The sequence below is a fragment of the Streptomyces sp. NBC_00425 genome (assembly GCF_036030735.1).
GTDB lineage: Bacteria > Actinomycetota > Actinomycetes > Streptomycetales > Streptomycetaceae > Streptomyces.
In genome coordinates this window covers 4,469,944-4,526,653 of sequence record NZ_CP107928.1, presented here as the reverse complement: position 1 = coordinate 4,526,653, position 56,710 = coordinate 4,469,944, and the positions used below count along the sequence as shown (strand labels likewise).

Sequence of the window (56,710 nt, the reverse complement as noted above, 5' to 3'; positions counted from 1 at the left end):
TCCGGATGTTCGGCGGCGCCCTGGGCGAGGCGCACGCCGCGAAGATCCACAAGCTGATGGACATGGCCCTCGCCGCCGGCGCCCCGCTGGTCAGCCTGTGCGACGGGGCGGGGGCCCGTATCCAGGAAGGCGTCACGGCGCTCGCCGGCTACGGCGGGATCTTCCGCCGCAACGCCCAGGCGTCCGGCGTCATCCCGCAGATCAGCGTGATCCTCGGACCGTGCGCGGGCGGGGCCGCCTACTCGCCCGCGCTGACCGACTTCGTGTTCATGGTCCGTGACGTGGCACAGATGTTCATCACCGGCCCGGACGTGGTCCAGGCCGTCACCGGCGAGCACATCAGCATGAACGGCCTCGGTGGGGCGGACGTCCACGCCGGCGTCTCCGGCGTCTCCTCGTTCGTCTACGACGACGAGTACGCCTGCATCGCCGACGTCCGGTACCTGCTGTCGCTGCTGCCCGCCAACAACCGGGCCCTGCCCCCGGTCGTCCCCTGCACGGACCCGGTGGACCGCAGGAACGACGCCCTGCTCGACCTCGTCCCGTCGTCGGCCAGCCAGGCCTACGACATCCTGAAGGTGATCGAGGAGATCGTCGACGACGGCGAGTACTTCGAGGTGCAGCCGAACTGGGCGGGCAACATCGTCTGCGCGCTGGCCCGGATGGGCGGCCGGCTGGTCGGCGTGGTCGCCAACCAGCCCATGGTCTCGGCCGGCACCCTGGACATCGACGCCTCCGACAAGGGCGCGCGCTTCGTCCAGATGTGCGACTCCTTCAACATCCCGCTGGTCACCCTGGTCGACGTGCCCGGCTTCCTGCCGGGCCGTGAGCAGGAACACCAGGGGATCATCCGGCACGGGGCGAAGCTGCTCTACGCCTACTGCGTCGCCACCGTCCCCCGCATCCAGCTGATCCTGCGCAAGGCGTACGGCGGCGCCTGGATCGTCATGGACTCGCGGTCCATCGGGACCGACCTGTCCCTGGCGTGGCCCACCAACGAGATCGCGGTGATGGGCGCCGAGGGCGCGGCGAACGTCATCTTCCGCCGGGAGATCGCGGCGTCGGGCGATCCGCAGGAGACCCGGGAGCAGTGCATCCGGTCCTACCGCGAGGAGTTGATGCACCCCTACTACGCGGCCGAGCACGGGCTGGTCGACGACATCATCGACCCGGCCCACACCCGGGAGACCCTCGTCCGGGCGCTGGAGATGCTGGAGGGCAAACGTGCCTCCCTGGCGCCGCGCAAACACGGCAACCCCCCGATGTAGCCGTGACCGCGGACCCGCTGTTCACGATTCGCTCAGGACGGCCGACCGAGCAGGAGATCGCCGCCCTCACCGTCGCGCTGCTGACCCGTCTGCACCGGTCCGCCGCGGATCCGTCCGCGGTGGCCGACTGGGCACAGCGCCTCGCCCCCGACGTGCCGGCCGTGGCGGGCCTCGCGGACTGGCCCGGCCCGGACCGGCCCGCGACGACCGTGTGGGGGCGCCGCCGAGGCCCGGACGCTCCGCCGGCCAGGAGCGGCTGGGGGGACCCGTCCGGCGCCGACGCGCCGCCCGAGACCGGCTGGGGGAGCCGGTCCGGTACGGAGCCGTCCGGGGCGGAGCCGCCCGGAACGGCCGGCTGGCCGGACCTGCCCTGAGGCCCGGACCCGCTCTGACCCCCGGGTCGCCCTGACGTCCGGACCTGCCCTGACGTCCGGACTGTCCCGACCCCGGACCTGACGGCCGGGCCCCGCCCGTCGGGCGGGGCCCGGCCTCGTCCCGTGCGAAGGGGGGTGTGACGCGAGCGCGTCACACCCCCCTTCGCGGCTGCCGGTCCACCCGGTCCGCCGGCCGGCCCTCCCTCAGGCGTGGCACACCGGGAGGCCCCCGTGGAACTGCGTCATCTCCCCGAAGGCCGTCGCCACGTCGATCGGCGCGCCCGGCACCGCTCCGGCGAGCTCGGCGTAGGCGCGGTGCAGGTTGCCGACGATGCGCTCGGCGTCGAGGAAGGCGGCCCACGCGCCCAGTTCGGTGGTCCGGGCCGTCTCCAGCGCCGACCGCCCGGCCCGCAGCCCCGACTCCGCAACCTCCAGCAGCCAGTTCAGGTAGGCGGCGGTCTCGTCCAGCAACTCGGCGCCGCCGACCGGCCCGTGACCGGGCACCACCGTCTCCGCGCCGAGCGCGCGCAGCCGCCCGATCGCCTCCAGCGACCCCGTGACCGAGCCCATCAGACAGAACGGGGTGCTTCCGGACCACACGACGTCCCCGGTGAACAGGACGCCCTCGTCGGGCAGCCACACCACCGTGTCGCCGGTGGTGTGGGCCGTCCCGGGGTGCAGCAGCGCGATGCGCCGGCCGCCCGAGTGGACGGCGGCCTCGTCGCCGCGATAGGTCACGTCGGGCCCGAGGACCGGCGTCTCCCCCCACTCCACGTCCGGCCACAGCCCGCGCAGCCCCGGGCCCGCGGCTATCTGGTCCCGCGCGCAGTTCTCGTGGGCGATGATCGTCGCCCGCGGCTTGAAGTAGGAGTTGCCGAACGTGTGGTCGCCGTGGAAGTGCGTGTTGACGAGGAAGTCGGGGCCGGCCGGCGCCAGTGCGCCCACCGCCTCGGCCAGCACGCGGGTACGGCGCTCGGTGGCGGCCGTGTCGACCAGCACCGCGCACTCCCCGTCGAGGATCAGCCCCGCGTTGTTCAGGCACCACCCGCCGTCGGGCTGAATCCAGGCGTAGACCGACGAGGCGACCTCGCGCATTTCCGACCGGACCTGTTGCAACGTCATTCCGAACTCCGTTCCCGGTGCGAAGAAAGTGCCGCGACGATTTGTCGGAAGGGTGGCCCGAACGGCATGAGCCCCACTGGAACACCCGGTGAGTCCGGCTTCGGGGAATTCCGGTGCAGCGGTAGTCCAGTCGGTTTCGAGCTGCCCGGAGAACGCTTCCGGAGAAGGAAACCCATGCCCGAGGAGGAGCACACCGTGGCTACGCAGACCGCTGAGCGGCAGAAGGTGACGGCCGAGGAGCACGTGGAGATCCTCGGGTTCTACGCCCGACAGTGCCGCCTGATGGACGCCCTGAAGATCGAGGAGTTCGCCGACACCTTCACCGAGGACGGCGTCATCGACCACGCGCACCGCGGCGAACGCCTCGCCGGCCGTGACGCGATGGTCGCGGCCATGCGGGCCGCCCTCCCGCGGTACCGGTCGGTCGTGCCCCGGCACTGGTTCGACCACTACCTCGTGGAGAAGACCGCGGACGGCTGGCGGGTGGACTACGTCTGCCTGGTCACCCGGACCGACGCCGCCGGGAAGGTCGACTTCGAGCCGACCTTCACCGTGGTGGACGAACTGGTGCGCACCGAGGCCGGCGAGATCCGGACCCGGGAGCGCGTCATCGACCAGGACCGTCCGGCCTCCTGAGGCCGGGGCCCACGATGAAGGGGATAGTCCTCGCCGGAGGCACCGGGACCCGGCTGCATCCGATCACTCTGGCCGTGTCGAAACAGCTCCTCCCCGTCAGTGACAAGCCGATGATCTACTACCCGCTGTCGGTGCTCATGCTGGCCGACATCCGGGAGATCCTCGTCATCACCACACCCACCGACATGCCGTACTTCCAGCGGCTCCTCGGCGACGGCTCGCGGCTGGGCATCTCGCTCAGCTACGCCGCGCAGGAGCACCCCGCAGGCCTGGCGCAGGCGTTCACCATCGGGGCCGACTTCATCGGCGCCGACCCGGTGGCCCTCGTGCTGGGCGACAACATCTTCCACGGCTCGGGATTCCGGGAGCTGCTGCGCCGCAACGCCCGTGACGTGGACGGCTGCGTCCTCTTCGGCTATCCGGTGCCGGACCCCGAGCGGTACGGGGTCGGGGTGACCGACGCCGAGGGGCGGCTCGTCTCGCTCGAGGAGAAGCCGGCCGAACCCAAGTCCGACCGGGCGATCACCGGCCTGTACTTCTACGACAACGACGTCGTGGACGTGGCCAAGAACCTGACCCCGTCGCCGCGCGGCGAACTGGAGATCACCGACGTCAACCGGTGGTACCTGGAGCGCGGCAAGGCCAAGCTCATCGAACTCGGCCGGGGTTTCGCCTGGCTCGACACGGGGACCGCCGAGTCGCTGCTGAAGGCCGGCATCTACGTGCAGGCCATGGAGGAGCGCATGGGGGTGCGCATCGCCTGCCTGGAGGAGGTCGCGCTGCAGATGGGCTTCATCGACGCCGACACGTGCCGACGGCTGGGCGAGGGGATGAAGTCCCCGTACGGCAGGTATGTGGCGGAGGTCGCGGCCGAGGCCGCCGGCGTGGGGTACCGCCGTCGGCTCGTCGGAGCACCACGAGGGGCCTGACGCCGGCGAACCAGCCCGGGACGGGCCCGCTGCGAGCGCGGAGTGCGACGGTTCTGCGGAACCCGTCGCACTCCGCGCACTGCGTGCCGGTCCTCGGCCCGCTTCTCGGTGACCCGCTTCTCGGCGGTCCAAGGGGTCCAGGCGGCCCGGTCTGCGGGGGCGCGGTGACGGCGTGTCGCCGCTCGGGGACGGTTCAGGGAAGGGACGACTCGGGACGGCTCGGGGGCTGGGCTGGGCTGGGCTGGGCTGGACGGGGCAGGCGCAGCAAGGTCCGGCGGATCACGTCGCGGCAGCGGGGGTGCTCGCGCGACGTGATCCGCCGGACGGCGTTCAGGCCGCGGTCAGGATCTCCAGGACGGCCACCGTCCACGCGAAGCCGCCGCCCGCGCTGACCAGTGCACCCGTCTGGCCCGGGCGCAGGGCGCCGGTCCGGGTGAGGTGGGCGAGGCCGGCGAACATGTCGCCCGCGCCGAGGTGGCCGACCCCCGAGCCCCAGGGCCAGGTGGTCCGCTCCGGGTCGAGGTCCAGCGCCGAGAAGAACTGGAAGTCCATCTTGGCGCGGCCGAGGTGCGGAAGCACCGTCCAGTCGAGGTCCTCCTGCTTGACGTCCGCCTCCCGCAGGGCCTGTTCGAAGGCCGCCCGCTGGCCGGTGTGCAGCCGGTCGATCAGCTCCGACATGCCCATCTCCTTCACCAGGCGGGCACGGGGCTCCTCCACGCTGACCGGGGTCCGGGTCTCCAGCGGCGTCGTGGCGAAGGGATCGTCGCCCCGCCCCATCTTCTCCAGGGTCGGGTCGGACACCGTCACCAGACTGCGCAGCAGCGCGAACCCGTCCTCCGTGGACAGGACGACGGCGGTGCCGCCGTCCCCGAGCACGGTCCCCGGGTCGGTGGTCCAGCGGTCGATCCCCGGCAGGCAGAACCGGTCGCCGGTGGTCACCAGGGCGCTGTGCCGGCGGGAGTCCGCGCGCAGATAGGCCACCGCCAGCTCGAAGGCGGCCATCCCGCCGTTGGACAGCTGCTCGACGGCCAGCGACAGGCACGTGTTGCCGACGGCCTCGCGCTGCACGTACGAAGCGGGCGCCCACAGGTCGTAGCCCTGGAAGTAGCTGCTGGCGTGCAGGACCAGGTCGATGTCCTGGGGTCCCGCGTCCGCGTGGCGCAGCGCCTCCCTCGCGGCCCGGACCGCCATCTGCGGCCCGGCCTCCGTGCCGACGCACACCGACCGCATCCGCGTGCGCCGCACGGTCCAGTCGTCGGTCAGCCCCTGCCGGACGGCCTCCTCGGCCGGCATGGCCGGCGGCAGATGAAGTCCCACCCCGGAAACGAATACCTCTTCAGCTGGCACGACAACCATTCCCTCCGCCCGACGGCATTCGGCATTCGGCCGTCGAGTCTGCACGGCACTGCTCGGGGGCGGCTCAATGCCGGCCGGAGCCGTATTCCGTCCGCGGCTCTCGATCGAGGCTCAGGCGAACGTCGAATCCCCGGGCCCATATTGCGGCAGCGGGAAAGGCAGGAAAGGAAGGTACCGGATGCCCCTCACAGCGCAACAGCCGAATCCACCGGTCGCACTCGTGTTCCCCGGTCAGGGTGCGCAGTACCCGCGGATGGCCGCGGGCCTGTACGGGCACGACTCGACGTTCACCTACTGGATGGACGAGGCGTTCCGGCTCCTGGCAGCGGACGGCCCGCGGCTGCGCCGCGAATGGCTCGCCGAGGCGCCGTCGGCGGACTACGACGACGTGACGGTCGCCCAACCGCTGCTCTACGCGGTGAACCACGCCCTCGGGCGGATGGTGCTCGGCTGGGGCGTGCGCCCCGCGGCGATCATCGGGCACAGCGTCGGCGAGGTCGCCGCGGCGACCCTGGCCGGGATCCTCGGCTTCGAGGACGGCATCCGCCTGATGCGCGACCGGGTCGTGCACTTCGCCGACACCCCGCCCGGCGGCATGCTCGCCGTCGCGGCCTCCCCCGACGACGTCGCCGACCTGCTCGGCGAGGACGTGCACCTGGCCGCGGTGAACGCCGCCCGCCAGCTCCTCCTCGCCGGGGAGCGCGAGCCGCTGGCCCGGGCCGCCCGCGAGCTGGACGGACGGGGTGTCATCTGCCGCCCGGTGCAGGCCAGGCAGGCCTTCCACAGCCCCGCGGTCGACGACGCCGTCCGCGCGACCCTGCCCGGGTTCCGCGCGGTGCCGCTGCGTCGGCCGGCCTTCCCCTTCTACTCCGCCTACACACCGGGCCGGCTCGCCGACCAGCAGGCGCTGGACCCCGACTTCTGGGCCTGGCAGGCGGCCCGGACGGTGTACTTCGCACCGGCGCTCACCGCCCTGCTCGCCGCGCACGACTGCCTGCTGCTGGAGGCCGGCCCGGGCGACGGCCTCAGCCGGCTGGCCCGCCGCCAGCCCCGGGTGATCGCCAGGCACAGCTCCGTCCAGGCGCTGGTGCCGGGCGGCGGCCGCGACGACCGCGAGGCCGTGGACGAGGTACGCCGCCGGCTCACCCTCGTCGCCGCCGGAGACCGCCATGACCGACCTGGCCACTGACAGAGCCGACGGGACCGACATGACTGAGCTGACCGACACGACCGGCACGTCCGGGGAACCCGTGGCCGTGGTGGGCATGGCCTGCCGCTTCCCCGGCGCCGACGACCTCCAGGGCTTCTGGCGGCTGCTCCGCCGGGGCGGCGACGCCATCGGCCCGGGCACGGGGCTGCGCGAGGGCCGCCGCCCCGGCGGATACCTGCGCGACGTCGAACTCTTCGACGCGGAGCTGTTCGGGATCTCCCCGCACGAGGCCGCCCTCATGGACCCGCAGCAGCGCCTGCTGCTCGAACTGTGCTGGCACGCCCTGGAGGACGCCCGCATCCCGCCCACGGCGGGCGGCGCGACCGGCGTCTTCGTCGGGTCCTGCTCGGACGACTACGCGCTGATGAGCCGGATGTCCTCGGTGGTGGACGCCTACTCCATGACCGGCACGGCACGGACCTTCCTCGCCAACCGGCTCTCCTACTTCTTCGGGTTCACCGGCCCGAGCGCGGTCGTCGACACCGGTCAGTCCTCCTCGCTGGCCGCCCTCGACCAGGCGCTGGGCAGTCTGCGGCGCGGGGAGTGCACCACCGCGGTGGTCGCGGGCGTCCAGCTCAACCTCACCGCGACGGGCGACCGGCTCATCGAGGAGCTCGGGGCGATGTCGCCGACCGGCCGCTGTCACACCTTCGACCGCAGCGCCGACGGGATCGTGCGGGGCGAAGGCGCCGGGGTGCTGGTGCTCAAGCCCCTCGAGGCGGCCCTCGCCGCCGGGGACCGGGTGTACTGCACGGTGCTGGCCGCGGCCGTCAACAACGACGGCGGCGGCGCGAGCCTGACGACGCCCACCCAGACCGCCCAGCAGAGCGTGCTGGCGCAGGCCTACCGCCGCGCCGCCGTCGATCCGGCCGAGGTCGCGTACGTGGAGCTGCACGGCACCGGCACCAAGGCCGGCGACCCGGTGGAGGCCCGCGCCCTCGGCGGCGTCCTCGGCCGGGGACGGCCCGCGGACCGGCCGCTGCTGGTCGGCTCGGTGAAGACCAACATCGGGCATCTGGAGGGCGCGGCCGGCATCGCCGGACTGATCAAGACCGCGGCGAGCCTCTTCCACCGCGAGCTCCCGCCGACCCTCAACCACCGGCGGCCCAACCCCGACATCGACCTCGACGGGCTGCGGCTGCGCGTCAGCACCCGGCGCCGGGCCTGGCGGCCCGAGGAGGGGCCGCTGGTCTGCGGCGTGTCGTCGTTCGGCCTCGGCGGCACCAACGCCCACGCCGTCCTCGGCGAGGCGCCCCGGCGCGAGGACGCCCTACCGGGGCCCGGCGAGCCCGGTGCGACGGCCGACGAGCCGGTGCCGGTGCTGCTCTCCGGGCACACCGACGCGGCGCTGCGCGCCCAGGCGGCCCGGCTGGCCGACCGGCTGGACGGCCGGGACGACGTGAACCTGCGCGACCTCGGCCTCGCGTCGGCGACGACCCGCGCGGCGCTTCCCGTGCGCGCCGCCGTCGTCGCCTCCGCGCGCACGGCCCTGGTCGCCCGGCTCCGCGAACTGGCCGACGGAACCCACAGGGACGGAACCCACGGGGACGGGACGCGCGACGACGGGACGACCGTCCTCGTCGGCCGGCCGGGCGCGGAGCCGCAAGGCCGGCCGGCTCCCGAGGACGGTCCCGGCACGGCCGCCACGGCGGCGGCCGCCGCGTTCGTGCTGGGCAAGCCGGTCGACTGGCTCGCGGTGTACGGCCCGCGGGCCCGCCCGGCGGACCTCCCGCCCTACGCCTTCCAGCGGCGCCCGTACTGGCTGGACACGACCACGGCCGCGGGCGGCCCCGCCGCCGAGGACACCGCGCCCCAGTGGTCCGGCGACCCGCTGGACCTGGTCCTCGACCTCACCGTGGAGATCCTCGGCCGCGCGCCGGGCGCGGACCTCGACCTGGACGCCACCTTCACCGACCTCGGTCTGGACTCCCGCATGGCCGTCGCGCTGCGCACCTCCGTCGCCAGGGCCACCGGCCGCGTCCTGCCGACGACCCTGCTGTTCGACCACCCCACTCCGGCGGCGCTCATCGAGGCGCTCCGGTCGGACGACACGAAAGGTCACGAGTTTCGATGACTCCCCAGACCGGACCACTGGACGGTGACCAGGAAGCCGTCGCCGTCGTGGCCATGGGCTGCCGCTACCCGGGCGGTGTGCGCACGCCCGCCGACCTGTGGCAGCTGGTCGCGGACGGCCGCGACGCCACCTCCTCCTTCCCCACCGACCGCGGCTGGCGTGCGGCGGATCTCGCCGACGGCCGCTCCACCACCACCCGCGGCGGCTTCCTCGACGACGCCGACCGCTTCGACGCCAAGTTCTTCGGCATCTCGCCCCGCGAGGCGGAGGGCATGGACCCCCAGCAGCGGGTCCTTCTCGAGACGGCCTGGGAGACCTTCGAGCGCGCGGGCCTGAACCGGGACGCCCTCACGGGCAGCAGGACCGGCGTGTTCGTCGGGGCGATGGCCCAGGAGTACGGGCCGCGCCTGTACGAGGACAACCAGGGCGCCGGCGGCTACCGCATCACCGGCAGTTCGACCAGCGTCGCCTCCGGACGCATCGCCTACTACTTCGGGCTGCGCGGCCCCGCCCTCACGGTGGACACCGCGTGCTCGTCCTCGCTGGTCGCCGTGCACCTGGCCGTGCGGTCGCTGCGTGACGGCGAGTGCGACCTGGCACTGGCCGGCGGCGTCGCGGTGATGTCGACGCCCGGCATGTTCGTCGACTTCACCCGGCAGGGCGGACTCTCGCCCGACGGACGCTGCCGCCCCTTCTCCGACGACGCCGACGGCACCGCCTGGGCGGAGGGCGCCGGACTGCTGCTGCTGGAGCGGCTCTCCGACGCCCGCGCGCGCGGCCACCGCGTCCTCGCCGTGGTCCGCGGCACCGCCACCAACTCCGACGGCGCGAGCAACGGTCTCACCGCGCCGAACCGGGCGGCCCAGGAGGACGTCATCCGGCAGGCCCTGAGCCAGGCCGGACTGGGCCCGCACGACGTCGACGCGGTCGAGGCGCACGGCACCGGCACCGAACTCGGCGACCCCATCGAGGCGCGAGCGCTGTCCGCCGTCTACGGCCAGGGCCGCGACGCGCAACGCCCGCTCTGGATCGGCTCGTTGAAGGCGAACCTGGGGCACGCCCAGGCCGCGGCGGGCGTCGGCGGGATGATCAAGATGATCGAGGCGCTGCGCGCAGGCGTCCTGCCCGCCACGCCGAACGTCTCCCGGCCCACCCACCACATCGACTGGGAGCACAGCGGTCTCGCCCTGTTGACCCGGGCCCGCCCGTGGGAGCGGGGCGACGGGCCCCGGCGGGCCGGCGTGTCCTCGTTCGGGATCAGCGGGACGAACGCCCACCTGGTGATCGAGGAGGCCGAGCCCGAGCCCGTGCGGGAACCCGCCGCCGACGCGACGGCGCCGCTGCTGTGGTCGGTCTCCGCCCCGCACGCCGACTCGCTGCGCGCCCAGGCCAGGGCGCTCGCCGACCACGTCGGCCGCACCCCGCAGGACGCGCCCGAGGACGTCGCGCACACGCTGCGCGGCCGCAGCGGATTCCGGCAGCGCGGCGTCGTGATCGCCGACAGCCGCGCGGACCTGCTGGCCGGACTGGAGTCGCTGGCCTCCGACGCCCCGCTGCCGGCCGTGCCGGGGCGCTACCGGTCGCCGACCGTGCTGCGCACCGAGTCCTACCGCGACCTGGCCGGACCGGTGTTCGTCTTCCCCGGGCAGGGGTCCCAGTGGCGCGGGATGGGTCTCGCGCTGATGGAGGAGTCGTCCGTCTTCCGCGCGAGCATGGAGGCCTGCGCGGAGGAACTGGCCCCGCTGTGCGGCTGGCGGCTGACCGACGCGCTGCGCGGCGAGGGACTGGAACGGGTCGACGTCGTCCAGCCCGCGCTGTTCTCCGTGATGGTGTCGCTGGCCGCGCTGTGGAAGTCGGTCGGCGTGCGGCCCGCCGCGGTCGTCGGCCACTCCCAGGGCGAGATCGCCGCGGCCCACGTGGCCGGTGCGCTCAGCCTCGCCGACGCCTGCCGGGTGGTGGCCCTGCGCAGCCAGGCCCTGGCGCAGCTCGCGCCCCCCGGCGGGATGGCGTCCGTCCTGCTCGGCGCCGAGGAGACCGAGCGGCTCCTCAACAGCGTGGACGGGGTGAGCGTCGCGGCGGTCAACTCCGCGACGTCGACCGTGGTCGCCGGGGACGTCGCCGGCCTCACCGACCTGCTGGCCCGCTGCGAACGGCAGGGCGTCGACGCCCGGCGCATCGAGGTCGACTACGCGTCGCACACCGAGGCGATGGAGGCGCTGGAGGAACGCCTCCTCACCGACCTCGCCGGGATCTCGCCGCGCTCCTCCGACGTCAGGCTCCACTCGACGCTGACCGGCGCGGTCATCGACACCGCGGACATGGACGCGGCGTACTGGTACGACAACCTGAGCAACACCGTGCGGTTCGAGCCGGTGCTGCGGGGACTGGTGGAGCGACGGCACCGCACCTTCGTCGAGTGCAGCCCGCACCCCGTGCTGACCTTCGGCGCCCAGGAGGTCCTGGACGCGGCCGGGGTGACGGGCGCCGTGCTCGGCACCCTGCGCCGGGACAGCGGCGGCGCGGGCCAGTTCCTGGCGTCGGCCGCGGCGCTCCCCGACTCCGTGGGGCCGGTGGACCTCGCCCCGCTGCAGCCGGCCGGCCGTCGGATCGACCTGCCGTCCTACCGGTTCGACCGCACCCGCTTCTGGGCGACGGCTCCGACGGCCGCAGCCGGCGGCGACGGCGGCGCGTTCACCGGGGCGCCGACCGAGCTGCCCTCCGGGCAGACCGTCGTCACCGCGACCGTCGACCGCGAGCGCCACCCATGGCTGGCCGACCATGTGGTCCGGGGCGCCGCGCTGGTGCCGGCGACCGTGTTCCTGTCGCTGCTCGGCGAGGTCGGCGAACGGATCGGCCGGCCCGTCGTGGCCGACCTCACCCTCAGCGTGCCGCTCCCGCTGCCCGAACAGGGGGCCGCGGACCTGCGGATCGTCCTCGACCCCGAGGACGCCGCCGGACGCCGGGCCCTGACCGTGCACGCCCGGCAGGCCGACGGCGGCTGGGTGCGGCACGCCTCCGGCGCGCTCGCCGGCCGCGAGCAGGCCCCGGCCGAGTCCGCCCGCTGGTCCACCGAGGGCGCCACCCCGGTCGACGTCGCCGACGCCTACCGGGTGCTCGCCGAACGCGGCTACCACTACGGCCCGGCGTTCGCCGGACTGCGCGCCCTGTGGACGCGCGGCGCGGAGATCCTCGCCGAGGTGGCCCTGCCCGACCTGGAGCCGGGCGACTTCGCCACCGCCCACCCGGCGCTGCTCGACGCGGCCCTGCACCCGGCCGTGCTCCGGGCGGACGCGGGACTGCTGGTGCCGTTCGCCTGGCGCGACGCCGACCTGACGCCCACCGACGCCCGGACCCTGCGCGTGCACGCCCGGCCGGACGGCGACGACCTGTCGCTGACCTTCTTCGACGGCCAGGACCGGCTCGTCGGTTCGGTGCGCTCCCTGGCGCTGCGGCCGCTGCCCGCCGAGGACCGGGGCGTCAGCCTCGAACCGGCGTGGGAGCGACTGCGCGGCACGGACGCGTCCGGCTCCGACACGTGGGTGACGGTCGGCGCGGACGGCCTGTGGAACCGGCCGGACTTCCCCGACCTGGAGTCGGTGACGCTCCCGGCGCCCGCGGTCGTCGTGGCCCCGCTCGGCTCCGCCCCCGGCACGGACGGCGACCCGGCGCAGGCCGAGCGGCTGACCCTGGCCGCCGCCGACCTGGTGCAGAGCTGGCGCGCCGGCTCGCAGTTCTCGGCCTCGCGGCTCGCCGTGGTCACCCGGGGCGCGCTCGCCGTCACCGACCGCGAACCCGTCCGCGACCTGGCCGCCTCGGCCGTCACCGGACTGGTGCGCTCGGCGCAGACCGAGCACCCGGACACCTTCGTGCTGATCGACGTCGACGACGACCCGGCGTCCCTGGCGGCCCTGCCGCAGGCCCTCGTCTGCGGCGAGCCCGAGGTGGCCCTGAGGGCGGGGCGGCTGTACCGGCCGCGGCTGCGGCCGGCCCGCGAGAGCGGCCTGCGGCCCCCGGCCACAGGCCGCGCCTGGCGGCTCGACGTCACCGTCAAGGGCACCCTCGACGATCTCGCGCTCGTCGAACACCCGGAGGCGGAAGCCGAGTTGGGTCCTCGTCAGGTGCGCGTCGAGGTGCGCGCGGCCGGGCTCAACTTCCGTGACGTCACGGTCGGTCTCGGCCTCGTCGCCACCGAGAAGACCATGGGCAGCGAAGGCGCGGGCGTGATCACCGAGGTCGGCGCCGAGGTGACCCGCTTCGCGGCCGGAGACCGGGTGTTCGGCATGTTCGAACGCTCGCTGGGCCCGCTGGCCGTCGCCGACGAACGCATGGTCAAGCCGCTCCCGGACGGCTGGAGCTTCGCCCAGGCGGCCGGCGTGCCCATCGTGTTCATCACCGCCTACCAGTGCCTCGTCGACGTGGCCGGCACCCGGCCGGGCGACCGGGTGCTGATCCACACCGCGACCGGCGGCGTCGGCCTCGCGGCCATCCAGCTCGCCCGGCACCTGGGCGCCGACGTGTTCGCCACCGCCCGCGCCGACAAGCAGCCGACGCTGCGCGCCTGGGGCGTCCCCGACGACCACATCGCCTCCTCCCGCACGCTCGAATTCGCCGACGCCTTCCGGTCCGTCACCGGCGGCCGGGGCGTGGACGTCGTGCTGAACTCGCTGTCCGGCAAGGCCCTCGACCTCTCCCTCGGCCTGCTGGCGCCGGGCGGCCGGTTCGCGGAGATGGGCAAGACCGACCTGCGGGACGTGGCCGCCACCGAGGCCGCGCACCCCGGGATCACGTACCGGGCGTACAACATCCTGGGCGTCGAGCCGGACCGGATCAGCGAGGTCCTGGACGAACTCGTCGCCCTGTTCGAGGCGGGCGCCCTGCGCCACCTGCCGGTGCGCACCTGGGACGTGCGGGACGGCCGGGTTCCGCTGCGGATGCTGAGCCGGGCCCGCCACCAGGGCAAGCTCGTGCTGACCACCCCGCGCTCCTACGACCCGCGGCGCCCGACGCTGATCACCGGCGGCACCGGCGGTCTCGGGGCCGAACTGGCCCGGCACCTGGTCGCCGAGCGGGGCGCCCGGCAGCTGGTGCTGGTGAGCCGCAGCGGCCCGGCCGCCGGGGGCGCGGCGGAGCTGAGCGCGGAACTGACCGCGTCCGGCGCCGAGGTGTCCGTCGTGGCCTGCGACGTCGCCGACGCCGACGCCGTCGCGAAGGTCGTCGCCGAGTACCGGCCCGGCAGCGTCTTCCACACCGCCGGCGTGCTGCGCGACGGACTGCTCACCGGGCTCACCCCGGTCCAGCTCCGTGCGGTGCTGCGGCCCAAGGTCGCCGGGGCCTGGCATCTGCACCGGCTCACCGAAGACCTGGACCTGTCGGCGTTCGTGCTGTTCTCGTCGGTGGCGGGGGTGTTCGGCAACCCCGGCCAGGCGAACTACGCGGCGGCCAACTCCTATCTCGACGCCCTCGCGCAGTACCGCCGGGCGCGCGGGCTGGAGGCGACGTCGCTGGCCTGGGGCCTGTGGCGGCAGCCCACCGGGATGACCGGTCATCTGACCGAGGCCGACACCGCCGCGCTGGCCCGCATCGGGATCGCCCCGCTGGACAGCGCGGACGGGATGCGGCTCCTCTTCGAGAACCTGGCCTCGCACGCTCCGGTCCGGGTGCCGCTGCGGCTCGCCCCGGAGCAGCTGCGGCCCGGGAGCCGTGCGGCCCGACTGCTCGAGGGGCTGCCGGACCTTCCCCGGAACGACTCGCCTTCGGCTCCCGCCGCACCGGCGCCCGTACCCACACCCGTACCCACACCCGTACCCACGCTCGCGCCCGCAGCCGTGCCCGCCGTCGTGCCGGCGCGGGCCACGGCGCCCTCCACCGCTGCGGCTCCGGTCACGACGCCGTCCACGGCGCCCGTCCCCGCGGCCGCCGCGGCGGCGCCCTCGGCCGGCGGCGACCTCATGCAGCTGGTGCGGACGCACACCGCCGAGGTGCTGGGCTACCTCGAACCGTCCGCCATCGGCGCCGAGGACTCCTTCAAGGAACTCGGCTTCGACTCCCTGCTCAGTGTCGACCTGCGCAACCGGCTCACCGCCGCGACCGGGCTCCGGCTCCCCGCCGGCGCCGTACTGGACCACCCGACGCCGCGGGAACTTGTCAACTTCATCTCAGGACTGGAGGGCGCGTGATGGCACGCGACGCCGAAACCGTCACCACCGAAGTCACCGTCGACGGCACCACCGACGCCACCACCGAAGTGACCCACCGCATCGAGGTGTCGGCCCCGGCGACGGCGGTCTACCGGATCGTCGCCGAAGTCGGCCTGTGGCCGCTGTACTTCCCGCCCACCGTGCGGGCCGAGCGCACCGGCGGCGACGAGACGGACGAACGCATCCGGATCTGGGCCCTCGCCAACGGCGAACTGCGCACCTGGGAGTCGCGCCGACGGCTGGACCCGGCCGGGCTCCGGATCGACTTCGAACAGATCGAGCCGCGCGAACCGGTCGCGGCGATGGGCGGGACCTGGCGCATCACCGAACGGCCCGACGGCGGCTGCACGGTGGAGCTGGACCACTTCTACCGGGCCGTCGACGGCGACCCGGTGGCCCACGAGCGCATCACCCGGGCCGTCGACACCAACAGCCGCTCGGAGCTGGAGCACCTCAGGCGGGCGGCCGAACGCGGGGACGCCGAGCGGGAGCTGCTGTTCGACTTCGCCGACACCGAGACCATCGCCGGCTCGATCGAGGAGGCGTACGCCTTCATCTACGAGGCGTCCCGGTGGCCGGAGCGGCTTCCGCACGTGGCGCGGCTCGAACTCCGCGAGGAGGTGGCCGGGCTGCAGTTCATGGAGATGGACACCCGCTCCCCGGACGGCTCGCTGCACACCACGGCGTCCGGACGGGTCTGCGAACCGCTGCGGCGGATCACCTACAAGCAGACGATCCTGCCGCCGGTGCTCCACGCCCACAACGGGGAGTGGCGGTTCGAGGAGGGTCCCGACGGCACCGTGAAGGTCACCTCGCACCACCAGGTTCTTCTCGACCCGGCCGGCATCGACGCGCTTCCCGACCCGCCCAAGACGCTGGCGGACGCCCGGCAGGCGGTGCGGCACGCACTCGGCTCGAACAGCCGCGCCACCATGGCCAAGGCCCGCGCCTTCGTCCAGGCCGGGTGAGGGGGACATCATGACGACCGAGACGACCGAGACGACCGAGACGACCGGGACGACCGGGACGACCGGGACGACCGAGGCGACCGAGACGGCGGAGCGGGTCGGCGGCCCGGCGGACGCCGCGGAGGTGCTGAAGCGCGTCCGGGAGTTCGTCCGCGCGGAACTGCTGGCCAAGGGCGAGTACTTCGACGGCCTGCCCGAGCAGCCCACCGCCGAGTCGGCCCGGCTGCACGCCGCCGGGCTGGCCAACTGGTGGATCCCGGCAGCGTACGGGGGCGCCGGCGCGTCCCTCGCGGACAGCGTGGACATCGTGTCCGAACTGGCCTACGGCGACGCCGGCTTCGCGTTCGGCTCCTTCCTGCCGGTGCTCGGCACGGTGATGCTCCAGCTGCACGGCGACGAGGAGGTGGCCCGACCCGTCCTGGAGCGTCTCGTCCGCGACGGCGGACGGCTGGGCATCCTCGGCAGCGAGGAGGACGCGGGCAGCGAGCTCAACCGCACGGCCACCACCTTCCGCCGCGACGGAGACGACCTCGTCCTCGACGGGGAGAAGTACTTCTCCACCAACTCCGACCCGGCCGACACCCTGCTCGTGCTCGCCCGGTCCGCCGACGACGACGGCGACTACGCCGTCGTCGCGGTGCCCCGCGCCACGCCGGGGGTGGAGATCGTCAAGCGCTGGGACATGCTCGGCGTGCGCGGCTCGGGCACCTACCGGGTCCGGCTGCGCGACTGCCGGGTGCCTGCGGCGGGCCGGCTGCGCGGCAACGGGCTGCGCCTGCTGGAGATCGGGCTCAACGCCAGCCGCATCCTCATCGCCGCCACCGCGATCGGCGTCGCCCGCAGAATCCGGGACCTGTCCATGGAGTACGCGGCGCAGAAGCGGATCAAGGGCGCGCCGCTGCGCGAGAACGCCGTGTTCGCCGCCAAGCTCGGCCAGATCGAGATGACGATCGACGTGATGCGCAACCAGTGCCGGGCGGCGGCGGCCGAGTTCGACCGGTTCCTGGCGGCGGAGAACCCGGCCGCGGCCCTGTACCGGGTGGGCACTCTGCGCTCGGCGCTGGCCGCCAAGCTGTACTGCGGCCAGGCCGGCTGGGAGGTCGCGACGACCGGCTCGGAGATGTTCGGCGGGCTCGGCTACACCCACGACCATCCGATCGGGAAGCTGGTGCGCGACCTGCGCTACGTCGCCATCGTGGAGGGCGGCGACGACGTGATGCGCGAGCTGCTCTACGCCCGGTACGTCGTCCCGGCGGGCAAGCGCCGCTGACGGGACGGCACGCTACGGCGAAGGGGAGGGGCCGGTCGGCGGGCCCCTCCCCTTCGCTTCGTGTCGCACATCCCCGGGGATCCAGGAGTCCCCCGGGGATGCGGACGCCCCCGGGGGATGCGGACATCCCCCGGGGGTCAGGCGTCCTCGGGAACCGGCGGCGGCTGGTGCACGCCGGGCACGCCCACCCGGGCCGGCGGCAGCACCCCGTCCACCAAGTACCCCTCCACATAGGCCTCGAGGCGCGGATTGCCGCCGCTCAGCACGTAGACCTCGTGCTCGCCGGAGTTCTCCACCAGGATCAGATGGTGGCCGAGGCGTTCCGCCAGGGCCTCGCCGCCCTCGCGGTGGTCCATGGGATCGCCGTCGGCCTGCACGACCAGGCCCGCCGGATAGCCGTCCCGGGCGAGCACGGTGGGCGGCTCGGGCGACCGGAAGGTGCGGAACGCGCCGACCCAGGGAGCCGCCCGCAGCACACCGTGCCCGTAGGGGTAGCGCTCCCGGCAGGTGCGCATGTCCGCGTAGTAGGTCTCCAGGTCGGTCGGCCACTCCGTCTCCAGCGTCACCGCCTCGAGGACGCTCTGCTTCCACTGCTCGCTGGCCCGCGCCCCCCAGCCGCCCGTGGCGTGCTCGGCCAGCAGCTTCGCCGTCCGCTCGTCGGCGCCCTCGGCGAGCGCGTCCCGCAGCGCCCCGACCAGCAGTCCCAGCCGCTCCCACGCCGAACGGTCGGTGGCCAGACCGCCCACGATGCCGTCGAACGAGGTCCGCACGGACGCCCCGAGCCGGCCCTCCAGCTGCGCGGCGACGCCCTCCACCGCGGCCACGGCGAGCGATGCCGACGTCCCGAGGGCGAAGTGGTTGTCGCGCCTCGCGGTCCACCCGGCCCAGCGGTCCACGTTCTCGCGGACCGCCCGGGCCTGGGCCACGAACTGCTCACGCCAGGTCCAGCCGGGGTGCACGCAGGAGTCGAGCACACTGCGGTCCAGGCGCTCGGGGAACATCGTCCCGTAGACGGCGCCGACGTAACTGCCGTAGGCGTAGCCGAGGAAGTTCAGCTTCTCCTCGCCGAGTGCGACCCGGACGGAGTCCATGTCGCGGGCGATATTGCGGGTGTTGACGTGCGGACGCATCTCGCCGCCGGCCCGCAGGCACCCCTGCTCGCGCTCGCGCATGTCGGCGGCCATCGCCTCGAACGCCGAGTCCGGCGGCCGTGAGTCGAAGGGCGCGGTGGTGGGGGTGACCTCGATGCGCAGCGGCGTGGAGGCGCCGGTGCCGCGCGGGTCGAAGCCGATCAGGTCGTACACCTCCGCGAGGGGGGTGCCGGCCAGCCGGGCCGGCATGCCGGTGCCGAGGCCGCCGTCGCCGCCGGGCCCGCCGGTCACCCCGATCAGGACGCCCCGCCGGCGTGCGGGATCCGTGGCGGGCAGCCGGCTGACGGCGAGGGTGATCCGCGTGCCGTCGGGATCGGTGTAGTCGAGCGGGACCTCGAGCGTCGCGTACTCCAGGCGTTCGCCTGGTCCTGCGGCCGTCCACGTGAGCCGCTCGCCGGTCTTCGGCATGGGTGCCTCCTGTGCGCCATGAGTGCCGTACGTACCGGCCAGCCTCCAGCGTGCCTCTCGAACCGACCTGGAGTGCCGGGCGCACCGACCTGGAGGACGGGGCGCACCCGCCCGGAGCCCGGAAGCGGCGGCGGTCCGCAGGCCGCGTTCGATCGAGCCCCCAGCGACTCCCCAGGACGGCGCGGCACGGTGGGCGGCGAGAGCACCGCAGGCATCCGTGGAACGTACGCCGGCGCGGCTCCGCGGCACGTGCGCGGACGCGCGAACGCAGGGAGGACACTTCGCATGGCCAGGATCACCTACCGGAGTCCGGACGGAACCCCCACGACCCTCGACGTCCCCGAGGGGAACTCCGTGATGCGGGGGGCGGTCGTGGGCGGCGTCGACGGCATCGTCGGCGAGTGCGGCGGCGGCGCCATGTGCGCGACCTGCCACGTCTACGTCGACCACGGCAGCCCGGTCACGCTGCCGGCCGTGTCCGACATCGAGGACGAGCTGCTGTACACGACGGCCTGCCCACGCCGGGAGAACAGCCGGCTCAGCTGCCAGCTGCCGGTCACCGACGCGATCGACGGTCTGGTGGTGGACGTCCCGGAGCGGCAGGTGTGACACGGGCCGCCCCGGGGTCCGGCCGCGTCAGAACGCGGCGGCGTGCTCGGACACCCAGTCGCGGTAGCTGCGGGGAGCCCGGCCGGTGATCTTCTCGACGTCGGCCGTGACAAGGGCGGGCCGGCCGACCGAGTCGGCCCAGACCTTGAGGATGTCGTCGAGGACCGGCCCGGGGACGTGCGCGCTCATCGCCTCGCGGACGGTCTCGGCGGGCAGCTCCTGGTAGGTGACGGGGCGGCCGAGCACCTCCCCGATGATCCCGGCCTGGTCGGCGTGGGTCAGCGACTGCGGGCCGGTCAGCCGGTGGATCTCTCCGGCGTGACCGTCCTCGGTGAGCGCGGCCACGGCCACGGCGGCGATGTCGGCCTCGTGGATCGGCGCGGCGGTGGCCTCGGCGTAGGCGCCGCGGACCACGTCGCCGCCCTTGGTCTGCCCGGCCCACATCAGTGTGTTGGCGGCGAACACGTCGGGCCGCAGGAAGGTCCATTCCAGGGTGGAGCCGCGCAGCGCCCGCTCGATCTCCGCGTGGTAGGCGGCGATCGGGCCGTCCTGCTCCTCGGACTCGTCGTCCACCGAGCCGGAGGACAGCAGCACCACCCGGCGTACGCCGGCGGCCTCGGCGGCGGCGACGAAGGCCGGCCCGCAGCCGGGGGCGGCGAACAGGAACACCGCCTCGACCCCCTCCAGCGCGGTGGCGAGCGAGGCCGGGTCGGCCAGGTCGAGCGCGACGGTCCGCACTCCGGCGGGCCAGGTCGCCCGCTCCGGGGCGCGCGACGCGGCCCGCACCTCGCGGCCCTGTGCGAGCAGCATCTCCAGTGCGCGACGGCCGACGTTCCCGGTGGCTCCGGTGACGAGGATCATGACGTTCTCCCTTGCTGTGCCGGTGGTTCTGCTTGCCTGTGGTTCTGCGTGCCGGTGGTTCTGCGCGCTGTGGTTCTGCGCGCTGTGGTTCGGTGCGGCGGCGGTGCCGCGGGCCGTTCCCTCGCGGGCCGGCAAGAAAGACACTAGGAAGCCCTGAGGACAGGTTCTGTCCTCGACCGGGTGCGATCGATGAGGAGTTTTCCGCCAGATGCTCGAGACCTCGGCCCGATTACTGCGGCTGCTCTCCCTGCTGCAGTCCCGTCCCGACTGGCCGGGCCCGGAGCTGGCCGAGCGGCTGGGCGTGACGACGCGCACCGTCCGCCGGGACGCGGACCGGCTGCGCGAGCTGGGCTACCCGGTGCGGTCCCTGGCCGGCCCCGGCGGCGGTTACCAGCTCGGTGTCGGCGCGGCGCTGCCGCCGCTGCTGCTGGACGACGACGAGGCGGTCGCGGTGACCGTCGGACTGAGGGCCGCCGCGTCCGGCTCGGTGGCGGGCTTCGAGGAGACCTCGCTCAGGGCGCTGGCCAAGCTCGAGCAGGTGCTGCCCTCACGGCTGAAGCACCGGGTGGCGGCGATGCAGTCGGCGATCCTGCCGCTGACGGCGTCCGGCCCGGCCGTGGACGCGAACCTGCTGGCGGTGCTGGCCGCCGCCTGCCGGGGACACGAGAGCGTGCGCTTCGGCTACCAGGGCAGGACGCGCCGCGTCGAGCCGTACCGGCTGGTCCACACCGGACGCCGCTGGTATCTGCTGGCCTTCGACCTGGAGCGCGACGACTGGCGTACGTTCCGTCTCGACCGCGTCGACGCCGCCCCGCAGTCCGGGCCCCGGTTCACCCCCCGGCCCGGCCCCGCCGAGGACCTGAACGCCTACCTCACCGACAAGCTGTCCTCGGCCCCCTACCGCTGCCGGGCGACCATCCTCTTCCACTGCCCGGTGGACGCCCTCGCCGAGCACACCTCTCCCACCGCCGGCCGTCTGGAGCGGTACGACGACCGCTCCTGTCTGTTCCACACGGGCGCCGCGACCCTGGACGAGATCGCGTTGCACATCGCGCTCAAGGGCGTCGACTTCGAGGTCCTCGACCCGCCGGAACTCGGCGACCACCTCCGCGCCCTGGCCGCCCGCCTCACCCGCGCCGCCGACCGCACCCCACCACCCCCGGCGCCCGGCCCCGGCGGCTAGCCCAATACCCGTACCGGTGCCCCCGCCAGGTATGCGCGGATGTTCTCCGCCGCCTGTCCGTAGTACTGCTCGTAGTTGGCCCGGGACACGTACCCGAGATGGGGAGTTGCCAGCAGACGGGGAGCCGTCCGCATCGGATGGCCGGCGGGGAGCGGTTCGACGTCGAAGACGTCCACCCCCGCTCCCGCGATCCGCCCTTCCCGCAGCGCCGCCAGCAACGCCTCCTGGTCGACGATCGCCGCGCGCGAGGTGTTCACCAGGTAGGCCGTCGGCTTGAGCAGCGCGAGTTCGGCGGCGCCGAGCAGCCCCCGGGTGCGCTCGCCCAGCGCGAGATGGACCGACACGAAGTCGGCCTCGGACAGCAGCTCCTCCTTCGAGGCGGCCCGCCGCACACCGACCTCCCGCGCCCGTTCCTCCGTCAGGTTCTGGCTCCAGGCGCTCACCTCCATGCCGAAGGCGAGGCCCACCCGGGCCACCAGGCCGCCGATCTTCCCCAGTCCCAGCAGCCCGAGCCGCCGCCCGTGCAGGTCCGCGCCCACCGTCGACTGCCAGGGCCCGCCCTCGCGCAGGGCGGTGTTCTCCTGGACCAGCCCGCGCGCGAGACCGAGCAGCAGCGCCCAGGTCAGCTCGACCGGCGGGGTCGACGCGCTCAGGGTGCCGCAGACCGTCACCCCGTTCGCCTTCGCCGCCGGGAAGTCGATCACCGAGTTGCGCATGCCGGAGGCGATCAGCAGCCGCAGCCGGGGGAGCCGGTCCAGCAACGACGCCGGGAAGGCGACGCGTTCGCGCAGGGTGACCACGCAGTCGAAGTCGGCCAGCGCCGTGGCGAGTTCGTCCTCGTCGCCGAAGTGCTCGGTGAAGGCGACGACCTCGGCCTCCTCGCCGGGCACGGACCAGTCGGCGACGGATGTCGCGACGTTCTGGAAGTCGTCGAGTACGGCACAGCGGAAGGGCACGGCGTCTCCTCCGGAAGGGGCGGCTCCACGGGCAGGCCCGCGGGCAGGACCGTCCGAGACTACGGCGGACCCGTGAGCGCCCCGGCAACCCCCTCCGCCGGACCGGTCACTTGGCGTCGGCGTAGCACTCCACGACGGCCGTGGTGAACGGGAACCGCACCGGCGTCTCCCCGAACGTCAGCCGGCCGGCCAGGTCGGACGCCTCCCGGATCGCCGCGACGACCGTGTCGGCCTCCTCCCGCGGGCAGTGCACGATCACCTCGTCGTGCTGGAAGAAGACCAGTTCCGCCGCCATGTCCGCACAGGCCCGCCGCAGTGCGGCGAGCAGCAGCAGCGCCCAGTCGGCGGCGCTGCCCTGGACGACGAAGTTGCGGGCGAACCGGCCGCGCGCGCGGGCGTCGGTGGAGGCGTAACCGGGCGTCCACTGGCGGTCGTCGGCGCTGTCCTCCTCGGCGGGGCCCGCCGGGTCGTCGACGGGGATGCCGGCTTCCTCGGCCTCGACCGCCCCGACGGCCGGCGGGCACGTGCGGCCGAGCCAGGTCCGCACCAGCCGGCCCTCCTTGCCGGCCCGGGCCGCCTCGTCGACGTACTCCACCGCGCGCGGGAAGCGGCGTCGCAGGGCGGCGAGGTTCTTCAGGCCGTCGCCGGAGGTCTGCCCGTAGACCGCGCCGAGCACGGCGAGCTTGGCCTGGTCGCGGTCGCCGGAGAAGGCGCGGTCCGAGACGGACTGGTAGAGGTCGCTCTCCCGGCCCGCCACCTCCATGAGACCGGGGTCGCGGGAGATCGCCGCCAGCACGCGCGGCTCCATCTGGTCGGCGTCGGCGACCACGAACCGCCAGCCGGGATCGGCGACCACCGCCCGCCGGATGACCTTCGGGATCTGCAGGGCGCCCCCGCCGTTGGTGACCCAGCGCCCGGTCACCGTGCCGTGCGCGAGGAACTCCGGCCTGAACCGCCCGTCCCGCACCCAGTCCTGCAGCCAGGACCATCCGTGGGCCACCCGGATGCGGTACAGCTTCTTGTACTCGAGCAGCGGCTTCACGGCCGGATGGTCGAGGGACTGGATCTCCCACCGCCTGGTCGACCGCACCCGGATCCCGGCCTGGCCGAAGGCCTTCACCACGTCGGCCGGCAGGTCGGGGCGGACACGGCGCCCGAAGGCGGCCGACACCTCGTCCGCCAGTTCCGCCAGCCGGCGGGGCTCGCCGCCGCCCGCATACCGCTCACCGAGCAGGTCGTCCAGGAGCGTGCGGTGCACCTGCGCGCTCCAGGGCAGCCCGGCCCGGTTCATCTCGGCGGCCACCAGCATCCCCGCCGACTCGGACGCCGTCAGCAGCCGCATCCGCGCCGGGTGTTCGGCCCGCTCGTGCCTGCGCTGCTGCTCCGCGTACACGGCCAGGAGATCCGCCAGCGACAGCCCCGCGGCGGCCCGCGGTTCGAACAGCGAGGACTGGGCGCCGGGCTCGGCGGAGCGCTGCGGCGGGTCCGGCGGGACGGGGCCGCCGCGCAGCCGGGCCAGTGCCGCGGCCGCCGATCGGGGTTCGCCGGACCGGCCCTCGTGGCCGAGCAGGAGCGTCTCGGCGTCCTCCACGTCGTAGCACCGGTCGACCCGCACGCCCGCGTCGAGCAGGCGCGGGTAGACCTCGGGCGTGGAACGCCAGACCCAGCGCACGACGTCGGGCCGCTCCCGCACTGCGCGCGCCAGGTCCGGCTCGCGCAGCGACGGGCCGGCGGGCAGGCCGTCGGGACCGAGGGGGGCGAGTTCCACGCCACCGTCCTCGGCCGGAGCGAGCGCCCACCGGTCGGCCATACCGCGAGTGTGGCAGGGGGGTCTGACAGTGCGGGGGAGGTGCGGCGAGCGGCGCATGGCACGATCGAACGGTGAGCAGCACCAGCAGCGACCCGGCCGGCGCCGTCGAACGCGCCCTGCGGACCGCCCTCTACGACACGGCCGACGCAGCCCTCGACTCCGGAGCGTCCCTTCTCGCCGCCGACCCCGCCGCGGACGCGGAGCTCGCGCGGCGCGGCGCGGAGTTCGTGGCGGCGCTCTGGCGGCGCGGCTGGCAGCCCGCGGACCTCGTGCGGATCGTGCGGCGCGACCTGGACGGCGCCCATGTGGGCCTCGTCGCGGCGCTGATCCGCGCGCAGGCGCGCGACGACCGGGCGCGCGGTCGCCGCTGGGCGGCGCAGCTGGCGGAGCTGCCGGCCGGGCCGCCCCCGTCCGCGGACCGCTTCTCGCACGCCACGGCGACCCTGGAGCTCTACCGTCTGCTGCTACGCCTGCCCGGCCTCGACCCTCTCGACGAGCCGGGGCGCGGGCGCGGTCACCGGCGGGGGTCGGAGGCCGGGTCGCCCGCGGACTCCTCCGCCCGCATGCTCACCCGGATCCGCGCGCTGCTCGCCAAGGCCGAGGCGACCGGCTTCCCGGAGGAGGCCGAGGCGCTCACGGCGAAGGCGCAGGAGCTGATGGCCCGGCACAGCGTCGACGAGGCCCTGCTCGACGCCCGGGCCCCGGCCCCGGACGCGCCGGGCGCCTGCCGGATAGGCGTCGAGCCGCCGTACGAGCAGGCCAAGGCGGTGCTGTTGGACGCGGTCGCCGACGCCAACCACTGCCGGGCCGTGTGGAACGAGCCGTTCGCCTTCTCCACGGTCGTCGGCTTCGAGGCGGACCTCCAGGCGGTGGAACTGCTGTACACCTCGCTGCTGGTGCAGGCGCAGTCGGCGATGGCCAAGGCGGAGGCGGCTCAGCGGGCGAGCGGCCGTCGGCGGACCAAGACCTTCCGGCAGTCGTTCCTCGCCGCGTACGCCCACCGCGTCGGCGCCCGCCTCACGGCCGCCGCCGGGACCCAGGTCTGCGACGACCTGCTGCCGGTCCTCGCCTCCCGCGAGGTCGCGGTCACCGCGGCGACGGACCGCATGTTCCCGCAGACGGTCTCCACCCGCCTGCGCGGCGTCACGGACGAGGCGGGCTGGACCGAGGGCGCGCAGGCGGCGGACCGGGCCCGCGTGCAGTCCCGGCCCCGCCTGCCGTGACCGCTCGGTGTGCGGGTTCCGTCAGTCGCCGGCCGGGTGGAAGGCGCTGACCGTCGCGTCCGCCACGCCCTTGCTCTTGAGCGCGACGTCACCGTAGGACCAGGGGAAGTCCGCGGTGGACGAGGCCTTCGGCAGGCCGTACTCGACGGTCTTCACGGCGAGGGACTTCTCGCCGCTGCCCGCGCCGCGCACGTAGGTGATCGTGAAGGAGGCGGTGCCCTGCGCCGGGAGGGTCAGGGGCTGCGGCGCGGCGGCCTCGTCCTGCGTCACGCTCGCGGAGGCGTCGCCGGCCTTGAGGTCGACCTTGGGGAAGCCGTCCAGGGTGCACTCCTTGCCCTTGTTGGTGAGTGTGACGGTGACGTTGCCGGTGTCCCCGGCGGCGGGCGCGGCGTCGACGGGGCCGACCTCCTGGCCGAGGTCGCCGGCCGCGCAGGCGGATCCGGCGGCCCCGGGGGACGTCGCGGCCTTGCTCTCGTCGCCGCCGGAGCCGCTGTCGTCCCCGCCTGAGCAGGCGGTGAGGAGCAGGGCCGCGGCGAGAGCGGTGACGGTGATGGGAACGGCGCGCATGTGTGGGTCCCTCGGGTCTGGTGACGGTGCTCGAAGGATCATCACGCACGCGCGCGGCCCCGCGCCGCGCGCCCCCGCCCTGACCGCTGTTCAGAGACTGCGGGCGGTGATGTCGCCGTAGGCGGTGGTGGCGTGGATGCTGAGGCCGGCGGCGGCGCCGTCGGCGTTCGCGAGGGCGTTGTGGATGCGGCCGTAGGTGGTGCCGGCGTCGAGGGAGGCGGAGACTCCGCGGGCGGCGCCGACGGAGATGGCGCCGGCCTCGGTGCGCAGGACGACCGTGCCGTGCACGGCCTCGGTGACCTGGACGTCGCCCTTCTGGGTGCTGATGTGGGCGGGGCCGGTGAGGCGGCCGACGGTGACGTCGCCGGCGAGGAGGGTGAGGCGGGCGGTCGCGGCCTCGTCGATCTTGACCGTGCCCTGCGCGCCCTCGAAGGTGACGTCGCCGAGCCGTCCGACGCCGCGGAACTCGCCGGCGGAGGTCGTCGCCTCGACGTGCGAGCCGGCGGGCAGCTGGACGGTCACCTCGAGGGCTCCGGAGGCGCCGAGGAGCTGGTTCTTCGGGGCGGCCGTGATCCGCAGGGCGCCGTCGGCGAAGTCGACCGAGGTCTCCTGCGCCGCCTTCACGTCGCGGCTCCTGGAGGCGTCCGCGGGCAGCACCTCGACCGTGGTGTCGGCGCGGTCGGCGGCGATGAACCGGACACGCCCGGCGGGGACGTCGAGGACGACGGAGACCGGGGCGGCGGTGGCGAACTTCTGCATCGTGCTCTCCTGTGTTCGTTGCTGTTTCCGACATGGGAAAAGCTACGTTGCGTTCTCGACTTGGGCAACAAGTCCGTTGCTTCTAATCGGCATTCATGCAGGTGAAGTGTCTTTATTTGTTGCAACGAGCTGAAAGACAACGCAACGTGCCCACCTCCGTTCGTTGCAATGCATGTCGGTGAACGCTAAATTGACGACACCGAGGCGCACGAAGGAGATCGAGGCGCACGAAGGAGGCCGTGATGCCGGGAGGCAGACTCACCCAGCAGGAACGTCAGCAGATCGCGTCGGGGCTGGCCGACGGCCTCGCCTACGCGGAGATCGCCAGACGCCTCGACCGTCCCACCTCGACGATCACGCGCGAGGTGATGCGCAACGGCGGCCCGACCGCCTACCGCGCCGACCTGGCCCACCGGGCGACCGAACGCCGGGCCCACCGCCGCAGGCAGGTCGCGCCCCGCGGGCCGGACACCTTCCCGCAGGCGCATGGACGCGACGCCGAGGCCGTGCGTGAGTACGAGGAGGCGTTCACCACCGTCCTCATGGCCTCGGGCATGCCGAAGATGATGTCCAGGGTCATGGCCTGCCTCACCCTCACCGACACGGGCAGCCTCACCGCGTCCGATCTCGTGCAGCGCCTCCAGGTCAGCCCCGCCTCCGTCTCCAAGGCGATCACGTACCTCGAGGAGCAGGCCTTCGTCCGCCGGGAGCGCGACGAGCGCCGACGCGAGCGGTACGTGGTCGACGACGACGTCTGGTACCAGTCGATGCTGGCCAGCGCCCGGGCGCTCACCCATGTGATCGACATCGCCCGGCAGGGCGTCGGAATCCTCGGCCCCGCCACCCCGGCCGCCGCCCGCCTCGAGAACATCGCCCGCTTCCTGGACTTCGTCAGCGAGAGCACCGTCCGGGCGGCGGAGCAGGCCCGCGCGGTGCTCCACACGAAAGCCGCCGCCGAAACGCGAGCGCGGTCGGGCACGGACGAAGCCCCAGCCCCCACGCCGGCCGCCGCCGCCCCGGCTCAGGCCCGCGAAGAGACCCCGCGGAGATAACCCACCGCGGGCCCAGACGCCGCGGGCCGAGACCCCTCAGGCCCAAACCTCTCAGCCCCAGACCCCTCAGGCCCAGGCCCCGCGCGGGCGGTCCGGCCGCCGACCGATCCGCCGCCCGGGCCGCCAGTCCGGGTCGCCAGTCCGGGTCGCCAGTCCGGGTCGCCGACCCGGCCGTCCGATCTGGCCGTCCGTCCGGGTCGTCCGTCCGGCGTCCGTCGGGCTATCCGATCCCCGCCGTCGGCAGACCCGACGGCCACTGGCCGCCCTCCGCCCTGGTGAACGTCTCCTTGCCGGCCGCGCCCGTCCAGGTGACCTCGAGGGACTTCGCGTCGACGGAACCGACCATGCCGGTCGTCCGGTCGTCCTTCCCGACCGTGCAGGTCAGATGGATCATCCGCATGCCCGCCTCCTTGCCGGCGGTCCCGCTGCACACGCTCCCGCCGGTCACGAAGAGGGCGGCCTGCTTCCCCGTGATGATCAGGGCGACGGCCTTGCCGTCCGTCGTCGCGAGCCAGCTGCCCTCCAGCTCGTCCGAGGCGGAGACGGAGTCGGAGGGCGAGGCCGCGGCTCCGCTCGAACCGCCCCCGTCCGCCGTCGCCGCCGGGGTGGTGGGGGAGCCGTCGCCGGACCCTTTGTCGCCGCTGCACGCGGTCAGCGCGAGCGCGCCCGCCAACGCGGCGGCCAGCGCGGCGGCCCGCACCGGACGGCGGGACGCACCCCGCGAGAAGATCGCCGAAGTCACTGCAAGCTCCCGAGCTAGGACCGAAAAAACCTGGACCTCAAGGACCGCAGCAAGCTACCAGCAAGCCCTGGCAGCGGCCTGGGAGCGACCGGGGGGCGGCCCGGGAACCGCCTGTGACTACCAGGAGGACTTGCGCACCCCCGGCAGATGTCCCGCGTGCGCGTGCTCCCGCAGGCCCACCCGGGACAGCCCGAACGTCCGGAAGTACCCGCGCGGCCGGCCGTCCACCTGGTCCCGGTTGCGTACCCGCGTCGCACTGGCGTCCCGTGGCTGCGCACGCAACTCCCTCTGCGCCGCCTCCCGTTCCGCGTCCGTCGACGACGGCCGCCGGACGGTCTGCTTCAGCTCGGCCCGCCGTGCCGCGTACCGCGCGACGATCGCGCGGCGCCGCTGGTTCTTCGCGATCTTGCTCTTCTTCGCCATCAGACCCGCACCCCCCGTGCCCGGACGCGCGCCACGGCCGCCTCGACGCCGATCACGTCGACAGTCCTGATCCCCTTCGTGCTCAGCCGCAGCCGTACGTGCCGGCCCTCGCTCGGCAGCCAGTACCGCTTGCTCTGGACGTTGGGGTCGAAGCGGCGCGAGGTGCGCCGGTGGGAGCGGGAGATGCGGTTGCCGAAGCCGGGCCGGGCGCCGGTCAGCATGCAGTGCGCGGACATGGGTGACGTACCTCTCCTGGAGCGCTATCGCTAATGGGATTCATTTTCAGTAACATAGCAGCATGGCTCGCAACGAACTCCGTCCGGTCGTCAGGCTCAAGTCCGCCGCGGGGACCGGATTCACCTACGTGACCCGCAAGAACCGCCGCAACGACCCCGACCGCATGACCCTGCGCAAGTACGACCCCGTCGCCGGCCGCCACGTCGACTTCCGAGAGGAGCGCTGAACCCATGCGCAACGAGATCCACCCGCCCTACGGCCCCGTGGTCTTCCGCGACCGTGCCGCGAACCACGCCTTCCTCACCCGGTCCACCATGAGCAGCGACCGGACGGTCGAGTGGGAGGACGGCGGCACGTACCCCGTCGTCGACGTCGAGATCTCCGACGTCAGCCACCCCTTCTACACCGGCACCGCGCGCGTCCTGGACACGGCCGGCCGGGTCGAGCGCTTCGAGCGGCGTTACGGGAAGCAGGGCGGGGCGTGAGCCTGTCGGTCGTGATCGTCGGCGGGCTGCACGTCGACGCCCGCCGGGCGACGGTCGCGCGCCTGCTCGCCGACGTGCCCGGCAGCGTCGTCCTGCACCACGACCTCGCGACGGCCGCGGCGGGCACGGTCGTACGGACCGTCAGGGACGCCACCGGCATCCTCTCCGCCGGGGAGACGCCCCTGGTCGACGACTGCGCCTGCTGCGCGCTGCGCGAGGACCTGGTGCCCGAGCTGCGCCGCCTCGCCGACGACGGCGTCACCCGCCTCGCGGTCGTCGAGCTGTGGGACTCCGTCGAGCCCAAGGCCATGGCCGAGGTGGTGGTGGCCGGCGGGCTCACGGTCACCGGCGTCGTCACCGCCGTCGATCCGGCGCTGCTCCTGCCCTGCCTCGGCAACGGCGACGACCTCGCCGACTGCGGTCTCGCCGCGGCCGCCACCGACCGGCGCACCGTCGCCGACACCTTCGCGCGGCAGCTGGAGTACGCCCCCGTGCTGGCCGTCGTCGACTCCGGCGAGGCCGACGACGAGGACCGCGAGCTGCTGGCGCAGCTGCACCCGACGGCCCGCCGGATCCGGGTCGCGCCCGGCGACCGCGCGGACCCGCGGTCGCCGCTGGCCGGCGCGGTGCTGGCCGGCTTCGACGCGGAGGCGGCCGCCGCGGCCCAGCATCCCGCCTGCGCGCTGCTCCCCGCCGAGGCCGACGCGCACGGTGTGAGCACCTTCGTCTGGCACCGCCGCCGGCCGTTCCACCCGGAACGGCTGTACGCGGCGCTGGAGGACCTGACCTGCGCGGCCGCCCGCAGCCGTGGCCGGTTCTGGCTCGCCGACAAGCCCGACGTGCTGCTCCACTGGGACGCGGCGGGCGGCGCCCTGTGCGTGGAGCCGGCCGGCCCGTGGCTGGCGTCCCTCCCGGACGCGGCCTGGGATCTGGTCCCGCCGGTGCGCCGCGCGGCGGCCGCCCTCGACTGGCACCCCGAACACGGCGACTGCTGCCAGCACCTGGTCTTCACATCCCCCGGACTGGACCGCGACGGCCTCGCCGGGCTCCTGGAGTCCTGCCTGCTCACCGACGCCGAGTACGCCGCCGGCCGCACTGCCTGGAAGCGGCTGCCGCCCGCCTTCGACACCCTCCTGGAGGTCTGACCCGATGCCCCGCAAACCCGAGCGCAAGCCCGCCCAGGCCCGACCCGACCCCCTCGACCAGGCAGGCGTCACCTACGTCGACCACAAGGACACCGACCTGCTGCGGAAGTTCCTCTCCGACCGGGGGAAGATCCGCAGCCGCCGGGTGACCCGCGTCTCGGCCCGGCAGCAACGCCAACTCGCCCGAGCCGTCGAGAACGCCCGCGAGATGGCCCTGCTCCCGTACGCCGCCGCACGCTGACCCGCGCCCCGGGCGCCCCACGCACCGCTCAGGCCCCGGGCGCGCACACCTGTCCTGTACACGTCGGTACCGTCCACCCGGCCCCGGTGTGCATGCGTCGCCTTCCGTAGTGCCGGTCCACCGTCCTGTGTACGACGTATCACGCACTTGTACGAGCAGATACCCCGCCAATCGTCTAGTCGCTCTGGCCGATCGGCGCATCCCGGCCCCGGCAGTGAGCTGACCTCGCCCTGATGCGCCGGGCCACCCCGCACCGCCCCCGCGCCGACCTCCGCGTCGTACGCGGGGGCGGGTGGCCGTCGTCGTGGTGCGACGAGGAGCGGGGGAGCTGCGGGGCACCACAGGGGCGGGGGTGGCGTCCCGCCGGTCGGGCCGCGGACGCATCGCGGCGCGACCGCCCCGCGGGCCGCCGCCCGCCGGCCCGAGCGGACGGCGGGCGTCCGCCGGAACCGCCGCTCCGGGACGGCCCCCGCGGCCGGCGCGCCGATCCCGGCGAGGCGATCCGATTCCATGTCGTTTCCGCGCCGACGGAACACGAAGGGCCCGGCGCGCGTCTGTCCCCGTACACGAGTAGTTCGATCCGGACGACCTTCCGGAGCACCTCGAGACGCCCGGCCGCACAGAACGACGTCGGTAAAGCAGGCGTCACAGCTGTAACCACCCAGGCACCGCGCGTGCACGTGCATCTGCTCATGCGACTGCATATGAACGGGGTTATGATCCGGGACAGTTGACAACGGCACCAATGGCCACGCAAGCCAGTGCACCACCAGGGAGCGACCTGTGGACCACCACGTTGACGGGGGGCACGACGTGTACAACGGCATGACGGCCACACAGCTGTACGGGGTTGCCTGGCAGAAGAGCCGGCACAGCAACTCGCAGGGTTCCTGCGTGGAGTTCGCGCGACTGCCGGGCGGTGACGTCGCGGTGCGCAACTCGCGTTTTCCCGACGGCCCGGCGCTCGTCTACACGCGCGCGGAGATCGAGGCCATGCTCCTCGGGATCAAGGACGGCGAGTTCGACCACCTGATCGGCAGCTGACGCCCCTGCCCCGGCGCCCCGCGCCGGACCTATCGGTGGAATCCGGCCCGCAACGCGCGTAGAACCAGGGCGTCGACGCGGGCCGTGCTAGCTCATTCGGCGGGTGTGTGCAGTCGGAACAACGCCCAGACGACCTTGCCGCCGAGGCTGCCGGAGAGCGGCTGCCAGCCCCAGCTGTCGGCGAAGGAGTCCACCAGGAAAAGTCCGCGTCCGGACTCCGCGGAGAAGTCCTCGCCCTCCTGCGGCAGGGGGCTGTCGTGGCTGGGATCGCGCACCGCGCACACCAGCCGCTCGGTCCAGCGCATCAGGTGCAGCCGCACGGGCGGATGCACCTGGTCCTGGGTGCACGGAACGTCGTCGGACAGTCCGTGTCTCAGCGCGTTGGTCACCAGCTCCGAGACGACCAGACAGACGTCGTCGAACCGGTCGCCCACGTCCCACTGGCCGAGGGTGCGCCTGGTGAACTGCCGTGCCTCGCGCACCGCTTCGTAGCGGGCGGGCAGGGCGCAGGAGGCGGCGTTGGACACGGCCGCGGGATCCAGCGGCGGAAGGCCCTGCCGTAACGGCTCGAGCATGGTCGATCCATTCGTCCCCATGCGAGGCACTCCCGGGATTCGCGGTCGTTGCGATGCAGCGGTGGCGCGGGACCATGGTTTCTGATGCGCACTGCGGATGCAAGGGCAGATGCACGTGCACGTGACCGAAATGGACCTGCCCGTACCGCTTCTTGGCCATTTTTTCCGCCAACTTCTCTCCCATCACCGCCACTTCTCTTGCTTTCTCCTCACTCTTCCTTCGCATCGCGCTGTGCGTATGCTTTGGATTCGTTCCATCTCTGTAATCGGACGAGTACTGCTCGAAGTGTTTTAGTGGCAGACTGCGGCCCCTAGGACGGTTGGGGAGGCTGGCGAACGTGAGCGCGGGAGAGCCCGGATCGGTGGTGCGGCGGATGCTGCTCGGCTCGCAACTGCGACGGCTGCGTGAGGCCCGCGGCGTCACGCGCGAGGCGGCGGGATACTCGATCAGGGCGTCGGAGTCGAAGATCAGCCGGATGGAACTGGGCCGGGTGAGCTTCAAGACCCGTGACGTGGAAGACCTCCTGACGCTGTACGGCATCACGGACGACGCGGAGCGCCACGCGCTCGTCGGCCTCGCCCGTGAAGCCAACGTGGCGGGCTGGTGGCACAGCTACTCGGACGTGCTGCCCAACTGGTTCCCCACGTACGTCGGTCTGGAGGGCGCGGCCGCCCTGATCCGTGTGTACGAGGTGCAGTTCGTGCACGGTCTGCTGCAGACCGAGGCGTACGCCCATGCCGTCGTCAGCCGTGGCATGAGGGGCGCGAGCGCCGCCGACATCGACCGGCGCGTGGCGCTGCGCCTGGAGCGCCAGAAGTACCTCGTCGCCGAGAACGCCCCCGACCTCCACATCGTCCTCGACGAGGCGGCGCTGCGCCGGCCGTACGGCGACCGCGAGGTGATGCGCGGGCAGCTCCAGCATCTGATCGAGATCTCCGAGCGGCCCAACGTCCGTCTGCAGGTGATGCCGTTCAGCTTCGGCGGGCACGCCGGCGAGTCCGGTGCCTTCACCATCCTGAGCTTCCCCGAGTCCGACCTGTCGGACGTGGTCTACCTGGAGCAGCTCACCAGCGCCCTCTACCTGGACAAGCGCGAGGACGTCGCACAGTACGAGCTCGCCCTGAAGGAACTGCAGCAGGACAGCCCCGGACCGGACGAGAGCCGGGACCTGCTCCGTGGCCTGATCCAGCTGTCCTGACGCCGGGTCCGCAGGGATTCCCCTACGGCCTCCGGGAATCCCTCCAACTCCCTTGAAACACCCGTACGATGACGTGTGATCAGATCGTGACGTCGATCGGTCACAGACGTTCGCAGCAGGGGATTGAGGGATCACATGTCGTCGTCCTACTTCACCGACCTGGCCCAGCAGTACATCGACGGTGAGTGGCGTCCAGGGACGGGCTCCTGGGACATCATCGACTTCAACCCCTACGACGGCGAGAAGCTCGCCTCGATCACCATCGCCACCGTCGACGAGGTCGACGAGGCCTACCGGGCCGCCGCCCGCGCGCAGCGGCAGTGGGCCGCCACCAACGCCTACGCCCGCCGTACGGTCTTCGAGAAGGTGCTGCGGCTGGTCGAGGAGCGCGAGGCGGAGATCAGCGAGATCCTCGTCGCCGAGGCCGGGGGCACCTTCGGCAAGGCCGCCTTCGAACTGCACCTCGCCAAGGAGTTCCTGCGCGAGTCGATCCACCTGGCGCTGCGCCCCGAGGGCCGCATCCTCCCGTCGCCGGTCGACGGCAAGGAGAACCGCGTCTACCGCGAGCCGGTCGGCGTGGTCGCCGTGATCAGCCCCTTCAACGTGCCGTTCCTGCTGTCGCTGAAGTCCGTCGCCCCCGCGCTGGCCCTCGGCAACGGCGTGGTGCTCAAGCCGCACCAGAACACCCCGATCTCCGGCGGCACCGTGATCGCCAAGCTGTTCGAGGACGCCGGCCTGCCCCCGGGCCTGCTGAACGTCGTCGTGACCGACATCGCCGAGATCGGCGACGCCTTCCTGGAGCACCCGGTCCCGCGGGTCATCTCCTTCACCGGCTCCGACAAGGTCGGCCGGCATGTCGCGACGGTCGCCGCCTCGCACTTCAAGCGGTCCGTCATCGAACTCGGCGGCAACAGCGCCTTCGTCGTCCTCGACGACGCCGACGTGGACTACGCGGTGGACGCCGCCGTCTTCAGCCGCTTCGTCCACCAGGGCCAGGTCTGCATGGCCGCCAACCGCATCCTGGTCGACCGCTCGCTCGCCGACGAGTTCACCGAGAAGTTCGTCGCCAAGGTGAGGACGCTGAAGGCCGGCGACCCGCGCGACCCGCAGACCCTCATCGGCCCGGTCATCAACTCCCAGCAGGCGGAGGCCGTTTCCGGCGCGGTCGCGCAGGCGATCGCCGAGGGCGCGACCGCCCTGCTGCACGGAACGACCACCGACAACCTCGTCGAGCCGTCGGTCCTCGCCGATCTCCCCCTCGACTCCGCCCTGCTGCAGCAGGAGGTCTTCGGGCCGGTCGCCTTCATCAACACCTTCGACGGCGAGGCGGAGGCCCTCCGCATCGCCAACGACACGCCGTACGGCCTGAGCGGCGCCGTCCACACCCGTGACGTCGAGCGCGGCGTCGCCTTCGCCAAGCAGGTCGTGACCGGCATGTTCCACGTCAACGACGCCACCGTGCACGATGAGCCGATCGTGCCGTTCGGCGGCGAGAAGAGCTCCGGCGTCGGCCGCCTCAACGGCGAGACCACCCTGGAGTCCTTCACCACCACCAAGTGGATCTCGGTCCAGCACGGCCGCAGCGGTTTCCCCTTCTAGGGCGGACACGGCCAGGGGCGCGTTCCGGGGCGGACGGCCGTCCGGGTACCCGAGGGGGACCCGGACGCCACGCCCTAACCTGGGCGCATGTCAGCGATCCGTCTCCTCGTCCTGGGCGCCGTGCGCCAGCACGGGCGGGCCCACGGCTACCAGGTGCGCGGCGACCTGGAGTACTGGGGCGCCCACGAGTGGTCCAACGCCAAGCCGGGCTCGATCTACCACGCCCTGAAGCAGATGGCGAAGCAGGGCCTGCTGCGCGAGCACGAGACGGCCCCCTCCACCGCGGGCGGCCCGCCGCGCACCGAGTACGAGGTCACCGAGGCGGGCGTCGAGGAGTACTTCCGGCTGCTGCGCGAGGCGCTGGTCTCCTACGACCAGAAGACGGACGTGAAGTCGGCCGCCATCGGCTTCGTGGTGGACCTCCCGCGAGCGGAGGCCGTCTCGCTCCTGAAGGAGCGGGTGCGCGGCATCGACGAGTGGCGCTCGGCCGTCACCGGGCACTACGTCCCCGAGGGAGGGCCCGGACAGCTGGGCCACATCGGCGAGATCATGAACCTCTGGGTCCACACGGCCGACGCCGAGGCGGAGTGGGCCCGCGGCCTGATCGCGCGGATCGAGGGCGGGGCGTACACCTTCGCGGGTGAGGGCGAGCCGTTCGTCGGCGTGCTCGCGCCGGGCGAGGAGAACCCGTACGCGACGCGGGAGCGGCACCCCGGGGACTGGCGCTGATCAAGTTTGACGACTGGGTGGGGCGCGGTTACTTTTGTGCCTGTAGTCAAGTTTGATTAGTCGAGAGGGTGGGGGCTCCCATGGCCGACACGGCGATCACCGTCGACGGCGTCCACAAAAGGTACGGGGAGACGCGCGCACTGGACGGGCTCGACCTCACGGTGGCCCGCGGCGCCGTGCAGGGGGTGCTCGGACCGAACGGCGCGGGCAAGACGACCCTGGTCAGAATCCTGTCCACGCTGCTGCGACCGGACGCCGGACGCGTCGAGGTGGCAGGCCACGACGTGCTGACGGAGGCCCGCGAGGTCCGCCGGCGCATCGGCCTGCTCGGCCAGCACGCCGCCCTCGACGAGGAACTGGACGGCCGGCAGAACCTGGAGCTGTTCGGACGCCTGCACCATCTCGGCGCCCGCCACGCGCGCGTGCGCGCCGCCGAACTCCTCGAGCGCTTCGGCCTCGCCGCCACCGGCCGCAAGCCGGTCCGCTCCTACAGCGGCGGCATGCGCCGCCGGCTGGACCTCGCCGCCTCCCTCATCGGCGGCCGGCACGGCGCCGACCCCGAGGTGCTCTTCCTGGACGAGCCGACCACCGGTCTCGACCCGCGCGGACGCGCCGAGGTCTGGTCCGCGGTCCGCTCGCTGGCCGGCGGCGGGACGACGGTGGTGCTCACCACCCAGTACCTGGAGGAGGCCGACCAGCTGGCCGACCGCATCTGCGTCGTCGACCGCGGCCGGGTGATCGCCGACGGCACGGCGGACCAGCTCAAGGCGCTGACGGGCGGCGACCGCATCGACGTCGTCCTGCGCGACGCGGGCCTCCTCGGGGCGGCGGTCGCCCTGCTGCCCCTGCCCGAGGCGGGCGTCACCGTCGACGCCGACCGCCGTCTGCTCAGCGCACCCGTCACCGACCGGATGGCCGCCCTCTTCGGCGTCGTCCGCGCCCTGGAGGAGGCCGGCATCGAGGCGGAGGACGTTGCCCTGCGCCGCCCCACGCTGGACGAGGTCTTCCTCCACCTGACCGGGCGCGAGGACCGCGCGGACGACGCTGTGAAGGAGGCCGTGTGAACGGCTACGCGTACGCACTGACCGACTGCTGGACCATGACCCGCCGTGAACTCGCCCACTGGGCACGCCAGCCGGGCCGGCTGGCCGTCGGGTTCGTCTTCCCCGTGATGCTGCTGCTGATGTTCGGCTACCTGGTCGGCGGCGGCCGCGGGGTCGGCGGCGACTACCTCGACTACCTGATGCCCGGCATGCTCGCGCTCACCATGGCCTTCGGCCTGGAGGGCACGATGGTCGCCGTCACCCAGGACCTCGACAAGGGGGTCATCGACCGCTTCCGCGCGATGCCGATGGCCGACGGCGCGGTCCTCGTGGGCCGTTCGGCCGCCGACATGCTCCAGTCGGCCGTGAGCCTTGCCGTGCTGATCGCCGTCGGCCTGGCGCTCGGCTGGCGGCCCCAGGGCGGACCGGGCGCCTTCCTGGGCGCCCTGGGCCTTCTCCTCCTCTTCCGGTTCGCGATGCTGTGGGTCGGCATCCATCTGGCGCTGGTGGCCGGGAGGCCGGAGATGGTGCAGGCCGTGCAGATCCTCGTCTGGCCGATCGGCTTCCTCTCCAACGCCCTCGCCGTGCCCACGTCCATGCCGGGCTGGCTGGGCACGGCCGTCGAATGGAACCCGATGTCCCGGACGGCCACCGCGGTGCGCGACCTGTTCGGCGGCACGGGCGCGGACCCCGGCCATGTGTGGCCGGCCGTGGGCTGGCCGCTGGTCCTGCTGGCGGTCTTCTTCCCGCTGGCCGTACGGAAGTTCACCCGCATGAGCCACTGAGCGCCGGTGGCGGGACGGGACCCGGTCGCCGCGGCCTCGTCCCGTTTCCGCGCCGCCGGTGCTTCCCGGGGGCGCGAGCCGGGTGTCAGCGCACCGAGGTCCCGTCCGCCCGCAGCTGCATCTGCGGCCGCCCCGTCACCAGCAGCCAGGCCGGCAGCGAGGCGATGCAGAGCAGGGCGATGATCGAGGGTGAGGAGACCAGGACGGCGGCGACGAAAAGGCTCACCCAGCCCTGCCGGGTGATGGCCAGGAGGATGCCCAGCACCCCGGTGGCCACACCCACCGCGGGATGGACGCCCGGCACGAGCGCGTGGGCGGTGAGACCGAGCGCGGAGCCGACGAACACGGCCGGGAAGATCCGTCCGCCCCGGAACCCGGAGGTCGCGGCGACCACCATCGCGGCCATCTTCACCACCGTCATCGTGGCGAACTGACCGGCCGTCCAGCCGTCGGGGTCGGCGGCGAGCTCCGCGACCTCGTCCAGCCCCTTGAAGAGCGTCAGATGGCCGCCCACGGCCGCCAGCAGGCCCAGCACGACCCCGCCGGCCGGGAGGATCAGCATCGGGTGCCGCAGCCGCGCGAAGGCGCCGTGGACGTACGGGAAGGCGTACACGCCGCACATGCCGAGGAGCGCGCCCGCCGAGGCGACCACCGTCGCCGCCAGCAGGTCGGCCCAGCCGGGCTGCCCGAACGGGGGCAGGTGCATGTCGAAGCTGGGATCGGCCACCAGGGTGGTCGTCATCGCGCCCGCCGCGGCGGCGACCAGCGGGGTGAAGACGCTGTCCCACAACGGCCCCTTCGTCCCCCGTCCCGCCAGCGCCTCGGAGATCAGCAGCGCCGCAGCCACCGGCGTGCCGAAGAGCGCGCCGATGGTCGCCGCCTCCGCGAGCATCACCCACACCGCGCCCGGCGCGGTCGGCCGGAACCGGTGACCCAGCCAGAAGACGACCGCCACGTTGACGGCGATGATCGGGTTCTCCGGGCCGAGGCTGGGCCCGCCCGCCAGCATCAGCGCCGTCGCCACCAGCAGCCCGGGGAGAACCACCGGCGGCAGCACGCGCGCGTCCAGCCCCATCGTGGCCGGATCGGGACCGGCGTGCCCGGGCGCCTTCCACACCACCAGTCCCACCAGGACGCCCGTCATGGTGAGCATGACCATCATCCAGAGCACGGAGTACCGGCCCACGCCCAGCGCGTCCGGGAGGTTCTGCCACAGCATGTGCTGGAGCCGGTCGGCCGCCCCCTCCACCAGCAGGAGCAGCAGGCTCGCCAGCACGCCGATGACGAGAGCGGGCAGGATCGACGGCAGCAGGGTGCGCGCCGGGGTCGCCGGAGGGCGGGGCGGCTGCTCTGCGGTGTCCTGGGCCACGGGCTCACGATAAACGGGCAAAGCGGACACGACATCCGGGCTGCGGCAGACGGGGAGGGGGACCGGAGAGGGGACCGGGGGGAAGCGGGAGGGGATTCGGGAGGCAAGCGCCTTGCACCTCACGCGGCGTGAGGACGCACCGTGGAGCGCGTACCGAGAAGGGAGCGGACGAAGTGAGCTACTCCGTAGGACAGGTCGCCGGATTCGCCGGTGTCACGGTGCGCACGCTGCACCACTACGACGACATCGGCCTGCTCGTCCCCGGCGGGCGCAGCCACGCGGGACACCGGCGCTATGACGACGCCGACCTCGACCGGCTGCAGCAGATCCTGTTCTACCGCGAGCTCGGCTTCCCGCTCGAGGAGGTCGCGGCCCTGCTCGACGACCCGGCGGCCGACCCGCGCGCGCACCTGCGCCGCCAGCACGAACTGCTGACCGCCCGGATCGGGAAGCTGCAGAAGATGGCCGAGGCCGTGGAACACGCCATGGAGGCGAAGAAGATGGGCATCAACCTCACACCCGAGGAGCGGTTCGAGGTCTTCGGCGACAAGGACCCCGAGCAGTACGCCGAGGAGGCGGAGCAGCGCTGGGGCGGCACCGAGGCCTACGCCGAGTCCCAGCGCCGGGCCGCGCGCTACACCAAGGAGGACTGGAAGCGCGTCCAGGCCGAGGTCGACGACTGGAGCGGGCGCTACGCGGCGCTGATGGACGCGGGGGAGCCGCCCGCCGGTGAGGCGGCCATGGACATGGCCGAGGAACACCGGCGGCACATCACCGCCTGGTACTACGACTGCCCCTACGAGATGCACGTGTGCCTGGGCGGGATGTACGTCGCCGACGAGCGCTTCAAGGCGTACTACGACTCGATGCGCCCGGGGCTCGCCGCGCACCTCCAGGAGGCGATCGCGGCGAACGCGGCACAGCACGCCTCGTAGGGCGGCCAGCGGCGGGGCGGCGGGGCGGCGGGGCCGGCCAGGAAGGCCACGGAAGGCCCGGGACGCCCGCCGGTCCCGGCTCGGGATCATTCCCGGGCCAGGACCACCGCCGTCCCGTAGGCGCACACCTCGGTGCCCACGTCGGCGGCCTCCGTCACGTCGAAGCGGAACGCCAGCACGCCGTTGGCGCCGCGCGCGCGTGCCTGCTCGACGAGCCGTTCCATGGCCTGGTTGCGGGTCTCCACGAGGGTCTTCGTCAGGCCCTTGAGCTCACCGCCGATCATTGACTTCAGGCCCGCGCCGATCTGGCTGCCCAGGTGCCGGGAGCGCACCGTCAGCCCGAAGACCTCGCCGATGACCTGCTGCACCCGGAAGCCGGGTGCGTCGTTCGTGGTGACGACCAGTACGTCCGGCTCGGGACCCTGCCCGCCGCCGTAATCATCGATGCCCATGTTCACAGGTTTGACCAGGGAGAGGCACAGTGCATCCTGGGGGAGCCCCTGGGAACCTGGTCCCGCGGCGCCGCGTTGATAGCTTTGGGCGGCCAGGTCGCCCACCGACCGCCTTCACCCCACAGGAGCCCGGAACCCGTGACTACCCTCGCCCTCGGCCCCGAGTGGATTACTCCGGACTATCTGATCTCGACGTTCGGTCTGGCCGGCATCCTGGTCATCGTCTTCGCCGAGTCGGGCCTGTTCGCCTTCCTGCCGGGCGATTCCCTGCTGTTCACCGCCGGTCTGCTGGTCGCCGACGGCAAGTGGATCCACCAGCCGCTGTGGCTGGTGTGCACCCTGATCGTGGTCGCGGCCGTCCTCGGCGACCAGGTGGGCTATCTGATCGGCAAGTTCTTCGGACCGAAGCTCTTCAGCCGGCCCGACTCCAAGCTCTTCAAGCAGGAGAACCTGGAGAAGGCCCACGAGTTCATCGAGCGGTACGGCCCCAAGGCGATCGTCCTGGCCCGCTTCGTCCCCATCGTCCGCACCTTCGCGCCGATCATCGCCGGCGCCGGCCGCATGAAGTACCGCACGTTCATCACGTACAACGTGATCGGCGGCGTCCTGTGGGGCACGGGAGTCACGGTCGCGGGCTACTTCCTCGGCCAGATCGACCTCATCAAGGAGAACGTCGAGGCGATCCTGGTCCTGATCGTCCTCATCTCGGTCGTCCCGGTGATCATCGAGGTCCTCAAGGCCCGCAAGGAGGCCCGCAACACCCCGGCCGCGCAGGAGCCCGCCCTGCGGCAGGCGCAGCAGCAGCCGTACGGGCAGCCCCCGGTCATGGACGACGCCACGACCCAGCTCCGCCGCATCGACCAGGGCCAGCCGTACGGCGACCAGCGCCAGCCGTACGGCGACCAGGGCCACCGTGAGCACCAGGGCCACCAGAACGGGCAGGATCCCCAGAGCGGCCAGGGCCAGACCTACGAGAACGAGTACTACGGCGGGCAGTACCCGCACCAGCAGCAGTACCCGCAGGAGTGGCAGCAGCAGCCCCCGCAGCAACAGCAGCCGTACGGCGGCGCCCAGCACAACGGCCAGTACCCCCACAACCAGGGCTACTAGCGGCGCCCGGAGCGCGGGGGCGTCAGAACCCCCGCGTCCTCTTGGCCGCACGGCGCTTGTCGGCGGAGCCCACCCGCAGGAACAGCCGCGAGACCTCGGAACCGAGGTTCACCCCGATGGCGATGGCCATCGCCAGCGCCGCGGCCTTGGTGATCGACACCAGCCCTGCGTCCACGTGGTTCTGCGCGATCGACAACAGCCCGAAGTACGTGGCCGATCCGGGCAGCAGCGGCCCGATCGCGGCGGTCGTGTAGGGCAGCGCGGACGCGAACCGGTAGCGCGACAGCAACTGCCCGAACAGCCCCACCACCCCGGCCGCGACGGCCGTGGAGGCCACCGGCGAGATCTCGCCCGCGTAGTGCATCGCGCCGTACACCGACCAGGCCACCCCGCCGTTCAGCGTCACGGCCAGTACGGTGGACCGTTCCTGCTGGAGCAGCACCGCGAACGTCAGGGACAGCAGCATGGACGCGCCGATCTGCCACAGCGGCCGCTTGGAGACGCCCAGCGACACGTCCGGGTTCAGATGCGCGCCGAGCTGCACCCCGACGTAGAGCATCACCAGCACGCCGGCCACGATGCCCACGAAGAAGTACATGACCTCCAACAGGCGTGCCGCCGCGGTGATGTAGAAGCCTGTCAGGCCGTCCTGGACGCCTGCCACCAGCGCCCGGCCGGGCAGCAGTGCGAACAGACCGCCGGTGATGACCGCGGACGCCTTCACGTCGACGTCGGCCAGGGTCAGCGCGATGCCGATCGCGGCCGGTGGCATCGCCGCCACCAGGAACTGGTAGAACTCCGGCAGCCCGCGCCCCGCGCACAGCCACGCCAGCCGGTCGCCGAGCATCGCGCCGAGCACGGCCGCCACGAACACGACCGCGTCACCGCCGACCAGCACCGAGGCCGCGCCCGCGAGCAGTCCGCTCGCCGACGTCAGGACCCAGGTCGGGTAGGGGTGCCGGTTGCGGCGGATCTCCGCGAGACGCCGGTAGGCGTCCTCCAGCGAGAGATGGGAGTCGGCGTCGCTCAGGTCGTCCACGAGCTGGAAGACGGCCGCCAGACGTGTGTAGTCGGTGCCCCGGCGGCGCACCGTCCGCGACGCCGTCACCGGGTCCTCCACCAGGGACGGCTGGTACGAGATGGCCAACAGCGTGAACGTGACGTTGGGTTCGCAGCGGTCCAGCCCGTAGGAGCGGCAGACCGCGAACATCGCGGCCTCCACGTCCTCGGCGCCCTCCCCGCCCGCCAGCAGCAGTTCGCCGATGCGCAGGGTCAGGTCGAGCACGCGCGGGACGGCCGGACCGCCCTCCTCCGTCTTCGGCCCCGGTTCCGGCGCGGGCCGCTCGGTGACCGGCATGCGCAGCATCGTGCGCATCCGGTCCTGCCAGGGCAGGTCCTTGATCAGGCTCACCATCGGGACGCCGGAGGGCGGGGTGAACGCGGCCGGCGCCTCGCGGGCGCTGTAGGTGCTCGGCACGCTGAACGCCGATCCCTCGCCCTCCCCGGCGGTCGGCTGGCTCACGTCCAGCCCCCGCGGAACGGCGAACTCCGAGGTGGTCTCGGATTCCCCGCCGGTTCTGGGGACGGTGAGCCCCACCGGCATCGCGAACTCGGACGTGATCTCGGGATCGAAGGCGCTCCTCGCCTCGTCCGACTGCGGTTTGCGGTTCTCCGCCTCCGACACTCAGCAACGCTCCCTGAACGACACCTTCCGTAGGCCTCAGTATGCGCACAGACGCCCGAGAGGGCCGCACACGCATGCGTGCGGCCCTCTCGACGACATCAGGCGACCGGGGCCTCAGTGACCGCCCTGGTCCTTGAAACGCTTGTAGGACCGCTCGATCTCGGCCTCGGCGTCGGTGCGGCCGACCCAGTCGGCGCCCTCGACGGACTTGCCGGGCTCCAGGTCCTTGTAGACCTCGAAGAAGTGCTGGATCTCCAGGCGGTCGAACTCCGACACGTGGTGGATGTCGCGCAGGTGCTCCACACGCGGGTCCGTCGACGGGACGCACAGCAGCTTGTCGTCGCCGCCGGCCTCGTCCGTCATCCGGAACATGCCGATCGCGCGGCAGCGGATCAGACAGCCCGGGAACGTGGGCTCGTCCAGGATGACCAGCGCGTCCAGCGGGTCACCGTCCTCGCCGAGGGTGTTCTCGACGAAGCCGTAGTCGGTCGGGTAGGCGGTCGAGGTGAAGAGTCGACGGTCCAGGCGGATCCGACCGGTCTCGTGGTCCACCTCGTACTTGTTCCGCGAACCCTTCGGAATCTCGATCGTGACGTCGAACTCCACCGGTGGCTCCTCCATGATCAACACATAGTTCTGGTGGTTAAGTGTCCCTCACGCAGGTGTGTGATCGCGAAAGGGGCTGGTGTTCGTGCCAGAGCTGAGGCCTTGGCGGGCCGCGAGACCGCACGTGGTGCGGGTCACGGACGCCGTACGACCCCGTCTGGCACGGGCCGCAGGGATCGTACGGCCTCGATTCGCGCGCGTGGCGGCGACCGCGCGACCGCGGGTCGCACGGCTCACCCGGGCCGCGAAGCCGCAGCTCGCACGGCTCACCGGGACCGGTCCGAACGCCCGTTCCTGGCAGTACGGCGCGGGCGCGGCGACCGTCGGACTGGCGCTGGCCGCCGGTGTGGTGACCGTGGCCGGCCCCTGGGACTCCACCGGTCAGCGTACGGCCGAGCGGGACCGGGCGACCGCCCTCGCACGGACGGGTGGCGGAGATCACGGGCGTACGGCGGATTCGTCCCGTACGTCCGACACCGCGGCCGGAGCGCCCCGCCCGGCCCCCAGCGCGGCCTCCGTCCTGGTCGGCCTCGGCGGCGGCGGCGCCGACGTCGTCGTCAAGTCCGCCCCGGACGCCCTGCCGACGGGCGCCGGCATCGCGAGCGTCCTGACCCCGCTCCTGGCCGACCCGGTCCTGGGCGCCCGGCACGCCGCCGCGGTCGTCGACGTCGCCACCGGCCGGCACCTGTACGGCGCGGGCGCCGGAACGGGCCTGACGCCGGCCTCCACCACGAAGATCGCCACCGCGGTCGCCGCGCTCTCAGCGATGGGCGGCGAGCACCGCCTCACCACCCGCACGGTGCTCGAACCCGACACCAGGGAGCTCGTCCTCGTCGGCGGCGGCGACCCCACCCTCACGGCCCGCGACGACGACGGCGCGGGCTGGGCCGGCCTGCGCACCCTCGCCGCGTCCTCCGCCGCCGCCCTGAAGAAGCGCGGCCTCACCCACGTGACGCTGTCGTACGACACGACCCTGTACGCGGGCAGCGAAGTTCACCCCATCGGGCCCAACGGCAACCTCGCCCGCGTCACGGCCCTTTCCGCCGACGAGGGCCGCCCCGACGACTCCACCAGCGGTCCGGTCACGCGCGTGCCCGACCCCGCGGCCGACGCGACCCGCACGTTCGCCGCGTTCCTGAAGGCCGACGGCATCACCACCACGCCCCCCGGCCCCTCCAAGGCCACCACGCGCGCGAAGAGCCTCGCCTCGGTCTCCTCGCCGCCCCTGTCGGTCCTGGTCGAGCGGATGCTGACCAACAGCGACAACGACATCGCCGAGGCCCTCGCCCGCCACACCGCCCTCGCGACCGGCGTCCGCGCCGACTTCGCGGGCGGCGGCGCCGCGGTCCGGGCCCAGTTGAAGAAGCTCGGGCTCCCGACGGCCGGCGTCCGCATCATGGACGGCAGCGGACTCGACCGCCAGGACCGGATCACGGCGAACCTGCTGACGGCCCTCCTGGTGAAGGCCGGCGACCCGGCCCGCCCCGGCCTGCGCCCCGTCCTCACCGGCCTGCCCGTCGCCGGCTTCACCGGCACCCTCGCCGACCGCTACGCGGACGGCGCGGCCGGCGTCGTCCGCGCCAAGACCGGCACCCTGACCGGCGTCAACGCCCTCGCCGGCACGGTCGTCGACCAGGACGGACGGCTCCTCGCCTTCGCCTTCCTGGCCTCCGGCACGACCGACGCGGGGGCGGCGCAGGCGGCGCTGGACCGGGCGGCCACGGCGCTCGCGGGCTGCGGCTGCCGCTGACGACGGCCGTGGCCCACCACCCCTGAGGCACCCCCGGCCTCGACCCTGACATCTCCCTGACCGGCCTCCCGCGGCCTGCCCCCGGCGGCGGCGCTCACGTACGGTTGACGCATGACGAGCATCGGTGGTGCTGCATCTGCGGGGATGGTCGACTGGAATCTGGCGGTGGCGACCGCGACCCGGCTCGTGCGGCCGGGTCCCGAAGTCAGCCGCGACGAGGCACGGGCCGTCGTCGCGGAACTGCGCCGGCACGCCAAGGCCTCGGAGGCGCACGTCCGGGGGTTCACCCGGATGGCCACCGAGGAGATCCACGACACCCCCATCCTCGTCGTCGACCGCCCCGGATGGGTGCGGGCCAACGTCGCAGGCTTCCGCGAGATCCTCAAACCGCTCCTGGACAAGATGCAGGAACGCCGCGGCAACAGCCCCGGAGGCGCCGTCCTCGGAGCCGTCGGCGGCAAGGTCACCGGCGTCGAACTCGGCATGCTGCTCTCCTTCCTGTCCTCCCGCGTCCTCGGCCAGTACGAGACCTTCGCCCCGGCCACCCGCGAACTCCCCGCCGGTGCGAGCGGCGGCGGCCGTCTCCTGCTCGTCGCGCCGAACATCGTCCACGTCGAACGCGAACTCGACGTCGACCCCCACGACTTCCGCCTCTGGGTGTGCCTCCACGAGGAGACGCACCGCACGCAGTTCTCCGCCGTGCCCTGGCTGCGCGACCATCTCGAGGGCGAGATCCAGTCGTTCCTGGGGGAGACCGACGTCGACCCGTCGACGTTCCTCGAGCGGGTCCGGGAAGCCGCCCAGTCGCTCGCCGGCGGCCGCCCCGAGGGCGAAGAGGACGACGGGGGCCGCTCCCTGGTCGAACTCGTGCAGACGCCCGCCCAGCGCGAGATCCTCGCCCGTCTCACCGCCGTGATGTCCCTCCTCGAGGGCCACGCCGACTTCGTCATGGACGGCGTCGGCCCCGAAGTCGTCTCGACGGTCGCCGAGATCCGCGAGAAGTTCCAGCAGCGCCGCGCCAAGGGCGCCTCCCGGCTCGACATCGCGCTGCGCAAGCTCCTCGGCCTCGACGCCAAGCTCAAGCAGTACCGGGACGGCGAACGCTTCGTGCGCGCCGTCGTCGACCAGGTCGGCATGGACGGCTTCAACCGCGTGTGGACCTCCCCGAACACACTTCCGACCAAGGCCGAGATCGGCAAACCGGCGGACTGGGTCGCGCGGGTGCACCGCAAGGCCGAGTCGTGAACCCGCGAAACGTCCATGGACCCGATCCGGCCGACGGCAGGAGAACGCCCCTTCAATCACCCGTCCGAGGGACCGTCGGCCCCGGGTAGGCGTGCAATGCTCGGGGAACGCCCCGGTTCTGTCACCATCTACACACTCTGAGTGACCGAACCCGGGCTCAGCCCCCGAAAACTTCATGAAGGGAACCGGACAATGGGTCCCCATCCTGCGGTCGCGGCGATACGCCTGGCGGTCCGCCGCGTACTCCACGACGTCCTCAACGACCACCCCGCCCCCGAAGCGAGCGCGCACGAACAGCTCCCGTCGCCGCTCGTGCTCGTGGCGTGCTCCGGCGGCGCCGACTCCATGGCCCTCGCCTCCGCCCTCGCCTTCGAGGCCCCCCGGCTCGGCATCCGCGCCGGCGGCGTCACCGTGGACCACGGTCTGCAGCCCGGCTCCGACCTGCGCGCCGCGGAAGTCACCCTGCGCCTGCGTGAACTCGGCCTCGATCCCGTCGAGTCCACCGCCGTGACCGTCGGCCGCGAAGGCGGCCCCGAGGCAGCCGCCCGCGACGCCCGCTACAGCGCCCTCGACGCGGCCGCCGAGCGCCACGGCGCTGCCGCGGTCCTGCTCGGCCACACCCGCGACGACCAGGCCGAGACGGTCCTGCTCGGCCTCGCCCGCGGCTCCGGCATCCGCTCCCTGTCCGGCATGGCCGCCGTCTCCGGCGGACCGGGGGCCGCGCGTCGCTATCGCCGCCCCTTCCTCCAGCTCGACCGGCAGACCGCCCGCAAAGCCTGCATGGTCCAGTCCCTGCCCGTCTGGGACGACCCGCACAACGCCGACCCGGCCTACACCCGCTCCCGGCTCCGCCACGAAGGCCTGCCCGCCCTGGAGAAGGCCCTCGGCAAGGGCGTCGTCGAGGCGCTCGCCCGGACGGCCCAGCTCTCCCGCGACGACGCCGACGCGCTCGACGCCTGGGCCGGCCAGGCCGAGTCCTCCGTGCGGGACGCGGCCGGTCTGTTGGAGTGCGCCAAGCTCTATGCTCTGCCGCCCGCCGTGCGCCGCCGCATCCTGCGCCGCGCCGCGATCCAGGCGGGCGCCCCGGCCGGTTCCCTCTTCGCCCGGCACATCGAAGAGGTCGACCGGTTGATCACCGGATGGCGCGGCCAGGGGGTCATCAATCTCCCCGGCAAAGTCGTCGCCCAGCGCCAGGGTGGCAGACTGGTGATTCGGCAAGGCTGATCCGGACCCTCCGCCAGGACCGCGTACGTGGTCGTCGTGGGCGGTCCCGGCGGCCGGTAGGACAACCGAAAGTGATGCGGGTGGACGCGAAAGACATGGGCACCGACCTCAAAGAGGTGCTCATCACCAAGGAAGAGATCGACGCGAAGCTGGCCGAACTGGCCGCGAAGATCGACGCGGAGTACGCGGGCAAGGACCTGCTCATCGTCGGTGTCCTCAAGGGCGCGGTGATGGTCATGGCCGACCTCGCCCGAGCCCTGTCCACCCCCGTCACCATGGACTGGATGGCCGTGTCGTCCTACGGCGCGGGCACCCAGTCCTCCGGTGTGGTGCGGATCCTCAAGGACCTCGACACCGACATCAAGGGCAAGCACGTCCTCATCGTCGAGGACATCATCGACTCCGGCCTGACCCTGTCCTGGCTGCTGTCCAACCTCGGCTCGCGCGAGCCCGCCTCCCTCAAGGTGTGCACGCTGCTGCGCAAGCCCGAGGCCGCCAAGGTGGCCATCGACGTCGAGTGGGTCGGCTTCGACATCCCGAACGAGTTCGTGGTCGGCTACGGCCTCGACTACGCCGAGAAGTACCGGAACCTCCCGTTCGTCGGTACGCTCGCGCCCCACGTCTACGGCGGCTGAACCCGAAAAGCCCAAGCCCCGTACGAAGATCGGGAACCCCGGCGGGCCTCACGCCGTTGGAGCATGCAGACGGGTGCGCCAGCCGTCCCGTGCGGCTTTGCGCGACGAAGCTGGGGTACCGTCAGAAGAACTGTCTTATCAAACTCACTATGGCAGGAGGGACGGGGCGACACCGCTCCGTATGGATGGACGTGAAGCGATACTTCCGTGGGCCGGTCATGTGGATCGTGCTGGCCGTCCTTGCCGTGGTCGTGTTGATGCAGGTCGTCGGCTCGTCCGGCGGCTACAAGACGGTGGACACCGGCCAGGTCATTGCAGCGATCAACGACAACAAGGTCGAGTCGGCCAAACTCACCACCGGTGACGAGCAGACCATCAAGGCCACGCTCAAAGACGGCGTGAAGATCAAGGGCAGCTCGAAGATCCAGGCGAGCTACATCGGCGATCAGGGCGTGACGATCGCCAACACGCTGCAGACCAAGTACCAGGACAAGCAGATCCCGGACGGCTACACGGTCTCTCCGACGAAGCAGAACGCCTTCGTCGGGATCCTGCTGTCCCTGCTCCCCTTCGTCCTCATCGTGGTCGTCTTCCTGTTCCTGATGAACCAGATGCAGGGCGGCGGCTCCCGGGTCATGAACTTCGGGAAGTCCAAGGCCAAGCTCATCACCAAGGACACCCCGAAGACGACGTTCGCCGACGTCGCCGGATCCGACGAGGCCGTCGAGGAACTCCACGAGATCAAGGAGTTCCTCCAGGAACCGGCGAAGTTCCAGGCCGTCGGCGCCAAGATCCCCAAGGGCGTGCTCCTGTACGGCCCGCCCGGCACCGGCAAGACGCTCCTCGCGCGCGCCGTCGCCGGGGAAGCGGGCGTTCCCTTCTACTCGATCTCCGGTTCCGACTTCGTCGAGATGTTCGTCGGCGTCGGCGCCTCCCGGGTCCGCGATCTCTTCGAGCAGGCCAAGGCGAACGCCCCGGCGATCGTCTTCGTCGACGAGATCGACGCGGTCGGCCGCCACCGCGGCGCCGGCCTCGGCGGCGGACACGACGAGCGCGAGCAGACCCTGAACCAGCTCCTCGTCGAGATGGACGGCTTCGACGTGAAGGGCGGCGTGATCCTCATCGCCGCCACGAACCGACCCGACATCCTCGACCCGGCGCTGCTGCGCCCCGGCCGTTTCGACCGCCAGATCGCGGTCGACCGCCCGGACATGCAGGGCCGTCTGGAGATCCTCAAGGTCCACCAGAAGGGCAAGCCGGTCGCGCCCGACGTCGACCTGTCCGCCGTCGCCCGCCGCACCCCCGGCTTCACCGGTGCCGATCTCTCCAACGTGCTGAACGAGGCCGCGCTGCTGACGGCCCGCTCGGACAAGAAGCTGATCGACAACCACATGCTGGACGAGGCGATCGACCGTGTGGTCGCGGGCCCGCAGAAGCGGACCCGGATCATGTCGGACAAGGAGAAGAAGATCACCGCGTACCACGAGGGCGGTCACGCCCTGGTCGCGGCGGCCTCTCCGAACTCCGACCCGGTCCACAAGATCACGATCCTCTCGCGAGGCCGTGCCCTGGGCTACACGATGGTGCTGCCGGAGGAGGACAAGTACTCCACCACGCGCAACGAGATGCTGGACCAGCTGGCCTACATGCTGGGCGGCCGCGCGGCCGAGGAGCTCGTCTTCCACGACCCGACCACGGGCGCGGCGAACGACATCGAGAAGGCCACCACCACGGCCCGCGCGATGGTCACCCAGTACGGCATGACCGAGCGTCTGGGCGCGATCAAGTTCGGCGGCGACAACACCGAGCCGTTCCTCGGCCGTGAGATGGCTCACCAGCGCGACTACTCGGAAGAGGTCGCCGCGCTGGTGGACGAGGAAGTCAAGAAGCTCATCGAGAACGCGCACAACGAGGCCTGGGAGATCCTGGTCGAGAACCGCGACGTCCTCGACAACCTGGTGCTGCAGCTGCTGGAGCGGGAGACGCTGGGCAAGGAGGAGATCGCCGAGATCTTCTCGTCCATCGTCAAGCGCCCGGCGCGGCCCGCCTGGACCGGCTCCTCGCGCCGCACGCCGTCCACCCGTCCGCCGGTGCTCTCCCCCAAGGAGCTCGCCCTGACGAACGGTGCCAACGGCGCCACCCCGGCGATCTCGACCGCGAAGTCCACCGTGGTCGACGCCGGCCCGGTGGCCGAGCCCAGCCCGGAGGAACGCCCCGAGAGCTGACCTGCTCCCGGCGGCCTCACCAGGCCCGGAATGGATGCCGCGCCCCCCAGGTTCTAGCCTGGGGGGCGCGGCATTTCTCCTGAACGATGCTCGATGCCGCAGATGAGGCGCGTGACCCATACGCGCGACCCGCACAGGAACGAGGCACCAGATGACCGACCCCGTGACGCTGGACGGCGAGGGCTCGATCGGCGAGTTCGACGAGAAGCGCGCCGAGAACGCCGTACGGGAGCTCCTGATCGCGGTCGGTGAGGACCCGGACCGCGAGGGCCTCCGGGAGACGCCGGCGCGGGTGGCGAGGGCGTACCGGGAGCTGCTGGCGGGCCTCAGGCAGGTGCCCGAGGACGTGCTGACGACGACGTTCGACCTCGGTCACGACGAGATGGTGCTCGTCAAGGACATCGAGATCGTCTCGCTCTGCGAGCATCACATGCTGCCGTTCCACGGGGTCGCGCACGTGGGCTACATCCCGGCGGAGTCCGGCAAGATCACGGGTCTGTCCAAGCTGGCGCGGCTGGTGGAGGTGTTCGCGCGCCGCCTCCAGGTCCAGGAACGTCTCACCACGCAGGTGGCGGACTCCCTCATGCGGATTCTCGAGGCCCGTGGCGTGATCGTCGTCATCGAGGCCGAGCACATGTGCATGTCCGTGCGCGGCATCCGCAAGCCGGGCGCCAAGACCACCACCTCCGCGGTGCGGGGGCAGCTCAGGGACGCGACGACCCGCGCGGAGGCGATGAGCCTGATACTGGCGCGCTGACGCCGCCCGAGCTTCCACCTGTCTTCTTCGGCCCCGCCGCGCGCGTGCGCGGCGGGGTCATGCCGTCGAGGCCGCGCCGTTCTCGTGGTCGTCGTCCTCCGGGAGCTTGCAGACGCGTTCCAGGAAGACGGCCGCCGCTATGACGGCGATGCCCGCGAGGACCGAGAAGCCGGCGTAGATGGCCTGGTCGCGGCGGGCGGGGATGTCCAGGGACTCCAGGAGGAAGACACCCGTGCCTCCGTACATGCCGGAGACGAGCGCGGCCACGAGGGCGCTGGCCTGGCCGAAGACGACCGCGCGGGCCGCCATCAGCGGGTCGACGCCCTTCGCCTCGGGGCGGCGCTCGCGCTGGGCCTTGAGGCGCGAGCGCAGCGAGATCGCCGTGGCGAGCAGGATCACCGCGATCACGGCGAGCACGATGGGCGCGGCCAACGGGACGCTGGGCAGGGTCCCGACCGAGTTCCAGAGGCGGGCGCCCGCCCAGGACAGGACGCCGGCCACGACGAACACGCCTGCCAGCACCCTGATGTGCAGCTCTCTCACGGTGTCCCTTCAGCTCCCCCGCAGTGGTCCTGCGACCTTCCTGTTGACCTTAACGACTACTCGGGCAGGTGGAGTTCCAGGTCCCCCCGGGCGGCGACGCCCTCGCGGGTGACCGCGTCGAGAAGGTCGGCGACCGCGCCGAGGCCGGGGAGTTGGGCCTCGGGCTCCACGTCGTGCCAGGGGGCGAGCACGAACGCCCGCTCATGGGCGCGGGGGTGAGGGAGGGTGAGGTGCGGGTCGTCGTCCACGACGTCGGCGTACGCGACGATGTCGACGTCCAGCGTGCGTGCGCCCCAGCGTTCGTCCCGTACCCGGTGGAAGGCCTCCTCGACGGCGTGCGCCCGCTCCAGGAGGGAGGACGGCGGCAGGGTCGTCTTCAGCAGGACCACGGCGTTGAAGTACGAGGGCTGGCTGCCGGGCTCGACGCCCCAGGGCGCCGTCTCGTACACGGGGGAGACGGCCTTGATGCGGACGCCCGGGGTGTCCTCGAGGGCGTCGATGGCGCCCTGCAGCGTCTCCAGGCGGTTGCCCAGGTTGGAGCCGAGGGAGAGCACGGCGCGTTTGGGGTTGTGCAGGGTGGTGTCGGCGGCGTCGACCCTCTCGACGACGGAGGCGGGCACCGGCTGTACGGTCGGGTCGCTCTGACCCCCGGCGAAGAACGCGGTCATACTCGGCTCCGGGTGATGGTGACGGTCACGTCGTCGAAGGGGACGGTGATCGGGGCGTCCGGTTTGTGGACGCAGACCTCGACCTCCTGGACCACCTCGTGCTTCAGACAGACCTGGGCGATGCGTGCGGCGAGCGTCTCGACGAGGTCGACGGGCTCGCCCTCGACGACGGCCACGACCTCCTCCGCCACGATGCCGTAGTGCACGGTCTTCGCCAGGTCGTCGTCGGCCGCGGCCGGCCGGGTGTCCAGGCCCAGGACGAGGTCCACGATGAAGGTCTGGCCCTCCTCGCGTTCCCTGGGGAACACGCCGTGGTACCCGCGAGCCTTGAGGCCGCGCAGCGCGACACGATCCACGCGAATCACTCCTGCAGTCGTCGGTTCCGGCCGGTGCGTGCCGTGTGCGGGCGGCACCCCGGCCTCGCTCGAATCTACCCGCGAGCACCGACAGACCCGGTCTCCGGCCGCGGTGACCCGGGCGGGAGCCCGGAATCCCACCGGCCGTTCCCCTCGGGGAACCCCGTGGCTCACGGGTCGGTAGCCGCCCCTACCCACGGTTCGTGATTCCAACCACTTCTTCGCCCGGGCGGGCCGTCCGGGCCTCGTCGCCCGCCTTCCGGTGGCCCTCCCGACCGCTCAGGACGGGGTGTCGTCCTCGTCGTCGTCCTCGTTCTCGTCGTTCTCGGTCAGAACCGGCGAGGCGTGGTGCGACCAGAGCTTCCAGCCGTCCGGCGTCCGGCGGAACACGTTGGTGGCGACCACGAGCTGGCCGACGAGCGGCCCGAGCTCCTCGCCGGCCTCCGGTGCCGGACCGCCGCTGAGGATGTTCTCGGTGCAGTTCACCAGGGCGGTGTCGCCGGTGACCGAGACGTGGACGTCGGTGAGGAAGAACTGGATGTAGTCGGTGTTCGCCATGATCAGCGCGTACGACCGAAGGACCTCGCCGCGTCCGGTGAGCACGGGCCAGCCGGGGTGCACGCAGGAGACCACGCCGACGTCCGCCGGATCGTGGTAGGTCTCGTCCACGCCCAGATCGGACGGGGCCAGCCAGAAGGAGGACACCCCGTCGAAATCACCTTGCTCCAGTGCCTCGTAGAAGGCGGTGTTGGCGGCCTCGACCTGCTCGACGTCCGTGTGGGGGGCGCTCACCGGGCTCCTTCTGCGCGGGGCGGGTGGGACGGGGCGGGCGCGTCGGGTCTGCCGTGCGCGCCGGATGCGTCCGCCGCCGGCCGTGCCGGGTCGGGTACGCCCGCCCCCGGCGTGCGTCTCTCGTCGCGCGCCCCTTCCACGGCGCGAGCGACCTGCACCGCGTCGGCCGTCGCGCGGACCTCGTGCACGCGGACCGCCCAGGCGCCGGCCTGCGCCGCGAGGGCGGACACGGCGGCGGTGGCGGCGTCCCGCTCGCGCGCGGGGGGCGGGGCGCCTTCGGGTCCGGCCAGGACGCGGCCGAGGAACCGCTTGCGGGAGGCCGCGACGAGCAGCGGGTGCCCGAGGGAGTGCAGCCGGTCCAGGTGGGCGAGCAGGGTGAGGTCGTGGTCGGCCTCCTTGGAGAAGCCGAGTCCGGGGTCGACGACGATGCGGTCGGGGGAGACACCGCCGGCGAGGACGGCGTCCACGCGCGCGTGGAGCTCGTCGACCACCTCGGCGACGACGTCTGCGTAGACGCCGCGGACGTTGCCGCCTTCGAGGAAGCCGCGCCAGTGCATGACCACGAAGGGGGCTCCGGCGTCCGCCACCGCGGGAATCATCGCCGGGTCGGCGAGGCCGCCGCTGACGTCGTTGACGAGGGCGGCGCCGGCCGCGAGGGCCCTGGCGGCGACGGAGGCGCGCATGGTGTCGACGGAGACGACGACGCCTTCGGAGGCGAGACCGCGGACGACGGGGACGACCCGGCGGAGCTCCTCGGCCTCGTCGACGCGGGTGGCGCCCGGCCGGGTGGACTCGCCGCCGACGTCGACCAGGTCCGCGCCTTCGGCGACGAGGTGGAGGCCGTGCTTGACGGCGGCCGTCGTGTCGAACCACCGGCCGCCGTCGGAGAAGGAGTCGGGGGTCACGTTGACGACTCCCATGACCGCGCAGCGGTCCCATTGCGGAAGTCCGACGACGCGCCCGCGTCCGCTCTGCTTGCTCATATGTTCAGCGTAGGCCCAGGAGGGAGCCGCGCCGCGGCGTGGCTCCCTGGCGGGGCCACGCCAGGGAACGCACCGGCAGCGGCTCCGCGGGCCCATGCGGCCTACGCCGCCCGCACGTCTCTCTCCGCCACCGCGTGCGCGCACACGCGGGCCGCGGCGGAGCGACGGCGCAGGAAGCGCGGCAGGGGCAGAGCGAGGCTGACGAAGCCCTCGGCCTGCATGGCGGCGAAGCCGATGCGGGGCAGGTCGGCGGAGGCGCGGTAGACGACGAAGCGGGGTTCCCAGCGAGGCTGGAACTTGGCGTTGAACTTGTACAGCGACTCGATCTGGAACCAGCGTGAGAGGAAGACCAGCAGCCCGCGCCAGGCGCGCAGCACGGGACCGGCGCCGATCTTCTCGCCGCGGGCCAGGGCGGAGCGGAACATGGCGAAGTTCAGCGACACGCGCGTGATGCCGAACTTCGGCGCCGCCTGGAGAGCGGCGACGATCAGCAGTTCGTTCATGCCGGGGTCGGCCGAGCGGTCGCGTCGCATCAGGTCGAGGGAGGCGCCGTCCGGGCCCCAGGGCACGAAGTGCAGGATCGCCTTCAGGTCGCCGTACTCGCCGGGGACCTCGTCGGCCTTGTGGGCGGTGGCGATGAGGCAGTCCCCGTCGGAGGCGTCGCCGACGCGGCCCAGGGCCATGGAGAAGCCGCGCTCGGTGTCGGTGCCGCGCCAGTCCTCCGCGGCCCGCCGGATGCGCTCCAGTTCGGCCTCGCCCAGGTCACGTACGCGCCGGACCCGGGTCTCGTAACCGGCGCGTTCGATGCGCTTGACCATTTGTCGCACGTTGCGCATCGCGCGGCCGGCGAGGGAGAAATCCGCCACGTCCACCACCGCCTCGTCGCCCAGCTCCAGGGCGTCCAGGCCGGTCTCGCGGGTCCACACCTCGCCGCCGGTCTCCGAGCAGCCCATGACGGCGGGCGTCCAGGAGTGGGCCTTGGCCTCGTCCATGAAGCGCTCGATGGCGCCGGGCCAGGCCTCGACGTCGCCGATGGGGTCGCCGCTGGCGAGCATCACGCCGGAGACCACGCGGTAGGTGACGGCGGCCTTGCCGCTGGGGGAGAACACGACGGCCTTGTCGCGGCGCAGCGCGAAGTGGCCGAGG

General features: G+C 72.9%; 52 protein-coding genes and 1 pseudogene (2 of these 53 running past the window's edge). 31 read left to right on the top strand and 22 right to left on the bottom strand.

The features are described 5' to 3' along the window. Positions 1 to 1,268, top strand: partial view of an acyl-CoA carboxylase subunit beta gene (locus OHS82_RS19370; protein ID WP_079041164.1) — the 3' portion only. Its footprint begins 355 nt before the window's first position; the window shows 1,268 of its 1,623 coding nt (coding positions 356-1,623); its start codon lies off the left edge, out of view; its stop codon occupies positions 1,266 to 1,268. Positions 1,269 to 1,270: 2 nt separating this feature from the next. Next, positions 1,271 to 1,642: an acyl-CoA carboxylase epsilon subunit gene (locus tag OHS82_RS19365; protein ID WP_057577766.1), complete on the top strand. Its 372-nt coding sequence runs from the start codon at positions 1,271 to 1,273 to the stop codon at positions 1,640 to 1,642. 204 nt (positions 1,643 to 1,846) lie between these two features. Here the strand turns inward: OHS82_RS19365 and OHS82_RS19360 are convergent, their stop codons facing one another. Further along, complete coding sequence (locus OHS82_RS19360) at positions 1,847 to 2,764, bottom strand: MBL fold metallo-hydrolase (RefSeq protein ID WP_057577765.1); 918 nt, start codon at positions 2,762 to 2,764, stop codon at positions 1,847 to 1,849. Positions 2,765 to 2,959: 195 nt separating this feature from the next. On the opposite strand from OHS82_RS19360, the gene OHS82_RS19355 reads away from it, so the two are divergent. Both OHS82_RS19355 and rfbA read left to right on the top strand, forming a co-directional pair. Beyond that, complete coding sequence (locus tag OHS82_RS19355; protein WP_242433096.1) at positions 2,960 to 3,400, top strand: nuclear transport factor 2 family protein; 441 nt, start codon at positions 2,960 to 2,962, stop codon at positions 3,398 to 3,400. Positions 3,401 to 3,414: 14 nt separating this feature from the next. Continuing rightward, on the top strand, positions 3,415 to 4,329 hold the full coding sequence (gene rfbA / locus OHS82_RS19350; protein ID WP_057577763.1) for a glucose-1-phosphate thymidylyltransferase RfbA: 915 nt from the start codon (positions 3,415 to 3,417) through the stop codon (positions 4,327 to 4,329). Positions 4,330 to 4,659: 330 nt separating this feature from the next. On the opposite strand, the gene OHS82_RS19345 is transcribed toward rfbA, so the two are convergent. Further along, complete coding sequence (locus OHS82_RS19345; protein WP_328434207.1) at positions 4,660 to 5,646, bottom strand: ketoacyl-ACP synthase III family protein; 987 nt, start codon at positions 5,644 to 5,646, stop codon at positions 4,660 to 4,662. Between the two features lie 217 nt (positions 5,647 to 5,863). On the opposite strand from OHS82_RS19345, the gene OHS82_RS19340 reads away from it, so the two are divergent. From OHS82_RS19340 to OHS82_RS19320, 5 genes and pseudogenes are all read left to right on the top strand, one after another. Next, positions 5,864 to 6,874, top strand: coding sequence for an acyltransferase domain-containing protein (locus OHS82_RS19340; protein ID WP_057577761.1), 1,011 nt, complete (start codon positions 5,864 to 5,866; stop codon positions 6,872 to 6,874). Between the two features lie 19 nt (positions 6,875 to 6,893). Continuing rightward, positions 6,894 to 8,969, top strand: a complete 2,076-nt coding sequence (locus tag OHS82_RS19335) for a beta-ketoacyl synthase N-terminal-like domain-containing protein (protein ID WP_328434206.1) — start codon at positions 6,894 to 6,896, stop codon at positions 8,967 to 8,969. 2 nt (positions 8,970 to 8,971) lie between these two features. Beyond that, positions 8,972 to 15,145 (top strand): annotated as a pseudogene (locus tag OHS82_RS19330) (type I polyketide synthase); the annotation flags it as partial. Further along, positions 15,145 to 16,134: an aromatase/cyclase gene (locus OHS82_RS19325; RefSeq protein WP_079041163.1), complete on the top strand. Its 990-nt coding sequence runs from the start codon at positions 15,145 to 15,147 to the stop codon at positions 16,132 to 16,134. The pseudogene OHS82_RS19330 and the gene OHS82_RS19325, both read left to right, overlap by 1 nt. 10 nt (positions 16,135 to 16,144) lie before the next feature. After that, positions 16,145 to 17,404 (top strand): acyl-CoA dehydrogenase family protein, encoded by a 1,260-nt coding sequence (locus OHS82_RS19320; protein WP_328434204.1) that lies wholly within the window; start codon positions 16,145 to 16,147, stop codon positions 17,402 to 17,404. A gap of 137 nt (positions 17,405 to 17,541) precedes the next feature. On the opposite strand, the gene OHS82_RS19315 is transcribed toward OHS82_RS19320, so the two are convergent. Continuing rightward, positions 17,542 to 18,963 carry an alpha/beta fold hydrolase gene (locus OHS82_RS19315; RefSeq protein WP_057577758.1) on the bottom strand — a complete coding sequence of 474 codons (1,422 nt, stop codon included), beginning with the start codon at positions 18,961 to 18,963 and terminating at the stop codon, positions 17,542 to 17,544. A gap of 285 nt (positions 18,964 to 19,248) precedes the next feature. On the opposite strand from OHS82_RS19315, the gene OHS82_RS19310 reads away from it, so the two are divergent. After that, positions 19,249 to 19,572: a 2Fe-2S iron-sulfur cluster-binding protein gene (locus OHS82_RS19310; RefSeq protein WP_057577757.1), complete on the top strand. Its 324-nt coding sequence runs from the start codon at positions 19,249 to 19,251 to the stop codon at positions 19,570 to 19,572. A 27-nt stretch (positions 19,573 to 19,599) separates the two neighbouring features. Here OHS82_RS19310 and OHS82_RS19305 read toward each other — a convergent pair whose 3' ends face one another. Further along, positions 19,600 to 20,433: an NAD(P)H-binding protein gene (locus OHS82_RS19305; protein WP_328434203.1), complete on the bottom strand. Its 834-nt coding sequence runs from the start codon at positions 20,431 to 20,433 to the stop codon at positions 19,600 to 19,602. A 208-nt stretch (positions 20,434 to 20,641) separates the two neighbouring features. Between OHS82_RS19305 and OHS82_RS19300 the strand changes: the two genes are divergently transcribed. Continuing rightward, entirely contained in the window at positions 20,642 to 21,616 is a 975-nt protein-coding gene (locus OHS82_RS19300; protein ID WP_057577755.1) for a helix-turn-helix transcriptional regulator, read from the top strand. On the opposite strand, the gene OHS82_RS19295 is transcribed toward OHS82_RS19300, so the two are convergent. After that, on the bottom strand, positions 21,613 to 22,572 hold the full coding sequence (locus OHS82_RS19295; protein WP_328434202.1) for a D-2-hydroxyacid dehydrogenase family protein: 960 nt from the start codon (positions 22,570 to 22,572) through the stop codon (positions 21,613 to 21,615). The two genes, OHS82_RS19300 and OHS82_RS19295, sit on opposite strands and share 4 nt — an antisense overlap. 106 nt (positions 22,573 to 22,678) lie before the next feature. Beyond that, positions 22,679 to 24,382: a bifunctional 3'-5' exonuclease/DNA polymerase gene (locus OHS82_RS19290; RefSeq protein ID WP_057577753.1), complete on the bottom strand. Its 1,704-nt coding sequence runs from the start codon at positions 24,380 to 24,382 to the stop codon at positions 22,679 to 22,681. A 71-nt stretch (positions 24,383 to 24,453) separates the two neighbouring features. Between OHS82_RS19290 and OHS82_RS19285 the strand changes: the two genes are divergently transcribed. Continuing rightward, positions 24,454 to 25,605 (top strand): DUF2786 domain-containing protein, encoded by a 1,152-nt coding sequence (locus OHS82_RS19285; RefSeq protein WP_328434201.1) that lies wholly within the window; start codon positions 24,454 to 24,456, stop codon positions 25,603 to 25,605. Between the two features lie 21 nt (positions 25,606 to 25,626). Here OHS82_RS19285 and OHS82_RS19280 read toward each other — a convergent pair whose 3' ends face one another. Both OHS82_RS19280 and OHS82_RS19275 read right to left on the bottom strand, forming a co-directional pair. After that, positions 25,627 to 26,172, bottom strand: coding sequence for a DUF4232 domain-containing protein (locus OHS82_RS19280; protein WP_057577751.1), 546 nt, complete (start codon positions 26,170 to 26,172; stop codon positions 25,627 to 25,629). Positions 26,173 to 26,262: 90 nt separating this feature from the next. Next, complete coding sequence (locus tag OHS82_RS19275) at positions 26,263 to 26,931, bottom strand: DUF4097 family beta strand repeat-containing protein (RefSeq protein WP_057577750.1); 669 nt, start codon at positions 26,929 to 26,931, stop codon at positions 26,263 to 26,265. A 242-nt stretch (positions 26,932 to 27,173) separates the two neighbouring features. Between OHS82_RS19275 and OHS82_RS19270 the strand changes: the two genes are divergently transcribed. Then, complete coding sequence (locus OHS82_RS19270; RefSeq protein ID WP_057577749.1) at positions 27,174 to 27,983, top strand: GbsR/MarR family transcriptional regulator; 810 nt, start codon at positions 27,174 to 27,176, stop codon at positions 27,981 to 27,983. A gap of 220 nt (positions 27,984 to 28,203) precedes the next feature. On the opposite strand, the gene OHS82_RS19265 is transcribed toward OHS82_RS19270, so the two are convergent. The 3 genes from OHS82_RS19265 to rpmB all read right to left on the bottom strand — a co-directional run bounded on the left by OHS82_RS19265 (position 28,204) and on the right by rpmB (position 29,384). Beyond that, on the bottom strand, positions 28,204 to 28,725 hold the full coding sequence (locus OHS82_RS19265; RefSeq protein ID WP_079041161.1) for a hypothetical protein: 522 nt from the start codon (positions 28,723 to 28,725) through the stop codon (positions 28,204 to 28,206). A 117-nt stretch (positions 28,726 to 28,842) separates the two neighbouring features. Then, positions 28,843 to 29,148, bottom strand: coding sequence for a 30S ribosomal protein S14 (rpsN, locus tag OHS82_RS19260; protein ID WP_057577748.1), 306 nt, complete (start codon positions 29,146 to 29,148; stop codon positions 28,843 to 28,845). Then, the gene (gene rpmB, locus OHS82_RS19255; protein ID WP_057577747.1) at positions 29,148 to 29,384 is read right to left on the bottom strand and encodes a 50S ribosomal protein L28; all 237 of its coding nucleotides are present in this window, start codon (positions 29,382 to 29,384) and stop codon (positions 29,148 to 29,150) included. The genes rpsN and rpmB overlap by 1 nt, the downstream gene beginning before the upstream one ends. Positions 29,385 to 29,446: 62 nt before the next feature. Here rpmB and rpmG point away from each other — a divergent pair, with 62 nt between their 5' ends. From rpmG to OHS82_RS19230, 5 genes are all read left to right on the top strand, one after another. After that, the gene (gene rpmG, locus OHS82_RS19250; RefSeq protein ID WP_057577746.1) at positions 29,447 to 29,611 is read left to right on the top strand and encodes a 50S ribosomal protein L33; all 165 of its coding nucleotides are present in this window, start codon (positions 29,447 to 29,449) and stop codon (positions 29,609 to 29,611) included. A gap of 4 nt (positions 29,612 to 29,615) precedes the next feature. Continuing rightward, complete coding sequence (locus OHS82_RS19245; RefSeq protein WP_057577745.1) at positions 29,616 to 29,870, top strand: type B 50S ribosomal protein L31; 255 nt, start codon at positions 29,616 to 29,618, stop codon at positions 29,868 to 29,870. Continuing rightward, the gene (locus OHS82_RS19240) at positions 29,867 to 31,015 is read left to right on the top strand and encodes a CobW family GTP-binding protein (RefSeq protein WP_057577744.1); all 1,149 of its coding nucleotides are present in this window, start codon (positions 29,867 to 29,869) and stop codon (positions 31,013 to 31,015) included. The genes OHS82_RS19245 and OHS82_RS19240 overlap by 4 nt, the downstream gene beginning before the upstream one ends. Positions 31,016 to 31,019: 4 nt before the next feature. Then, complete coding sequence (rpsR, locus tag OHS82_RS19235; RefSeq protein ID WP_057577743.1) at positions 31,020 to 31,256, top strand: 30S ribosomal protein S18; 237 nt, start codon at positions 31,020 to 31,022, stop codon at positions 31,254 to 31,256. 825 nt (positions 31,257 to 32,081) lie between these two features. Then, on the top strand, positions 32,082 to 32,300 hold the full coding sequence (locus tag OHS82_RS19230; RefSeq protein WP_057578095.1) for a DUF397 domain-containing protein: 219 nt from the start codon (positions 32,082 to 32,084) through the stop codon (positions 32,298 to 32,300). 92 nt (positions 32,301 to 32,392) lie between these two features. Here OHS82_RS19230 and OHS82_RS19225 read toward each other — a convergent pair whose 3' ends face one another. Beyond that, a complete protein-coding gene (locus OHS82_RS19225; RefSeq protein ID WP_057577742.1) occupies positions 32,393 to 32,875 on the bottom strand; it encodes an ATP-binding protein in 483 nt (160 codons plus the stop codon). A gap of 374 nt (positions 32,876 to 33,249) precedes the next feature. Between OHS82_RS19225 and OHS82_RS19220 the strand changes: the two genes are divergently transcribed. The 5 genes from OHS82_RS19220 (at position 33,250) to OHS82_RS19200 (ending at position 38,230) form a co-directional block, all read left to right on the top strand. After that, on the top strand, positions 33,250 to 34,074 hold the full coding sequence (locus OHS82_RS19220) for a helix-turn-helix domain-containing protein (RefSeq protein WP_057578093.1): 825 nt from the start codon (positions 33,250 to 33,252) through the stop codon (positions 34,072 to 34,074). 135 nt (positions 34,075 to 34,209) lie between these two features. After that, positions 34,210 to 35,673 (top strand): aldehyde dehydrogenase family protein, encoded by a 1,464-nt coding sequence (locus tag OHS82_RS19215; RefSeq protein WP_057577741.1) that lies wholly within the window; start codon positions 34,210 to 34,212, stop codon positions 35,671 to 35,673. Between the two features lie 87 nt (positions 35,674 to 35,760). Beyond that, on the top strand, positions 35,761 to 36,402 hold the full coding sequence (locus OHS82_RS19210; RefSeq protein ID WP_057577740.1) for a PadR family transcriptional regulator: 642 nt from the start codon (positions 35,761 to 35,763) through the stop codon (positions 36,400 to 36,402). A gap of 80 nt (positions 36,403 to 36,482) precedes the next feature. Beyond that, positions 36,483 to 37,466 (top strand): ATP-binding cassette domain-containing protein, encoded by a 984-nt coding sequence (locus OHS82_RS19205; protein WP_328434200.1) that lies wholly within the window; start codon positions 36,483 to 36,485, stop codon positions 37,464 to 37,466. A gap of 35 nt (positions 37,467 to 37,501) precedes the next feature. Continuing rightward, complete coding sequence (locus tag OHS82_RS19200) at positions 37,502 to 38,230, top strand: ABC transporter permease (protein ID WP_057578091.1); 729 nt, start codon at positions 37,502 to 37,504, stop codon at positions 38,228 to 38,230. Between the two features lie 85 nt (positions 38,231 to 38,315). Here the strand turns inward: OHS82_RS19200 and OHS82_RS19195 are convergent, their stop codons facing one another. Then, complete coding sequence (locus OHS82_RS19195) at positions 38,316 to 39,599, bottom strand: ion channel protein (protein WP_328434199.1); 1,284 nt, start codon at positions 39,597 to 39,599, stop codon at positions 38,316 to 38,318. A 173-nt stretch (positions 39,600 to 39,772) separates the two neighbouring features. Here OHS82_RS19195 and OHS82_RS19190 point away from each other — a divergent pair, with 173 nt between their 5' ends. Further along, the gene (locus OHS82_RS19190) at positions 39,773 to 40,534 is read left to right on the top strand and encodes a MerR family transcriptional regulator (protein WP_328434198.1); all 762 of its coding nucleotides are present in this window, start codon (positions 39,773 to 39,775) and stop codon (positions 40,532 to 40,534) included. Between the two features lie 86 nt (positions 40,535 to 40,620). Here OHS82_RS19190 and OHS82_RS19185 read toward each other — a convergent pair whose 3' ends face one another. After that, the gene (locus OHS82_RS19185) at positions 40,621 to 40,986 is read right to left on the bottom strand and encodes a YbjQ family protein (protein ID WP_057578089.1); all 366 of its coding nucleotides are present in this window, start codon (positions 40,984 to 40,986) and stop codon (positions 40,621 to 40,623) included. A 138-nt stretch (positions 40,987 to 41,124) separates the two neighbouring features. On the opposite strand from OHS82_RS19185, the gene OHS82_RS19180 reads away from it, so the two are divergent. Continuing rightward, positions 41,125 to 42,096, top strand: a complete 972-nt coding sequence (locus tag OHS82_RS19180; protein WP_328434197.1) for a DedA family protein — start codon at positions 41,125 to 41,127, stop codon at positions 42,094 to 42,096. Between the two features lie 22 nt (positions 42,097 to 42,118). Here OHS82_RS19180 and OHS82_RS19175 read toward each other — a convergent pair whose 3' ends face one another. Next, entirely contained in the window at positions 42,119 to 43,780 is a 1,662-nt protein-coding gene (locus OHS82_RS19175; RefSeq protein WP_057577735.1) for a threonine/serine ThrE exporter family protein, read from the bottom strand. Positions 43,781 to 43,894: 114 nt separating this feature from the next. Next, entirely contained in the window at positions 43,895 to 44,386 is a 492-nt protein-coding gene (locus OHS82_RS19170; protein ID WP_007452023.1) for an inorganic diphosphatase, read from the bottom strand. A gap of 79 nt (positions 44,387 to 44,465) precedes the next feature. On the opposite strand from OHS82_RS19170, the gene dacB reads away from it, so the two are divergent. The 6 genes from dacB (at position 44,466) to folE (ending at position 52,222) form a co-directional block, all read left to right on the top strand. Next, a complete protein-coding gene (gene dacB / locus OHS82_RS19165) occupies positions 44,466 to 46,136 on the top strand; it encodes a D-alanyl-D-alanine carboxypeptidase/D-alanyl-D-alanine endopeptidase (protein ID WP_443041879.1) in 1,671 nt (556 codons plus the stop codon). A 111-nt stretch (positions 46,137 to 46,247) separates the two neighbouring features. Further along, positions 46,248 to 47,381: a zinc-dependent metalloprotease gene (locus OHS82_RS19160; RefSeq protein WP_079041159.1), complete on the top strand. Its 1,134-nt coding sequence runs from the start codon at positions 46,248 to 46,250 to the stop codon at positions 47,379 to 47,381. 192 nt (positions 47,382 to 47,573) lie between these two features. Beyond that, positions 47,574 to 48,605 carry a tRNA lysidine(34) synthetase TilS gene (gene tilS / locus OHS82_RS19155; RefSeq protein WP_057577732.1) on the top strand — a complete coding sequence of 344 codons (1,032 nt, stop codon included), beginning with the start codon at positions 47,574 to 47,576 and terminating at the stop codon, positions 48,603 to 48,605. Between the two features lie 74 nt (positions 48,606 to 48,679). Further along, the gene (gene hpt, locus OHS82_RS19150; protein WP_057577731.1) at positions 48,680 to 49,240 is read left to right on the top strand and encodes a hypoxanthine phosphoribosyltransferase; all 561 of its coding nucleotides are present in this window, start codon (positions 48,680 to 48,682) and stop codon (positions 49,238 to 49,240) included. Positions 49,241 to 49,425: 185 nt separating this feature from the next. Further along, entirely contained in the window at positions 49,426 to 51,465 is a 2,040-nt protein-coding gene (gene ftsH, locus OHS82_RS19145) for an ATP-dependent zinc metalloprotease FtsH (RefSeq protein WP_319188521.1), read from the top strand. A gap of 151 nt (positions 51,466 to 51,616) precedes the next feature. Continuing rightward, positions 51,617 to 52,222 carry a GTP cyclohydrolase I FolE gene (gene folE / locus OHS82_RS19140; protein ID WP_057577729.1) on the top strand — a complete coding sequence of 202 codons (606 nt, stop codon included), beginning with the start codon at positions 51,617 to 51,619 and terminating at the stop codon, positions 52,220 to 52,222. Between the two features lie 57 nt (positions 52,223 to 52,279). Here the strand turns inward: folE and OHS82_RS19135 are convergent, their stop codons facing one another. The 6 genes from OHS82_RS19135 to OHS82_RS19110 all read right to left on the bottom strand — a co-directional run. Further along, a complete protein-coding gene (locus OHS82_RS19135) occupies positions 52,280 to 52,765 on the bottom strand; it encodes a DUF3180 domain-containing protein (protein WP_057577728.1) in 486 nt (161 codons plus the stop codon). A 56-nt stretch (positions 52,766 to 52,821) separates the two neighbouring features. Continuing rightward, positions 52,822 to 53,433 (bottom strand): 2-amino-4-hydroxy-6-hydroxymethyldihydropteridine diphosphokinase, encoded by a 612-nt coding sequence (gene folK, locus OHS82_RS19130; RefSeq protein WP_057577727.1) that lies wholly within the window; start codon positions 53,431 to 53,433, stop codon positions 52,822 to 52,824. After that, positions 53,430 to 53,789 (bottom strand): dihydroneopterin aldolase, encoded by a 360-nt coding sequence (gene folB, locus OHS82_RS19125; RefSeq protein ID WP_057577726.1) that lies wholly within the window; start codon positions 53,787 to 53,789, stop codon positions 53,430 to 53,432. The genes folK and folB overlap by 4 nt, the downstream gene beginning before the upstream one ends. Positions 53,790 to 54,068: 279 nt before the next feature. After that, positions 54,069 to 54,581, bottom strand: coding sequence for a nuclear transport factor 2 family protein (locus OHS82_RS19120; protein ID WP_057577725.1), 513 nt, complete (start codon positions 54,579 to 54,581; stop codon positions 54,069 to 54,071). After that, positions 54,578 to 55,564, bottom strand: coding sequence for a dihydropteroate synthase (gene folP, locus OHS82_RS19115; RefSeq protein WP_242433094.1), 987 nt, complete (start codon positions 55,562 to 55,564; stop codon positions 54,578 to 54,580). The genes OHS82_RS19120 and folP overlap by 4 nt, the downstream gene beginning before the upstream one ends. 101 nt (positions 55,565 to 55,665) lie before the next feature. Then, positions 55,666 to 56,710, bottom strand: the 3' portion of a protein-coding gene (locus tag OHS82_RS19110; RefSeq protein ID WP_057577724.1) for a phosphatidylglycerol lysyltransferase domain-containing protein. It continues 767 nt past the right edge of the window; the window shows 1,045 of its 1,812 coding nt (coding positions 768-1,812); its start codon lies off the right edge, out of view; it ends in the stop codon at positions 55,666 to 55,668.

Coding starts and splice junctions, on each gene's coding strand:
- folE (WP_057577729.1), top strand. CDS start 51,617: ATGACCGACCCCGTGACGCTGGACGGCGAGGGCTCGATCGGCGAGTTC.
- rpmB (WP_057577747.1), bottom strand. CDS start 29,384: ATGTCCGCGCACTGCATGCTGACCGGCGCCCGGCCCGGCTTCGGCAAC.
- OHS82_RS19340 (WP_057577761.1), top strand. CDS start 5,864: ATGCCCCTCACAGCGCAACAGCCGAATCCACCGGTCGCACTCGTGTTC.
- folP (WP_242433094.1), bottom strand. CDS start 55,564: ATGAGCAAGCAGAGCGGACGCGGGCGCGTCGTCGGACTTCCGCAATGG.
- OHS82_RS19210 (WP_057577740.1), top strand. CDS start 35,761: ATGTCAGCGATCCGTCTCCTCGTCCTGGGCGCCGTGCGCCAGCACGGG.
- OHS82_RS19205 (WP_328434200.1), top strand. CDS start 36,483: ATGGCCGACACGGCGATCACCGTCGACGGCGTCCACAAAAGGTACGGG.
- rpmG (WP_057577746.1), top strand. CDS start 29,447: ATGGCTCGCAACGAACTCCGTCCGGTCGTCAGGCTCAAGTCCGCCGCG.
- hpt (WP_057577731.1), top strand. CDS start 48,680: ATGCGGGTGGACGCGAAAGACATGGGCACCGACCTCAAAGAGGTGCTC.
- OHS82_RS19335 (WP_328434206.1), top strand. CDS start 6,894: ATGACTGAGCTGACCGACACGACCGGCACGTCCGGGGAACCCGTGGCC.
- ftsH (WP_319188521.1), top strand. CDS start 49,426: ATGGACGTGAAGCGATACTTCCGTGGGCCGGTCATGTGGATCGTGCTG.
- OHS82_RS19275 (WP_057577750.1), bottom strand. CDS start 26,931: ATGCAGAAGTTCGCCACCGCCGCCCCGGTCTCCGTCGTCCTCGACGTC.
- rpsN (WP_057577748.1), bottom strand. CDS start 29,148: ATGGCGAAGAAGAGCAAGATCGCGAAGAACCAGCGGCGCCGCGCGATC.
- OHS82_RS19200 (WP_057578091.1), top strand. CDS start 37,502: ATGACCCGCCGTGAACTCGCCCACTGGGCACGCCAGCCGGGCCGGCTG.
- OHS82_RS19225 (WP_057577742.1), bottom strand. CDS start 32,875: ATGCTCGAGCCGTTACGGCAGGGCCTTCCGCCGCTGGATCCCGCGGCC.
- folK (WP_057577727.1), bottom strand. CDS start 53,433: ATGACCGCGTTCTTCGCCGGGGGTCAGAGCGACCCGACCGTACAGCCG.
- OHS82_RS19245 (WP_057577745.1), top strand. CDS start 29,616: ATGCGCAACGAGATCCACCCGCCCTACGGCCCCGTGGTCTTCCGCGAC.
- OHS82_RS19270 (WP_057577749.1), top strand. CDS start 27,174: ATGCCGGGAGGCAGACTCACCCAGCAGGAACGTCAGCAGATCGCGTCG.
- OHS82_RS19230 (WP_057578095.1), top strand. CDS start 32,082: ATGACGGCCACACAGCTGTACGGGGTTGCCTGGCAGAAGAGCCGGCAC.
- tilS (WP_057577732.1), top strand. CDS start 47,574: ATGGGTCCCCATCCTGCGGTCGCGGCGATACGCCTGGCGGTCCGCCGC.
- OHS82_RS19320 (WP_328434204.1), top strand. CDS start 16,145: ATGACGACCGAGACGACCGAGACGACCGAGACGACCGGGACGACCGGG.
- OHS82_RS19315 (WP_057577758.1), bottom strand. CDS start 18,963: ATGCCGAAGACCGGCGAGCGGCTCACGTGGACGGCCGCAGGACCAGGC.
- OHS82_RS19215 (WP_057577741.1), top strand. CDS start 34,210: ATGTCGTCGTCCTACTTCACCGACCTGGCCCAGCAGTACATCGACGGT.
- OHS82_RS19160 (WP_079041159.1), top strand. CDS start 46,248: ATGACGAGCATCGGTGGTGCTGCATCTGCGGGGATGGTCGACTGGAAT.
- OHS82_RS19310 (WP_057577757.1), top strand. CDS start 19,249: ATGGCCAGGATCACCTACCGGAGTCCGGACGGAACCCCCACGACCCTC.
- rpsR (WP_057577743.1), top strand. CDS start 31,020: ATGCCCCGCAAACCCGAGCGCAAGCCCGCCCAGGCCCGACCCGACCCC.
- OHS82_RS19360 (WP_057577765.1), bottom strand. CDS start 2,764: ATGACGTTGCAACAGGTCCGGTCGGAAATGCGCGAGGTCGCCTCGTCG.
- OHS82_RS19300 (WP_057577755.1), top strand. CDS start 20,642: ATGCTCGAGACCTCGGCCCGATTACTGCGGCTGCTCTCCCTGCTGCAG.
- OHS82_RS19325 (WP_079041163.1), top strand. CDS start 15,145: ATGGCACGCGACGCCGAAACCGTCACCACCGAAGTCACCGTCGACGGC.
- OHS82_RS19290 (WP_057577753.1), bottom strand. CDS start 24,382: ATGGCCGACCGGTGGGCGCTCGCTCCGGCCGAGGACGGTGGCGTGGAA.
- OHS82_RS19220 (WP_057578093.1), top strand. CDS start 33,250: ATGCTGCTCGGCTCGCAACTGCGACGGCTGCGTGAGGCCCGCGGCGTC.
- rfbA (WP_057577763.1), top strand. CDS start 3,415: ATGAAGGGGATAGTCCTCGCCGGAGGCACCGGGACCCGGCTGCATCCG.
- OHS82_RS19305 (WP_328434203.1), bottom strand. CDS start 20,433: ATGATCCTCGTCACCGGAGCCACCGGGAACGTCGGCCGTCGCGCACTG.
- OHS82_RS19185 (WP_057578089.1), bottom strand. CDS start 40,986: ATGGGCATCGATGATTACGGCGGCGGGCAGGGTCCCGAGCCGGACGTA.
- OHS82_RS19280 (WP_057577751.1), bottom strand. CDS start 26,172: ATGCGCGCCGTTCCCATCACCGTCACCGCTCTCGCCGCGGCCCTGCTC.